56 protein-coding genes (1 of these 56 running past the window's edge) are annotated in these 57425 nt (G+C 69.8%); 18 read left to right on the top strand and 38 right to left on the bottom strand.

Going from position 1 to position 57425, the window contains the following annotated elements:
• Nucleotides 1-76: the beginning of a tRNA (adenosine(37)-N6)-threonylcarbamoyltransferase complex dimerization subunit type 1 TsaB gene (gene tsaB / locus WA670_RS34510; RefSeq protein ID WP_336160418.1), read on the bottom strand. Its footprint begins 590 nt before the window's first position; only the first 76 of its 666 coding nucleotides appear in the window; the start codon lies at nt 74-76; its stop codon lies off the left edge, out of view.
• Between the two features lie 70 nt (nt 77-146).
• On the opposite strand from tsaB, the gene WA670_RS34505 reads away from it, so the two are divergent.
• From WA670_RS34505 to WA670_RS34460, 10 genes are all read left to right on the top strand, one after another.
• On the top strand, nt 147-701 hold the full coding sequence (locus tag WA670_RS34505) for a DUF3558 domain-containing protein (RefSeq protein ID WP_336160416.1): 555 nt from the start codon (nt 147-149) through the stop codon (nt 699-701).
• Nucleotides 702-813: 112 nt separating this feature from the next.
• On the top strand, nt 814-1305 hold the full coding sequence (locus WA670_RS34500; protein ID WP_037816225.1) for a PE domain-containing protein: 492 nt from the start codon (nt 814-816) through the stop codon (nt 1303-1305).
• Nucleotides 1302-1904 carry a DUF3558 domain-containing protein gene (locus WA670_RS34495; protein WP_442893147.1) on the top strand — a complete coding sequence of 201 codons (603 nt, stop codon included), beginning with the start codon at nt 1302-1304 and terminating at the stop codon, nt 1902-1904. Before WA670_RS34500 ends, WA670_RS34495 begins: the two co-directional genes overlap by 4 nt.
• 14 nt (nt 1905-1918) lie before the next feature.
• Complete coding sequence (locus tag WA670_RS34490; protein WP_336160413.1) at nt 1919-2548, top strand: DUF3558 domain-containing protein; 630 nt, start codon at nt 1919-1921, stop codon at nt 2546-2548.
• The gene (locus WA670_RS34485) at nt 2548-3174 is read left to right on the top strand and encodes a DUF3558 domain-containing protein (protein ID WP_051729168.1); all 627 of its coding nucleotides are present in this window, start codon (nt 2548-2550) and stop codon (nt 3172-3174) included. The genes WA670_RS34490 and WA670_RS34485 overlap by 1 nt, the downstream gene beginning before the upstream one ends.
• Nucleotides 3174-4469 carry a hypothetical protein gene (locus WA670_RS34480; RefSeq protein WP_051729169.1) on the top strand — a complete coding sequence of 432 codons (1296 nt, stop codon included), beginning with the start codon at nt 3174-3176 and terminating at the stop codon, nt 4467-4469. Before WA670_RS34485 ends, WA670_RS34480 begins: the two co-directional genes overlap by 1 nt.
• Nucleotides 4470-4471: 2 nt before the next feature.
• Nucleotides 4472-5218: an ESX secretion-associated protein EspG gene (locus WA670_RS34475; protein WP_037816227.1), complete on the top strand. Its 747-nt coding sequence runs from the start codon at nt 4472-4474 to the stop codon at nt 5216-5218.
• Nucleotides 5219-5327: 109 nt separating this feature from the next.
• Nucleotides 5328-6749: an acyl-CoA synthetase gene (locus WA670_RS34470; RefSeq protein WP_037816228.1), complete on the top strand. Its 1422-nt coding sequence runs from the start codon at nt 5328-5330 to the stop codon at nt 6747-6749.
• Nucleotides 6746-8062 carry a carboxyl transferase domain-containing protein gene (locus WA670_RS34465; protein WP_037816229.1) on the top strand — a complete coding sequence of 439 codons (1317 nt, stop codon included), beginning with the start codon at nt 6746-6748 and terminating at the stop codon, nt 8060-8062. Before WA670_RS34470 ends, WA670_RS34465 begins: the two co-directional genes overlap by 4 nt.
• Nucleotides 8063-8427: 365 nt before the next feature.
• Nucleotides 8428-9837: an MFS transporter gene (locus WA670_RS34460; RefSeq protein ID WP_134731496.1), complete on the top strand. Its 1410-nt coding sequence runs from the start codon at nt 8428-8430 to the stop codon at nt 9835-9837.
• 82 nt (nt 9838-9919) lie between these two features.
• Here the strand turns inward: WA670_RS34460 and WA670_RS34455 are convergent, their stop codons facing one another.
• Nucleotides 9920-11293 (bottom strand): neutral zinc metallopeptidase, encoded by a 1374-nt coding sequence (locus tag WA670_RS34455; protein WP_336160407.1) that lies wholly within the window; start codon nt 11291-11293, stop codon nt 9920-9922.
• 91 nt (nt 11294-11384) lie between these two features.
• On the opposite strand from WA670_RS34455, the gene WA670_RS34450 reads away from it, so the two are divergent.
• Nucleotides 11385-13043, top strand: a complete 1659-nt coding sequence (locus tag WA670_RS34450) for a DUF2207 domain-containing protein (protein ID WP_336160406.1) — start codon at nt 11385-11387, stop codon at nt 13041-13043.
• A 21-nt stretch (nt 13044-13064) separates the two neighbouring features.
• On the opposite strand, the gene tsaE is transcribed toward WA670_RS34450, so the two are convergent.
• The 8 genes from tsaE to glmS are packed head-to-tail and all read right to left on the bottom strand — an operon-like array spanning nt 13065 to nt 22472.
• Nucleotides 13065-13520, bottom strand: a complete 456-nt coding sequence (tsaE, locus tag WA670_RS34445) for a tRNA (adenosine(37)-N6)-threonylcarbamoyltransferase complex ATPase subunit type 1 TsaE (RefSeq protein ID WP_275291651.1) — start codon at nt 13518-13520, stop codon at nt 13065-13067.
• Nucleotides 13517-14605, bottom strand: a complete 1089-nt coding sequence (locus tag WA670_RS34440; RefSeq protein WP_037816232.1) for an alpha/beta fold hydrolase — start codon at nt 14603-14605, stop codon at nt 13517-13519. Before WA670_RS34440 ends, tsaE begins: the two co-directional genes overlap by 4 nt.
• Nucleotides 14602-15723, bottom strand: a complete 1122-nt coding sequence (gene alr, locus WA670_RS34435; RefSeq protein WP_134731500.1) for an alanine racemase — start codon at nt 15721-15723, stop codon at nt 14602-14604. The genes WA670_RS34440 and alr overlap by 4 nt, the downstream gene beginning before the upstream one ends.
• A 29-nt stretch (nt 15724-15752) precedes the next feature.
• Complete coding sequence (locus WA670_RS34430; protein ID WP_134731502.1) at nt 15753-16853, bottom strand: ABC transporter ATP-binding protein; 1101 nt, start codon at nt 16851-16853, stop codon at nt 15753-15755.
• 3 nt (nt 16854-16856) lie between these two features.
• Nucleotides 16857-18290, bottom strand: a complete 1434-nt coding sequence (gene xylB, locus WA670_RS34425; protein ID WP_336160404.1) for a xylulokinase — start codon at nt 18288-18290, stop codon at nt 16857-16859.
• Nucleotides 18280-19104, bottom strand: a complete 825-nt coding sequence (locus WA670_RS34420; RefSeq protein WP_336160403.1) for a DeoR/GlpR family DNA-binding transcription regulator — start codon at nt 19102-19104, stop codon at nt 18280-18282. Before WA670_RS34420 ends, xylB begins: the two co-directional genes overlap by 11 nt.
• A 50-nt stretch (nt 19105-19154) precedes the next feature.
• Entirely contained in the window at nt 19155-20597 is a 1443-nt protein-coding gene (locus WA670_RS34415; protein ID WP_336160401.1) for an NAD(P)H-hydrate dehydratase, read from the bottom strand.
• A 12-nt stretch (nt 20598-20609) separates the two neighbouring features.
• Nucleotides 20610-22472, bottom strand: coding sequence for a glutamine--fructose-6-phosphate transaminase (isomerizing) (gene glmS / locus WA670_RS34410; RefSeq protein ID WP_037816238.1), 1863 nt, complete (start codon nt 22470-22472; stop codon nt 20610-20612).
• A gap of 194 nt (nt 22473-22666) precedes the next feature.
• Here glmS and WA670_RS34405 point away from each other — a divergent pair, with 194 nt between their 5' ends.
• Complete coding sequence (locus WA670_RS34405; protein WP_134731510.1) at nt 22667-23503, top strand: dienelactone hydrolase family protein; 837 nt, start codon at nt 22667-22669, stop codon at nt 23501-23503.
• Here WA670_RS34405 and WA670_RS34400 read toward each other — a convergent pair whose 3' ends face one another.
• The 6 genes from WA670_RS34400 to rplM form a co-directional block, all read right to left on the bottom strand.
• Nucleotides 23504-23953 (bottom strand): hypothetical protein, encoded by a 450-nt coding sequence (locus WA670_RS34400; protein ID WP_336160399.1) that lies wholly within the window; start codon nt 23951-23953, stop codon nt 23504-23506.
• Between the two features lie 16 nt (nt 23954-23969).
• Nucleotides 23970-26681, bottom strand: a complete 2712-nt coding sequence (locus tag WA670_RS34395) for a WXG100 family type VII secretion target (RefSeq protein WP_336160397.1) — start codon at nt 26679-26681, stop codon at nt 23970-23972.
• Complete coding sequence (locus tag WA670_RS34390; protein ID WP_235146890.1) at nt 26681-26995, bottom strand: hypothetical protein; 315 nt, start codon at nt 26993-26995, stop codon at nt 26681-26683. The genes WA670_RS34395 and WA670_RS34390 overlap by 1 nt, the downstream gene beginning before the upstream one ends.
• A 128-nt stretch (nt 26996-27123) precedes the next feature.
• Nucleotides 27124-28461: a phosphoglucosamine mutase gene (gene glmM, locus WA670_RS34385; RefSeq protein ID WP_037816242.1), complete on the bottom strand. Its 1338-nt coding sequence runs from the start codon at nt 28459-28461 to the stop codon at nt 27124-27126.
• Nucleotides 28462-28667: 206 nt separating this feature from the next.
• The gene (rpsI, locus tag WA670_RS34380) at nt 28668-29156 is read right to left on the bottom strand and encodes a 30S ribosomal protein S9 (protein WP_037816243.1); all 489 of its coding nucleotides are present in this window, start codon (nt 29154-29156) and stop codon (nt 28668-28670) included.
• A gap of 11 nt (nt 29157-29167) precedes the next feature.
• Nucleotides 29168-29620, bottom strand: coding sequence for a 50S ribosomal protein L13 (gene rplM, locus WA670_RS34375; RefSeq protein WP_009072361.1), 453 nt, complete (start codon nt 29618-29620; stop codon nt 29168-29170).
• Between the two features lie 301 nt (nt 29621-29921).
• Between rplM and WA670_RS34370 the strand changes: the two genes are divergently transcribed.
• Together WA670_RS34370 and WA670_RS34365 are read left to right on the top strand one after the other, a co-directional pair.
• Nucleotides 29922-30770, top strand: coding sequence for a hypothetical protein (locus WA670_RS34370; protein WP_093572674.1), 849 nt, complete (start codon nt 29922-29924; stop codon nt 30768-30770).
• 40 nt (nt 30771-30810) lie between these two features.
• Nucleotides 30811-31452, top strand: a complete 642-nt coding sequence (locus tag WA670_RS34365) for a DUF4333 domain-containing protein (RefSeq protein ID WP_336160394.1) — start codon at nt 30811-30813, stop codon at nt 31450-31452.
• Between the two features lie 160 nt (nt 31453-31612).
• On the opposite strand, the gene WA670_RS34360 is transcribed toward WA670_RS34365, so the two are convergent.
• The 5 genes from WA670_RS34360 to WA670_RS34340 all read right to left on the bottom strand — a co-directional run bounded on the left by WA670_RS34360 (nt 31613) and on the right by WA670_RS34340 (nt 38993).
• Nucleotides 31613-31903, bottom strand: a complete 291-nt coding sequence (locus WA670_RS34360) for a WXG100 family type VII secretion target (RefSeq protein ID WP_037816245.1) — start codon at nt 31901-31903, stop codon at nt 31613-31615.
• 64 nt (nt 31904-31967) lie between these two features.
• On the bottom strand, nt 31968-32291 hold the full coding sequence (locus WA670_RS34355; RefSeq protein WP_009072357.1) for a WXG100 family type VII secretion target: 324 nt from the start codon (nt 32289-32291) through the stop codon (nt 31968-31970).
• Nucleotides 32292-32532: 241 nt separating this feature from the next.
• Complete coding sequence (locus WA670_RS34350; protein WP_037816246.1) at nt 32533-32892, bottom strand: hypothetical protein; 360 nt, start codon at nt 32890-32892, stop codon at nt 32533-32535.
• A gap of 10 nt (nt 32893-32902) precedes the next feature.
• Nucleotides 32903-34936, bottom strand: a complete 2034-nt coding sequence (locus tag WA670_RS34345) for a type VII secretion-associated protein (RefSeq protein ID WP_336160391.1) — start codon at nt 34934-34936, stop codon at nt 32903-32905.
• A 40-nt stretch (nt 34937-34976) separates the two neighbouring features.
• Complete coding sequence (locus WA670_RS34340) at nt 34977-38993, bottom strand: type VII secretion protein EccC (RefSeq protein WP_037816248.1); 4017 nt, start codon at nt 38991-38993, stop codon at nt 34977-34979.
• A gap of 328 nt (nt 38994-39321) precedes the next feature.
• Between WA670_RS34340 and eccD the strand changes: the two genes are divergently transcribed.
• Nucleotides 39322-40722: a type VII secretion integral membrane protein EccD gene (gene eccD, locus WA670_RS34335; RefSeq protein ID WP_037816249.1), complete on the top strand. Its 1401-nt coding sequence runs from the start codon at nt 39322-39324 to the stop codon at nt 40720-40722.
• A gap of 8 nt (nt 40723-40730) precedes the next feature.
• Nucleotides 40731-42389 (top strand): S8 family serine peptidase, encoded by a 1659-nt coding sequence (locus WA670_RS34330; protein ID WP_037816250.1) that lies wholly within the window; start codon nt 40731-40733, stop codon nt 42387-42389.
• A 132-nt stretch (nt 42390-42521) separates the two neighbouring features.
• Here the strand turns inward: WA670_RS34330 and WA670_RS34325 are convergent, their stop codons facing one another.
• Genes WA670_RS34325 through eccB form a run of 3 tightly spaced genes read right to left on the bottom strand, consistent with a single transcriptional unit; the run spans nt 42522 to nt 45574 of the window.
• Nucleotides 42522-43547, bottom strand: coding sequence for a WXG100 family type VII secretion target (locus tag WA670_RS34325; RefSeq protein ID WP_336160388.1), 1026 nt, complete (start codon nt 43545-43547; stop codon nt 42522-42524).
• On the bottom strand, nt 43544-43888 hold the full coding sequence (locus WA670_RS34320) for a hypothetical protein (RefSeq protein WP_336160386.1): 345 nt from the start codon (nt 43886-43888) through the stop codon (nt 43544-43546). The genes WA670_RS34325 and WA670_RS34320 overlap by 4 nt, the downstream gene beginning before the upstream one ends.
• Nucleotides 43889-43942: 54 nt before the next feature.
• Entirely contained in the window at nt 43943-45574 is a 1632-nt protein-coding gene (eccB, locus tag WA670_RS34315; protein ID WP_336160385.1) for a type VII secretion protein EccB, read from the bottom strand.
• 810 nt (nt 45575-46384) lie between these two features.
• Between eccB and eccE the strand changes: the two genes are divergently transcribed.
• Entirely contained in the window at nt 46385-47617 is a 1233-nt protein-coding gene (gene eccE, locus WA670_RS34310; RefSeq protein ID WP_037816253.1) for a type VII secretion protein EccE, read from the top strand.
• On the top strand, nt 47614-48333 hold the full coding sequence (locus WA670_RS34305) for a hypothetical protein (RefSeq protein WP_037816254.1): 720 nt from the start codon (nt 47614-47616) through the stop codon (nt 48331-48333). The genes eccE and WA670_RS34305 overlap by 4 nt, the downstream gene beginning before the upstream one ends.
• 61 nt (nt 48334-48394) lie before the next feature.
• Here the strand turns inward: WA670_RS34305 and WA670_RS34300 are convergent, their stop codons facing one another.
• The 14 genes from WA670_RS34300 to secY all read right to left on the bottom strand — a co-directional run bounded on the left by WA670_RS34300 (nt 48395) and on the right by secY (nt 56813).
• Nucleotides 48395-48784 (bottom strand): type II toxin-antitoxin system death-on-curing family toxin, encoded by a 390-nt coding sequence (locus WA670_RS34300; protein ID WP_336160382.1) that lies wholly within the window; start codon nt 48782-48784, stop codon nt 48395-48397.
• Nucleotides 48781-48984 carry a CopG family transcriptional regulator gene (locus WA670_RS34295; protein ID WP_067587897.1) on the bottom strand — a complete coding sequence of 68 codons (204 nt, stop codon included), beginning with the start codon at nt 48982-48984 and terminating at the stop codon, nt 48781-48783. Before WA670_RS34295 ends, WA670_RS34300 begins: the two co-directional genes overlap by 4 nt.
• A 60-nt stretch (nt 48985-49044) precedes the next feature.
• Nucleotides 49045-49881, bottom strand: a complete 837-nt coding sequence (gene truA / locus WA670_RS34290; RefSeq protein WP_107051119.1) for a tRNA pseudouridine(38-40) synthase TruA — start codon at nt 49879-49881, stop codon at nt 49045-49047.
• Nucleotides 49882-49953: 72 nt separating this feature from the next.
• A complete protein-coding gene (gene rplQ, locus WA670_RS34285) occupies nt 49954-50496 on the bottom strand; it encodes a 50S ribosomal protein L17 (protein WP_037816255.1) in 543 nt (180 codons plus the stop codon).
• 42 nt (nt 50497-50538) lie between these two features.
• Nucleotides 50539-51612 carry a DNA-directed RNA polymerase subunit alpha gene (locus tag WA670_RS34280; RefSeq protein ID WP_009072342.1) on the bottom strand — a complete coding sequence of 358 codons (1074 nt, stop codon included), beginning with the start codon at nt 51610-51612 and terminating at the stop codon, nt 50539-50541.
• Nucleotides 51613-51718: 106 nt separating this feature from the next.
• Complete coding sequence (rpsD, locus tag WA670_RS34275; protein WP_037816256.1) at nt 51719-52324, bottom strand: 30S ribosomal protein S4; 606 nt, start codon at nt 52322-52324, stop codon at nt 51719-51721.
• Between the two features lie 23 nt (nt 52325-52347).
• Nucleotides 52348-52752 (bottom strand): 30S ribosomal protein S11, encoded by a 405-nt coding sequence (gene rpsK, locus WA670_RS34270; protein WP_009072340.1) that lies wholly within the window; start codon nt 52750-52752, stop codon nt 52348-52350.
• An 18-nt stretch (nt 52753-52770) separates the two neighbouring features.
• Nucleotides 52771-52956, bottom strand: a complete 186-nt coding sequence (locus WA670_RS34265; RefSeq protein WP_009072338.1) for a hypothetical protein — start codon at nt 52954-52956, stop codon at nt 52771-52773.
• Complete coding sequence (gene rpsM, locus WA670_RS34260) at nt 52953-53333, bottom strand: 30S ribosomal protein S13 (RefSeq protein ID WP_009072337.1); 381 nt, start codon at nt 53331-53333, stop codon at nt 52953-52955. The genes WA670_RS34265 and rpsM overlap by 4 nt, the downstream gene beginning before the upstream one ends.
• Nucleotides 53334-53531: 198 nt before the next feature.
• A complete protein-coding gene (rpmJ, locus tag WA670_RS34255) occupies nt 53532-53645 on the bottom strand; it encodes a 50S ribosomal protein L36 (RefSeq protein ID WP_004558882.1) in 114 nt (37 codons plus the stop codon).
• Nucleotides 53646-53682: 37 nt separating this feature from the next.
• Nucleotides 53683-53904, bottom strand: a complete 222-nt coding sequence (gene infA, locus WA670_RS34250) for a translation initiation factor IF-1 (RefSeq protein ID WP_004558881.1) — start codon at nt 53902-53904, stop codon at nt 53683-53685.
• Nucleotides 53905-54133: 229 nt separating this feature from the next.
• Entirely contained in the window at nt 54134-54910 is a 777-nt protein-coding gene (gene map / locus WA670_RS34245; RefSeq protein WP_043835297.1) for a type I methionyl aminopeptidase, read from the bottom strand.
• A gap of 44 nt (nt 54911-54954) precedes the next feature.
• Nucleotides 54955-55509 (bottom strand): adenylate kinase, encoded by a 555-nt coding sequence (locus WA670_RS34240; protein ID WP_037816258.1) that lies wholly within the window; start codon nt 55507-55509, stop codon nt 54955-54957.
• Nucleotides 55506-56813, bottom strand: coding sequence for a preprotein translocase subunit SecY (gene secY, locus WA670_RS34235; protein WP_037816259.1), 1308 nt, complete (start codon nt 56811-56813; stop codon nt 55506-55508). Before secY ends, WA670_RS34240 begins: the two co-directional genes overlap by 4 nt.
• Between the last annotated feature and the right edge of the window lie 612 nt (nt 56814-57425).

Below are 57425 nucleotides of genomic sequence, written 5' to 3'. Positions count from 1 at the left end.
CAAGCTCAGCCTCGTCGACGGCAACGATGCCCGCCGTTACCGCCGGAGTAGCCGTGTCGATCGCCAATACCAGCACGATTTCCCAGGATAGCTCGGGTCCGAAGGGGACAAGGGGGCGGGTTTGGGGGTGCGGGAGGATACGTTCCGTGACCAAGCTGTCTATCGCGGCCTTGTTCGGCAGCGTGCTGGTTCTGGCCGGTTGTTCGGCCGCTCCGGCCCCTCTCTCGGAGTCGTCCGCGCCGCCCGAGGTGCCGCAGGTGCCCCATCCGCTCAACGTGCGGAAATACGAACAGGACCCGTGCGCCCTGCTCCCGCAGGCAGCGGAGGTCTTCGGCGCGGTCCGCAACCGCAAGATCACCGGCAATGTAGCCCCGGTCTGCAGCTGGAACGACCGCGAAAACAGCTCGCTGGCCGTCGGTCTGGTCCCCGGGCAGGGCGGCCTCGCCACCGTCTACGGAAACCGGAGCAGCACCGGCTACTTCGAACCGGCCCCCTCCATCGACGGCTACCCGGCTGTCTACACCAACGTCCTGGACAACCGTTCAGACGGCGGTTGCCAAGTCGCGGTCGGCGTCCGCTCCGACGAGACGTTCACCAGCTCAGTCATCCTCTTCCCGCGGTCGCCCTCCTACGCCGACCCCTGCGCAGTCGCACTCAAAGCAGCTACGGCGGTCGTCGCCACCCTCAGGGCAGGCTCCTGACACCTGCCCGGCTTGGGGGATTTTGTCCACACAGGGAACCTCGACCGATTAAGCTCAGTCAGAGCATCGGCAGTCGCAGACAGTGCCGCCGGGAGCGAGGGGGAGCGTCGTCGTGGGCAATGGGCAGTCGTCCAGCAACAGCCAGCCGGTGGACGGTCGCGCGGGGTACGTCGACCCGGAAGAGCAGGCCAAACGCGACCGCCAGGACAAGCAGTTCGGCGAAGCGATGAACTCCAACGGCGTACGCGTCTACCAGCAGCGCGCGGCAGAGGACGCGAAGGTAAACGCCGCCGCGGCGGGCGGCGGGTTCAACATGGACGTCGACGCGATGCGGAAGCTGCAGCCCAAGTGGCAGGGGATCGCGGACAAGCTCAACGACATGATCCGAACCGGTGACCAGCTGAAGGTCGTTCCCCCACCCGCCGAAGACCCGGCCAGCACGCTGCAAAAGAAGGCGGCTGACGGCCATGCCGACGCATACTTGGCCAGCCTTCAGCAGCAACAGGCCTACGCACAGGGGTACGCGGACAAGCTGCAAGACGCCATCGCCAAGTACGAGAAACAAGACCACGCCAACACGAGCAGCCTGCGCAAGCAAGGATGAACCGGGTGAAGCCCATCGCTCTCGCCGCGACCGGCGGCCTCGTTCTGCTCGCCGTCACTGCCTGCTCCTCGACCCCGGGCACACCGGTTCCGGCGACACCTGAGTCGTCCTCGGCACCGACGAGCACGTCGCGCAGCGTGCCCAAGGTGAGCAACCCGCTCGACGCGGCCAAGTACGAGCAGAACCCGTGCGCCCTGCTCAGTCAGGCCCAGGCGACCGAGGTCATCAGCTCCGTCCGCAATCGCCAGGGCAAGGGCCTCGTCGCGCCCATCTGCACCTGGTACGACGCCGACAACAACAGCGTCGGCCTCGGACTCCTTCCTGGGCAGGGCGGCCTCGCCGGCGCCTACACCAACGCCGACAGCGAATCCGGCTACTTCGAAGCCGCACCCGACGTCAACGGCTACCCCGCCGTCTTCGCAGGCACCACCGACGACCGGAAACGCGGCGGCTGCCAAATCGCCGTCGGAATCAAGGACGACGAACTCTTCACCGCATCCGTGCGCCTTCGAACGACGTCGCCTCTCTACAACGACCCGTGCTCGCTCGCGGTGAAAACGGCCACTGCTGCTGTTACGACGATCAAGGCAGGTACGTGATGCCAGCCCGTGCCGTGCTGGACATCATCCGGCCCAGAGCAGCAGAACCCGCGAATCCCGTCGCGCTCGCTACGACCGGCAGTCTGCTGTTGCTCGCCATGACGGCCTGTTCGTCCGTTTCCGGAACACCGACCCAGGCAACGCCGCAGCCATCTTCCGCACCGACGAGCACCGCGCACAGCGTGCCCAAGGTGAGCAACCCGCTCGACGCCGCCAAGTACGAGCAGAACCCCTGCGCCCTGCTCAGCCAAGCCCAGGCGACCCAGCTCATCAACTCCGTCCGCAACCGCCAGGCCGCAGGCGCCGTCGCGCCCATCTGCAGCTGGATTGACGCCGACGGCAACCGGATCGGACTCGGGCTCCTCCCGCACCAGGGCGGCTTGGCCAGCGCGTACCAGCACCAGGACAGCCAGTCTGGTTACTTTGAAGCGATTCCCGACATCAATGGTTACCCGGCGGTTCTTTCCGGAACGACCGACAGCCGGAAAAGCGGCGGCTGCCAGGCCATCGTCGGGATCAAAGACGACGAAACCTTCACCAGTTCGATCCTGCTCCAGCCGCAATCGCCGCTCTATCAGGATCCGTGCTCTCTGGCAGTCAAAACGGCCGCGGCCGCCATCACGACGATCAAGGCCGGTACGTGATGACGAGCCGCATCGTCACTGGGCCCGAGTCGGCAAAACCGGTCACCTTCGCGGCGGCAGGGAGTCTCGTTTTGCTCGCCGTCACTGCCTGCTCCTCGACTCCAGGCACTCCGGTTCCGGCGACACCCGAGTCGTCCTCGGCACCGACGAGCACCACGCGCAGCGTGCCCAAGGTGAGTAACCCCCTCGACGCCACCAAGTACGAGCAGAACCCCTGCGCCCTGCTCAGCCAGGATCAGGCGACCCAGCTCATCAGCGCCGTCCGCCACCGCCAAGGGCAAGGCATCGTGGCACCCATCTGTAGCTGGTACGACGACCGTGACAACAGGGTCGGCCTCGGGCTGCTCCCCGGACAAGGCGGCCTCGCCGGCGCTTACACCAACGCCGACAGCGAATCCGGCTACTTCGAAGCCGCCCCCGACGTCAACGGCTACCCCGCCGTCTTCGCAGGCACCACCGACGACCGGAAACGCGGCGGCTGCCAAATCGCCGTCGGAATCAAGGACGACGAGACCTTCACCGCCTCCGTGCTGCTCGACAAATCGTTCCCCGGCTATGCCGACCCGTGCGCATTGGCAGCGAAAACCGCCGCCGCTGCCGTCACCACTCTCAAGGCAGGTGCTTGATGGGCAACCTCTCCCCGCAGGAAATCGTTCGCCTGGTCAAATCCGGCAAGGGTTCCGGTGGCATGTTCCACGGTTCCGACCAGTCGGCGGCGCTCTCCGCTCAGCACGAGGACATCGCCAACGAAATGCGGCAGCTCCAGAGCGCGATGGACGAGTACTGGAAAGGCGACGCCGCCGGGCGGGCCTACGTCGGGGCCGGGCCGCTGGTTCAGGCTTCGCAGACCAGTGGCCAGCACCTCGCGCAGGCGGAGGCGCTCTACTCCGGCCAGGGCGGTTCCTTCGAGGGGCTTCGCGACAAAATCGCGTCGGTCGGCGATCTCGGGGACAAACCGTCGGACGACTGGGTCAGCGACACTCCGTTGTCCTTCCTCTCCAACCGTTCCGACGAAATCGACGCGTGGAACAAGAAAGCGCAAGAAGTCGTCAGCAGTTACGAGTCCTATCACGGGGAATCGACCGAGAACTCCGCTCGCTGGGCGGACCCGTCGCAATACGGCGAGCTGGCCCTCCCCTCCGCTGGCGGTGACTTCACCATCACCCAGCCCGGCGGCACCGGCACCGCGCATCTGCCCACGCACTACACCCCGGGTGGCCCCGGCGGCACCGCTGGGACCTACACCGAGGGCGGCTACGTCGGCGGCACCACCGGCAGTACGGGCGGCACCGACGGCGGCACCAGCCACCGCGACCACACCAACGATCGCACTGGGCCGCCGGGGACCTTGCCTCCTTCGGAGACCCATCGGTGGGATCCGGGGCCTCCGCCGCACACCAACCCGACGGAGACGCCGGGCAAATACGTTCCCCCGCACAACAACCTGCCGGACGACACCCGGACGTCCAGTTACGTTCCGCCGGACCTGACGAGCGTCAACAACCCCACCAGCACCGGGAATCCCAACTCCTGGTCGGTCAACAGCAGCAACCCCAACACCACCGGCGGGGGCGGCAGCGGTCTGTACACGCCGGGGCTCCCCGGAACCGGCGGCGGCAACGCGGGCAGCCTCGGGAACACAGGCAACACGGGCAACGGCAACAGCGTCGGCCGAGGTGCGGGAACCGGCACAGGACCGTTCGGCAACGCCGAAGCCGCCGGGCGAGGCGGAGCAGCGGCGGGTGCCAACGGGCGCGCGGGGGCACCCGGCATGGGCGCGGGTGCGATGGGCCGCGGTCAGAAGGGCGAAGGCGAAGAAGACCTCGTCCACGAGACCGCCGACTACCTGGTCGAGCAGGACCCGGACGCCGCCCTCATCGGGGACCTTCCGAAGGCGGTTCCGCCGGTGATCGGGCTCTGACGATGCTCGTGCTCGCCCGCGAGGTGGTGCTCCCTGCCGACTGCCTGCCCCTCGCGGCGGAACTGGCGGGGGTTTCGCTCCCGGCGGCGCTCGCGCCCGATCCGCTTTGGCGCGACCCCGAGGAGATGCGCGCGTACCGCGAAGCCGCGGTAAGCGCGATGGCCGACCAAGGCGTGTGGGGGCGCGGCGGTCTGGACGAGACGTTCGTCCGGACCATGACCGTGTTGTGCCGTGGGGCCAGCGAACTGTCGGCGACCGTCGAGAGCGGGCGGGACCGGCGGTACCGGCTGGTCGTCGCGGCCTCGGACAAGGACGCGGTGCTCGCCTGCCACATGCCGTCCACCAGCACCGTGGTGTTGCGACCAGCGCGAGCCGAGGCGCTGGCCGAGGACTTGATCCGGGAGTTGCCGCGCGTCCAGCCCGCGCAGGGGCAGGCGGTGTCGGTGCCGGAATCGGCGTTGAACCTGGCGATTGACGGCGGTCCGGCGCGGCAGGACGTCCGGCATCTGCTCGACGTCGCCGCGTTGCCGAGGGCAGGCGGCGGGCAGATCACCGCGGCGGTTCGCGACGGGCTCGGCGGGCGGCGGATCAGCGGGCGCGACATCTGCACGTATTACGACACCGAGCACGGGCGCTACCTGTTCTCGTTCTCCGAAACCGACGGCGGCGAGCGGTACGTGAACGTCGCGCCGGCCCGGTACGAAACGATGGTCGAGCGGGTGCGCGCGCTGCTCGATAATCTCGCCTGAACCTGGGTACCCCTGACAATCAGGATCTGTGAATCGCGTCGCAGGTGGCGAGCGCCACAAGGCGGTACGGTGCGGTTCCAGGTGCCGGTGACGCAGGAGGTCCGCGAAAGTGCCCGATCCGCTGTTCCCCGCAGTCGCCGCCGGATCCTGCAAGGAAGCGCTGCGCTTCGGCGACCGAAAACTCACCTACGCCGAACTCGGCGCGGTCGCCGGGGCGCTGGCCGCCGAGCTGCCGCGAGACCGCCGGGTCGCGGTGTGGGCGACGCCGACGCTGCACACCAGCGTCGCGGTGGTCGCCGCGTTGCTCGCCGGGGTTCCGGTGGTGCCGCTCAACCCCAAGATCGGCGAACGCGAACTCGGCCACATCCTCGCCGACAGCGAGCCCGCGCTGGTGCTCGCCGAGCCCGGCGTCGAACTGCCCGCCGCGCTCGACCTGCCGCGGCGCGACACTCCGCTGGAGGGCGACGGGAAGCCGCCGGCCGGCGAGCCGGATGCCGAAGCGCCCGCGTTCATCGTCTACACCTCCGGCACGACCGGTCCGCCCAAGGGTGTCGTACTCCCCCGCCGCGCGATCGCGACCACGCTCGACGCGCTCGAGGACGCCTGGCAATGGACGGCCGACGACGTGCTCGTCCACGGCCTCCCGCTGTTCCACGTCCACGGCCTGATCCTCGGCATCCTCGGTCCGCTGCGGCGCGGCGGCTCGGTCCGCCACCTCGGCCGGTTCTCCCTCGAAGGCGTCACCGGAGAACTCGCGAACGGCGCGACGATGCTGTTCGGCGTCCCGACGATGTACCACCGGATCGCCGAAGCGGTCGCGACCGACGAAGCCCTCGCCGACGCGCTCAAGTCCGCGCGGCTGCTGGTCTCCGGCTCGGCCGCGCTGCCGGTGCACGACCACCAGCGGATCACCGCCGCGACCGGACAACAGGTCGTGGAGCGCTACGGCATGACCGAAACCCTGATGAACACCAGCGTCCGCGCCGACGGCGAGCGCAAGCCGGGTTCGGTCGGCGTCCCGCTCGCCGGGGTCGACCTGCGGCTGGTCGACGAGACCGGGGCCGCGGTCGAGGAGCCCGACGCGGTCGGCGAGATCCAGGTCCGCGGGCCGAATCTGTTCACCGAGTACCTCAACCGCCCGGACGCGACCGCCGCCGCGCTCGACGGCGGCTGGTTCCGCACCGGCGACATGGCCACCCTCGACCCCGACGGCTACGTCCGGATCGTCGGACGCAAAGCCACCGACCTGATCAAGAGCGGCGGCTACAAGATCGGCGCGGGCGAGATCGAGAACGCGCTGCTGGAACACCCGAACGTCGCCGAGGTCGCGGTGACCGGCGAACCGGACGACGACCTCGGCGAGCGGATCGTCGCGTGGGTCGTGCCGGACGGCGAACGCCCGACGGTCGAGCAACTCGCCGACCACGTGTCGAAGCTGCTCGCCCCGCACAAGCGGCCGCGCGTGGTGCGGTACCTGGATGCGTTGCCGCGCAACGACATGGGCAAGGTCATGAAGCGAGCGCTGGGATGAGGACGACCGCGCGCGAGCTGCTGGCCGGCCTTTCCACCGGGTTCACCGATCTGCCCGTCGCGGACACTCCGGCGGACGATCCGCTCGGCTGGCCGGGATATCCGGAGGCTAGGGCCGCAGCCGCCGCGCGCACGGGCGAAACCGAATCGGTGGTCGTCGGGGAAGCCCGCGTCGGCGACGTGCCCACGGTGCTGATCGCCTGGGAGTTCGGCTTCCTCGGCGGTTCGATCGGACAGCAGACCGGCGACCGCGTCGAAGCCGCCTTCGCGCACGCGAAAGAGCGTGGACTGCCCGTGGTTTCGCTGGTCGCGACGGGCGGCAGCCGGATGCAGCACGGCATGCGCGCGCTTTCCCAGCTCCAGCGAATCGCGCGCGCCGCCGCGGAAGCACGCGCGGCGGGTGTCCCGCAGATTTCCGTTCTCCGCGATCCGTCCACCGGCGGCGGCTGGGCGACGCTCGGTGCCGGTTCCGACGTCGTGTTGGGACTGCCAGACGCCCAAGTGGGCTTCGCTGGCTCCCGCGTACGGCCTGCGACGTCACCCGCAGAGGCGTACACCGTCGAAGCGAAGCTTGAGTGGGGCCAGGTCGACCGTCTCGTTGCGACAGAGGAACTGGGCGACGTACTCGCGCGATGGCTACGGCTGTTGGCTTCTCCGTCGACAGAGCCCGCTCCCCCGCCAAAAGCCCTTCGCAACGCCGCGCTGCCCGAAACCGGCTGGGACGCTGTACGAGCTGCGCGCGCCTCTTCGCGAGCGCGCGCACCCGAGTACCTCGACGCGTACTTCGACTGGCGAGAGAACGTACAAGGCGACCGTGCCGGTCACGTGGACGAAGGCGTCCAATGTGGCTTCGGCTGGCGAGACGGCCGCGCGATCGCGTACGCAGCACAGTGCGGCACCGCGACGCGCCCGGCAGGTTTCCGCACTGCGGCACGACTCGTGCGGCTGGCGTCCCGGCTAGGGATTCCGGTGCTGACTCTGGTGGACACTCCCGGCGCGGCGAACGACGCGGAAGCGGAAGAAGGCGGGATCGGGCCAGCGATCGCGGAGCTGTTCGAGGCGATCGCCACCGCCGCGGTGCCGGTCACGACGCTGGTGATCGGCGAGGGCGGTTCCGGTGGCGCGCTGGCCTTCGCCGCTGAAGGCGCGACGTGGATCGCCCCGGACGCCTACTTCTCGGTCACTTCCCCGGAGGCCGCGGCGGCGATCCTGAAACGCCCGATGACCGACGTGCCTGCCGTGGCCGACCAGCTGCGGTTGCGTCCGCAGGACCTGGTCGGCCTCGGCCTGGCAGTCGGGATCGTCGAGTCCTAACGGGTCACGCCTCGACGGCGCGGACCCGCCACTTGCGCTGCGCGTAGGACGCGAGGGTGGCCGCTACAGCGACTCCCGCGGTTGCACAGCTTGCGATGGCCACGAATACTGCCGTCATTGCGGCTCCTCCTCACGGGTTGCGCGCGTCAAATGCCGTCGGCGAATCCGGATGATCCGCTGGCCGACGCGTGCGAGTTGATGGGGTTTTACAGGTATCTACCTGCTATAACGCATGCTCCCCGGTCTGCGTTACCTGCGCTACCCCCGAGCGGGAGTGAGACGTGTCACGTTAGGCTTTGGACCGCTCGCGGTAGGTGATGTCGGGGGCTCTGCGCAGTGAGTCCCGAAAACGCGAAGGGAGCGATGTGACAGAGGCAGCAGACGGGAGGGGGCCGTCGGGCGGCGCCACCGTCACGGACGACGCGACAATGCGCCGGGCGGTCGGCGCGGCCGCGGTCGGCAACATCACCGAGTGGTTCGATTTCGGGGTCTACGGCTACCTCTCCACGACCATCGAGGCACAGTTCTTCCCGCCCGGCAATCCCGCGCTGGCCCAGCTCGCGACGTTCGCGACCTTCGCGGTGGCGTTCCTGGTGCGTCCGCTCGGCGGCCTGTTCTTCGGCCCGCTCGGCGACAAGATCGGCCGGACCAAGGTGCTCGCGGTGACGGTCATCCTGATGGCGACCGGCACGTTCCTCATCGGACTGATCCCGTCGTACTCCTCGATCGGGCTGGCCGCGCCGATCCTGCTGGTGTGCGCGCGGGTCCTGCAGGGCTTCTCCACCGGCGGCGAGTACGCCGGCGCGATGACGTTCATCGCCGAGTACAGCCCGGACCGCCGCCGCGGCTACTTCGGCAGCTTCCTGGAGTTCGGCACCTTCATCGGGTACGCGCTGGGCGCGACCGTCTCGTCGGTGCTGCCGCTGGTTTCGACGCCGGCCTTCATGGACACCTGGGGCTGGCGGATCCCGTTCATGGTGGCGCTTCCGCTCGGCATCGTCGGGGTCTACCTGCGGACGAAGCTCGAGGAGACGCCCGCCTTCCAGCAGCTGCTCGACGAGTCGGGCAAGCGCGAGGACGCCGAAGCCAAGCACGTGGTCCGCACGATCTTCGCGAAGTACTGGCCGACGATGCTGCTGGCCGGCGGGCTCGTGGTGACCTGGAACGTCACCAACTACATGCTCACCAGCTACATGCCGACCTATCTGAAGGACGACCGCACGATGTCCGCGAACGGCGGGCAGGCGATCTCGGCGACCGCGGCGGAATGGCTGCAGATCGGCGTGCTGTGGCTGGGCGTGCTGCTCATCCCGCTGCTCGGCAGGCTCAGCGACAAGGTCGGCCGCAAGCCGATCCTGTGGGTCGGCGCGGGCGGGCTGATCGTGCTCGGCCTTCCGATGGTGCTGCTGCTCAAGAGCGGGTCGCTGATCTCGGTGCTGCTCGGCCTGGTCCTGATGGGACTGCTGCTGATCTGCTTCTCCTCGACCTGCCCGTCGACGCTGCCCGCGTTGTTCCCGACCGAGGTCCGCTACGGCGGGCTGTCGATCTCGTTCAACATCTTCGTGTCCGCGTTCGCCGGGACGGTGTCGCTGGTGATGAGCGCGCTGGTGCTGGCGACCGGGGATCTCAAGTGGCCCGGGTACTACCTGATGATCGCCGGCGTGGTCGGTGTGATCACGCTGCTGAAGCTGAAGGAGACCGCGAAGAAGCCGTTGCCGGGGTCTTCTCCGTCGTTGTCCGCTTCGGAGGACGCGGCGGCCAAGGCCGGCCAGTAACCGCCTGACGAGCTGAGAAGGGCCCCTCGCGTTCGAGGGGCCCTTCTTGGCGTTCAGGCCGCTTGCAGCTCGTCGTGGCGGGTCAGGCCACGTCGGAGGAGTTCGCCGTCCAGGTGTTGCACTGCTGGGTGCGGTTCTTCGTCGCGCCCTGGCGCCACCAGGCGATGGAGTGCTCGTCGGTGCCGTGGTCGCGAGGACCGTCGCCGTGGTCCCCGCGGTCCTCGGAGTCCCAGGCCTCGTTGTAGATGTTGCGGTCGATCGACCCGCCCGCGCTCGACGACGCACCGAGGAACATGCCGGAGAAGCACTGCGCCTGCAGTTCCAGACGGCGGGACAGCTCCAGCCCGGCGGCGGAGTCGGCGCCCGCGTCGTACCGCTGTTCGCTCATCGCATCCTCGACGCCGGACAGGTTCTGCACGTGGTGCCCGTATTCGTGGGCCAGCACCGCGAGGTAGATGCCGGGATGCGCGCCGTACTGCTCGATCTGGAGCTTGTCCATCGGCATGTAGATGGTCTCGTTCGTCGGGCAGTAGTAGGCGGCGAAATTGTCGCCGGACGAAGTGCACGGGCTTTGCATCTGGCCGGACTGCGCGACCACCAGGTTCGGGCCCTCGAACGGAAGGCCCGCGTCGCCGAGCACCGGCGCCCACACCGTGTTCAGGCAGCGGATGCCGGACTGGAAGAACCGTTCCGCGCCTGCCCGGTCCGAACCCCAGCGGCTGAGCGTGCACGCCACGTTCTGCAATCCGGCGTCGGCGCTGGCGAACAGCGGGTTCCGCGCGGTCTCCTTCACCGGTTGCGGGCCGCGGGGCGCCGGCGGGGCCTCGGACGCCGGTTCCGAGTCGCTGGTGGTTCCGCGGGTTTCCCTGGTTGTCGAGGCGGTCGTGGCCGAAGTGCTGCTTTCGGTGGTGTACCGGGTGGGCGACGTTTCCCTGGAGATCGGGGAATACGTCGGCGGCGGGGTGCTCGCCGCGTCGACGCGCTTGTCTTTGTGCACGGCCGCACCGAGCGCTGCCAGTCCCCCGACGACCAGCACGATCGCGCCGAGCACCGAGACCAGCACGATCACCCCGGTGTGCGATTTCTTCGGCGGTCGCTCGGCGCGATAGCCGTCGAGCCGGGCGCCCGCACCGAATGCCGGCGCGGGCACGCCAGGGGACGCGGCGAATGGTCCCGGCGCCGGAGCGACCTGCGGCGGCGGCAACGGCGCGGCAGGCGGCGGCAACGGAACTGCCGGTCCGGCAGCGGGAAACGGCGGTCCGGGAGGGAACTGCGGTGCCGGCGGAACCGGCGGCCCGCCCGGAAACTGCTGTCCCGGCGGCATCCCCGGTCCCGCCGTTCCGCCGCCTGGCATCCCGGCGCCCGGCGGCATCCCGGGCGGCAGCGGCCGCGGCGGCGGGAGCGGGGCGGCTCCCGGCGGCACCGGATAAGGACCGCCTTGCGGTGGCCAGGTCATCGTTCCCCCTGCGATTGCGTGATTCGCGTAATCCGGCTTTTTTCACTGCCGGGGCACCCAGCCTAGCCGGTGTGCTCTAGGCTCTGCTGCCGTGGCGAGGAAATGGGTTTCCGCGGCGGCGATCGCGGCATTGGCGGTGCTATCCAGCGCGAGTCCGGCGGCGGCCTTCTCCGGAACCGGGCGGCATTCCGAGAATGCGCAAGCGTCCCCCGAAGCGACTGCGGAAATCGCACTTAAACTGTTGCGCGACGGCGGCTTCCAGGTCACCGAGAAGGTGACTGTCCCCGGCGGACAGCGGCTGGTGTCCACCTTGCCGTTGCGGCTGCCCGCCGACGACGGGCAGGACCTCCGCTACACGGTGCGGGACGCGAAGGCCACCGGCGGCGGCGCCGTCGCGCAGGCCGACGACCAGTTGACGCTCACCTTCGGCGCGGGCGAATCCACCGTCGTCTACACCCTCGCCGGCGCCCTCGCCGACCAGGGCGGCGGCCAGCAGGTGCGCGCACTCGTCGCGGGCGGCTTCGACCAGCCGGTGAAGGAAATCAAGGCGTCCTTCCTCGCCCCGGCCCGGCAGATGGCGCCGGTGACCTGTTCGATCGGCGCGAACCAGCCGTGCACGCTGTCCGAGGTCGACCACACCGGCGTGCTGCGGCTGCAGCAGAACGATTTGCCGCCGGGCGCGCGGATGGAACTGTCGGTCGGACTGCCGCCGGGAACCGCACCGGCGAATGCCGATTTCGTGCCGGCCAGCGCATTGGCGGCGGCATTCTCGCTCACCTTGCCGTCCGTCATCGGCTTCGCCGTGGTTGCCGTTTTGCTGATTGCCGCCGCGCTATTCGTATGGCGGCGCCGAAAGCAGGACGAACTCGCGACCAGCACCGGCGATACCACAATTGAAGTCCTGTTGCGGGAAAACGGCCGAACTTGGTTCGCTTCTCCGGACGGGGTGCTTCCCGGGCAGATCGGCACCGTGATGGACGAGTCGGTGGACCCGGTGGACATCGCGGCCACCGTCGTCGATCTGGCGGTGCGGAATTACCTGTGGCTGGCCGAGCTTCCCGGTCCGGACTGGCAGATCTCCCGGCGGAACCCGCCGGACGAGCACCTGCGCGATTTCGAGCGGGTGGTCTACGAAACGCTGCTGCCGGAAGGAACCGACACCGTCCTGCTGTCCCGGCTAAGCGATCTCGACGCGGCACCGATCCAGGACTCCATGTACCGGGACGTCGTTGCCAGCCAATGGTTCTCGCGTCGTCCGGACACCTCGCGCGGGGTGCTGGCGCTGCCCGGCATCCTGCTGTTCGTGCTCGGCTTGGTCGCGACGGCGGTGCTTTCGTTCACCGTCGGGCACGCGCTGCTGGGCGTCGCGGTCGCGCTCGCCGGCCTGGGGCTCGCCGCGGCTCGCGCGCTGCTGCCCTCCCGCACCGCTCGCGGCCGCGCGGTCGCCGGCCAGATCCGCGGGCTGTTGCGCTACCTGCACCGGGTGCGCGCGGAAGACATCGAACGCCCGGCGGACCGCGAGATGGTGTTCTCCCGTTCTCTGCCGTACGCGGTGGTGCTCGGCGACACCGAACGCTGGCTCGGCGCGTTCGCCGACTTGGACCCGGACGCCGACGGCCAAGCCGGCCTCTCCTGGTACGGCGGCGTCGAACAGGACGACGACCTGCGTCGCTTCGGCCCTCGGCTGCTGGCCTTCCTGGCCGCGCTCAACCACGCGCTGACGAAGGAACCGTCGAAAACCGGGTCGTAGCGGAGTGCCAGACGGGAAGCGCTAGGCGGCTTGCAGCTCGTCGACCCGGGTGGTCCAGGAGCCGTGCGGTTCCAGCACGACGGTCCGGGTGTCGTCGTCGTGCCGGGTCAGGCGGACCACCAGGTGGTCCTCCGACAGCCGCTCCGCGCTGCCCTCGCCCCATTCGACGACCACGGCGGACGATTCCAGGTCGGTGTCCAGATCGAGGTCGTCCAATTGGGACAGATCGCCGCCGAGCCGGTACGCGTCCACGTGGATCAGCGGTACCCCGGCCGCCCCGGCGGCGTGCACCCGCGCCAGCACGAAGGTCGGCGAGCTGACCCGGCCGCCGACCCCGAGACCGTCCGCGATCCCTCGGGTCAGCGTCGTTTTCCCGGCCCCGAGCGGACCGTCCAGCAGCACCACGTCGCCCGCGCGCAGGGCCGCGCCCAGCGTCCGCCCGAAGGCCATCGTGTCCTCGGGGGTTTCCAGAATCACTTTGTCCACCACCAGTTTCGCCGGTTCGGCGCGGCGCTGCCACCACAGCGCTGCAGCAGGTCGATGAGATGGCTGTTCACCAGCTCGGGCTGTTCGAGCTGCACCATGTGCCCGGCTCCGCGCACGCGCACCAGCTCGGCGTCCGGCAGCTCGGCGGCGATGCGCTCGGCGTGCGCGAACGGCGTGAAGCGGTCCGAATCGCCGCCGATGACCAGCACTTGCGCGTGGTTCAGCCCGGCCAGCACCGCGTAGCGGTTGTGGCTGCCGAGGGTGTCCACGAAGTTGATCAGACCGCGCACCGGCGTCACCGCGAGCATTTCGAGCATGAAGTCGACCAGGCGCGGCGAGACGTCGCGGCTGCCGAACGCGAGGCGGCGCACTGCCTGCCGGGTCAGCTGACCGCCCGCCGCGCGAACGAACTCCACCAACCCGGGTTGCCATCCAGCCAGCTCGCCGACGCCGCGCGTAAGCGGGTTGTACTTGGACAGCAACGGCCTCGGCAACCCGCGCGCGCCGACTTCGCCCGCCGCGGTCGCGATGAAGGCGACGCCGCATACGCGGTCCTCGAAGAGGTCTGGCCGTTGCGCCGCCAGCTCCATGATCACCATGCCGCCCATGGAATGTCCCATGAGGACGATCGGCCCTTCGGGCACCATCGCGCGCAGCACGCTGTCGAGGTCGTGCGCGAGCTGTTCGATCGTCGAGGTCTCCGTGGACGCTTCACCGGACAGACCGTGACCGCGATGGTCGAAGTAGACCTGCCGTACGCGCGGCAGCCGCAGCGAGGCGACGTCGCGGCGTTGGAAGTGCCACGAGCGCCGCGAAAGCGCGAAGCCGTGTACGCCGACGAGAGTCAGCTCCGGCTGCTCGCCGTCCTCAGGATCGATCTCCTCGACCGACAGCGGCGTACCGTCTTCAGCCGCGACAGTGGACGTCCGGTCCGGCTTCAACTCGCCTAGCGGCTCGTCGGCGAACGGGTCCTCGGTCGGTTTGCGTTGCTGCGACGCGACAACTGCCGCTGCCGCACCCGTCACTACCGCTCCGACTCCGCCGACGATCGCCCACAGTCGCGCCGAAGGAGTCACGCCCGCTCCCCCACGTACCGGCGGTGTACGCGTGGCCGGTACATCGAGGTGACGATTTCGTAGTCGATGGTGCCGATCTTGTCCGCCCATTCGCGCGCGGTCGGCTCTCCCGAACGGCCCGGTCCGAACAGCACGACCTCGTCGCCCACAGCGGGCACGTCCTCGTTGCCGACGTTGACCACGAGCTGGTCCATGCAGACCCGCCCGACGACCGGCCGTCGCTTCCCGCCGAGCCAGACGTCCATCCGGCCGGACAGCGTGCGCGGCACCCCGTCGGCGTATCCGGCGGGCACGAGCGCGAGCGTGGTGTCCTCGTGCGCGGTCCAGGTGTGTCCGTAGGAGACGGATTCGCCTGCCGCCAGCGGCTTGGTGAGCACCACGGTCGACCGGAAGGTCATCACCGGACGCAGGTCGTCGTCGGTGGGCACCGGGTTGAGGCCGTACATCGCGATGCCCGGGCGGACCATTTCGAAGTGCAGGTCCGGCCTCGTGAGCGTGGCGGCGGAGTTCGCCAGGTGCCGGATCGGGTCAAGACCGGCGGCGCGGGCCGCGTCGTAAGCCTCGGCGAACAGCTTCGCCTGGGCGTCGATCGACGCGTGCCCCAGCTCGTCAGCGCAGGCCAGATGCGACCAGATGGCCACGACCTCGACGCCGCGCGCCTTGGCCGCGGCTTCGACCAGCTCAGGCCAGGCAGCGGGCGGGCAGCCGTTGCGGCTCAGCCCGGTGTCGATCTTGAGGTGCACGCGGGCGCGCTTCCCGGCCCGCTCCGCGGCGGCGTCGACCCTGGCCAGCTCGCCGAGGGAGCTGACGCCGAGGTCGATGTCCGCCTCGATGCCGGGCGTGAAATCCAGCTCCGGCACGTCCAGCCAGCTGAACAGCCGCACGGACAGACCCGCGGCGCGCAGGTCGAGGGCTTCGCGCAGCGAGCAGGTGCCGAGCCAGCTCGCCCCGGCCTCGACCGCGGCGCGGCCGACGGGGACCGCGCCGTGGCCGTACCCGTCGGCCTTGACCACGCACATCACGGCCGCGCCGGGGGCCCGGGCGGCCAGCAAGGAAACGTTGTGGCGCACTGCGCCGAGATCGACCACGGTCTCGGCGTGCGGAGAACTGGCAGTCATAACGACTGCCAGTTTCCCACGCTATCGGCTCAGGAGAGACGCTGCCCGGACGTGCCGGAGAACACGTGCAGCTCGTCCGGACGGATTCGCAGGTGCAGGGTGTCGCCCATGCCGGGGGGCGTACGCGGGTCGACGCGGGCGACCACGTTGCGTGACGAACCCTCGGCGCTCTCCTCGACGCCGGCGCCGAGCTTGCCGTAGACGTAGGCGTCCGAGCCCAGCTCCTCGACCAGTTCGACCTTGATCGGCAGCGAGCCGGTGGTGTCGGTGGTGACCTCCAGCGACTCCGGGCGGAAACCGATGGTGACCGTGTCGCCGTCGGCCGCGGACCGGACCTCGGGCTTGAGCGGCACCTGCACACCGCCGACCTCGGCGCCGTCCGCGGTGAGCTTCGCGGCGACCAGGTTCATCGCCGGGGAGCCGATGAAGCCCGCGACGAAAACGTTTGCGGGCCGGTCGTACAGGGCGCGCGGGGTGTCGCACTGCTGCAGCAGACCGTCCGACAGCACCGCGACGCGGTCACCCATCGTCATGGCCTCGACCTGGTCGTGGGTCACGTACACGGTGGTGACGCCGAGCCGGCGCTGCAGCGCGGCGATCTGCGTACGGGTCGAAACGCGCAGCTTCGCGTCGAGGTTCGACAGCGGCTCGTCCATGAGGAAGACCTGCGGCTCGCGCACGATCGCGCGGCCCATCGCGACGCGCTGGCGCTGACCGCCGGACAGCGCCTTCGGCTTGCGGTCCAGGTACTGCTCGATGTCCAGCAGCTTCGCCGCGTCGAGCACCTTCTGCTTGATCTCCGACGCGGGCCGCCCGGCGATCTTCAGCGCGAAGCCCATGTTCTGCGCGACCGTCATGTGCGGGTACAGCGCGTAGTTCTGGAACACCATCGCGATGTCGCGCGAACGCGGCGGCAGCTGGGTGACGTCGCGGTCGCCGATCCAGACCGCGCCGTCGTCGATGTCCTCCAGGCCCGCGAGCATCCGCAGCGCGGTGGACTTGCCCGAGCCCGACGGCCCGACCAGCACGAGGAACTCGCCGTCGGCGATCTCCAGGTCCAGCGCGTCGACCGCGGGACGCTCGGTCCCGGAGTAGCGCCGGGTCGCCTTGTCGTAGGTGATGCTGGCCATCGGTCAGTCCTCTCCCAATTTCGCGGAAACCCCGTGCGCGGCCTCGCGCGCCTCGAGGTGGCGTTGCTGGATCTCGATGCCCGCGGCGCGCAGCGCCCCGGTCGGCTCGCCCAGTTCGAGCCGGTTTTCAGTTCCGTGCCAGGTCGGCGGCTCAGCGGTGCCCGTGAGCGCCCAGGCGGCCTGCCGCGCGGCGCCGAGCGCGACGTACTCGCCGACCTCGGGGATCACGACGGGCAGCCCGAGCACGATCGGCGCGATCGCCCGCACCGCGGCGGACTGCGCGCCGCCGCCGATGAGCAGCACGCGCTTCACGGCCATGCCCTGCGCGCGCACCGCGTCGAGCCCGGCGGCCAACCCGCAGACCATGCCCTCGACGGTCGCCCGCGCGACGTTCTCCGGCGTCATGTTCGCCCTGGTCAGACCGTGCAGCGAACCGGTCGCGCCGGGCAGGTTCGGGGTGCGCTCGCCGTCGAGGTACGGCAGCAGCGTGAGCCCGCCCGCACCCGGTTCGGCGGACAGCGCGAGCCGGTCGAATTCGGCCAGGTCGACGCCGAGCATCGCCGCGCCCGCGGTGAGCACGCGCGCGGCGTTGAGGGCGGCGGTCAGCGGGAGGAACCGGCCGGTGGCGTCGGCGAATCCGGCGACCAGGCCGCTCGCGTCCGCCGCGCCGGTCTCGGTGACGCCGAAAACCGTGCCGCTGGTGCCGATCGAGATCACCGCGTCGCCCGGGGCCAGTTCGAGCGCGAGGGCGGCGGCCATGTTGTCGCCGGTGCCCGCGGAGACGAGCATGCCGTCGCTGGTGTGCCCGGCGACGTCGGACGGGCCGAGCACCGTCGGCAGATCCGGGGTGCGGCCGCCGAACGCGTGCGCGAGGACGTCGTGCCGGTAAGTGTTGTCCGTCGGTGAGAAATACCCGGTGCCGGAGGCGTCGCCGCGATCGGTCACCGCGGTTTCCGGGCGGCCGAGCAGCCGCCAGGTCAGCCAGTCGTGCGGCAGCAGAACGCGCGCGACGCAGTCGGCGTTCTCCGGTTCGTGCTCGGCGAGCCAGCGGAGCTTGGTGACGGTGAAGCTCGCGACCGGCACCAGCCCGACCGACTTCGCCCAGACACCGGGTCCGCCCAGTTCGTCGGTGAGGTCTTTGGCCGCCTGCGCGGAGCGGGTGTCGTTCCACAGCAACGCCGGCCGGACGACCTCCCCGGCCTCGTCGAGCGTGACCATGCCGTGCTGCTGCCCGCCGACGCCGATCGCCTTGACCCCGTCGAGCACGTCGCGAGTGGCGTCCGCAAACGCTTGCGCCCACGCTGCGGGGTCGACCTCGGTGCCGTCCGGATGCGGTGCGCGACCCGTGCGCACGACCTCGCCGGTGCGTGCGTCGCAGACCACGACCTTGGTCGACTGGGTCGACGAATCGACCCCGGCCACCAGCTCAGCTGTCATAGGGCTGCCCCTCCTCGACGTACTCCGCGGCCTCGACCGCCGTGCCTTCGTTCAGCGCCGCCTCGATCTCCTCGGTGGGAGTGGCTTCGCTGGTGATCAGGAGGTCGTAATCGCCGACAGTGCCGTGCGCGTACGTCGCGGTGCGGCCGAACTTCGAGTGGTCGAGCACCAGCACGTTGCGGTTCGCGGCGCGCAGCACGGCCTTCTTCAGCTCGGCGTAGTCGCGGACCGGGTGGAACAGCCTGCCCACCGCGACCGCGCTCACCGAGACGAACGCGATGTCCACGCGAATGCGCTCGAGCAGCGCGAGGACGTCGGGACCGGAGCAGGAGTCGTACTCGGGGTGGTAATGCCCGCCGGCGAGGACCACCTCGACATCGGTGCCCAGCAGCCGCGCGGCCTGCAGCGAGTTGGTGATGACGGTGAGGCGCTCGATCCGGGCCAGCCGCTCGACCAGCGGGAACAACGTGGTGGAGTCGTCAACGAACACCGCCTGGCCGGGCTCGACCTGCTGAATCGCGAGGTCCGCGAGGGCTTCCTTCTCGGCCGAGTGCAGCGTGAACCGGCTGGCGGTCTCCATGGTGAGCGCGGGATACGCCTCGACCTTGCCGCGCAGCTTCCGGAGCAACCGTTTGTCGGCGAGCTCGTCCAGGTCGCGGTGCATCGTCATGAGGCTCACGCCGAACCGCGCGGTGAGGTCGTCGATGCGGACTTCGCCCTGGTCAATGACGTAGTCGAGGATTTCCTGCCGCCGCTGCTCCACCGCGGCGTCGGACGGGCGCGTCTTCGGCCGTCCTGGCGTGTCTCGACTCACATCTTGTTCTTACCAGATATCGCGAGCCGAGTTAACACGTAACTCGATAACTATGCGGTCGCGCGAACCAATCGGAGCGCGGCGGGGATGGCGTCGACCAGACCCGACGCCGACGTCGGCACGTCATCGGCGGCGAGCGCCCCGGCCAGCGAATGCACCTGAGCAGCAGCCGCGGCGGCCAGCCACGGATCGAGTCCGGCGGCCAGCAGCGACCCGACCAGGCCGGTCAGCACGTCGCCGGAACCAGCGGTGGCCAGCCAGGAGCCGCGTGGGGTGTTCACCGCGACACGGCCGTCCGGAGCGGCGACGACCGTGCAGTGGCCTTTCAACAGCACAACCGCGTCGTACTTCTTCGCCGCTTCCCGCGCCGCCGCGACCCGATCCGTGCCTGGGCGGCGGCCCATCAGGCGTTCGTACTCGCCGGCGTGCGGGGTGAGCACGAGCGGAGTGTCCGGGTCGCGGGCGTCGAGGACTTCGGGAGTGTTCGCGATGATCGTGGTGGCATCGGCGTCCGCGCACACTGGGACGCCCTGGCCGAGGATGTGCCGCAGGATCTCGCGGCCCTCGCCGCCGGTGCCGATGCCCGGGCCGACCACCCACGCCTGCACCCGGCCCGCGTCGGTGACCGAGCCGGTCGCGACGATCTCCGGCCAGCGCGAGCGCACGACGTCCGCGGCGTGTCCGGCGTAGCGGACCATGCCCGCCGTCGCACGCACCGCGGAACCGGACGCGAGCACCGCCGCGCCGGGGTAGGTCGCCGATCCGGCCGCGATCCCGACTACGCCCTGGGTGTATTTGTCGTCCTCCGGACCGGGGATCGGCCACGCCTCGGCGACGTCGGCCAGGTCAAGGCGCTGCAGATCCGGCTCGTCCAGCCAGGGCCGCAGACCGATGTCCACCAGCACGACCTCGCCGCATTCCTCCGGGGCCAGCACGTGCACGGGCTTGAGCGCCCCGAAAGTGACCGTGCGCGCGGCGGTGACGTGCGGACCGTCGACCGCACCGGTGTCCGGGTCGACGCCGCTCGGCAGATCCACCGCCACTACCGGCGCTTCGATCCGCGCGACCAGCTCGGCCGCTTCCGGACGCAACGGGCCGCGAGCCGAAATGCCGACGATGCCGTCCACGACGACATCCGCCCGTTCGATCCACTGTGGACTGTCCGCTATGGACACCACGCGACCGCCGGATCGCCGCAGTGCGGCCAATCCCGCCGGATGAGCCTTCTCCGGCTTCAGCAATACCGCGGCCACCGCGACCCCGCGCCGACGCAGGAAAGCACCAGCCCACAAGGCATCGCCGCCGTTGTTGCCCGAGCCGACCAGCAGCACCACCCGCCGACCGGAGACACCGCCGGTGTCCTCGGCCAGCAACCCGGCCACCTCGGCGGCGAGGCCGAAGGAGGCGCGGCGCATCAGCTCGCCGTCCGGAGTGCGCGCGAGCAGCAGGTCCTCCGCCGCGCGAATCCGTTCTGTAGTCCAGATTCCCTGCACGGCGGCGGCTCCCTACTCCACGGTGACGGACTTCGCCAGGTTACGCGGCTTGTCGATGTCGTACCCGCGCGAACTCGCGATCTCCGCGGCCAGCACCTGCAGCGGCACGGTGGAAACCAGCGGCTGCAGCAGCGTCGGCACCGCGGGCACCTCGATGAGTTCGTCGGCGAACGGGCGCACGGTCTCGTCGCCCTCCTCGGCGATCACGATCGTGCGCGCGCCCCGCGCCTGGATCTCGCTGATGTTCGACACCAGCTTCGAGTGCAGCACCGCGCGGCCCTTCGGCGACGGCATCACGACGACGACCGGAAGGCCCTCCTCGATCAGCGCGATCGGACCGTGCTTCAGCTCGCCCGCCGCGAAACCCTCCGCGTGCATGTACGCGAGTTCCTTCAGCTTCAGCGCGCCTTCCAGCGCCACCGGGAACCCGACGTGGCGGCCGAGGAACAGCACCGCGCGCGAGTCGGAGATCCGCCGCGCGATCTCGCGGGTCGGCTCCACAGTGGACAGCACCTTCTGCACCGCGGCCGGCATCGCTTCCAGCTCGGCGAACTCGCGGGCGACCTCGTCCGGGTACTTCGTGCCGCGCGCCTGCGCCAGCGCGAGGCCGACGAGGTAGTTCGCGGCGATCTGCGCGAGGAACGCCTTGGTCGACGCGACCCCGATCTCCGGCCCGGCGTGCGTGTACAGCACGGCGTCGGACTCGCGCGGGATCTGCGCGCCGTTGGTGTTGCAGACCGCCAGGACGCGGGCCTTCTGCTCGCGCGCGTGCCGCACGGCTTCGAGGGTGTCCGCGGTCTCGCCGGACTGGGAGACGGCGACGACGAGCGTGTCGCGGTCGAGAACCGGGTCGCGGTAGCGGAACTCCGAGGCCAGCTCCACCTCGACCGGCAGCCGGCACCAGTGCTCGATGGCGTACTTCGCGACGAGCCCGGAGTGATAGGCCGAACCGCAGGCGATGACGAAGACCTTGTCGACGTCGCGCAGGTCCTGGTCGGAAATGCGCTGCTCGTCGAGGATGATCCGGCCGGCCTCGAAGTGCCCGCGCAGCGTGTTCGCCAGCGCCTCCGGCTGCTCCTCGATCTCCTTGAGCATGAAGTACTCGTGGCCGCCCTTCTCGGCGGCCGACAGGTCCCAGTCGACGGTGAACGGCTTGGCCTGCGCGGCGTCGCCGTGGAAGTCGGTGACCTGGTAGCCGTCGCGGGTGATGACGACCAGCTGGTCCTGCCCCAGTTCGACGGCCTCGCGGGTGTGCTCGATGAACGCCGCGACGTCGGACGCGACGAAGTGCTCGCCCTCGCCGACCCCGACCACCAGCGGCGACGACCGGCGCGCGGCGACGATCGTGTCCGGCTCGTCCGCGTGCGTCACGACGAGGGTGAACGCGCCCTCCAGCCGGCGGCACACCGCGGCGACGCTGGCCGGCAGGTCACCCTTGGTGTCACCCTCGGCGTAAGCGAGGGAAACCAGGTGCGCGGCGGTCTCGGTGTCGGTGTCGCTGGCCATCTCGATGCCCGCGGCCTCGAGCTCGGCGCGCAACGCGGCGAAGTTCTCGATGATCCCGTTGTGCACCACCGCGACGCGGCCGGTGGTGTCCCGGTGCGGATGCGAGTTGCGGTCGATCGGAGCCCCGTGCGTGGCCCAGCGGGTGTGGCCCATGCCCGCGGTGCCCTCGAACGCGTCGCGGCCGACCTCGTCGAGCCGGGCCTCCAGGTTGGCCAGCCGGCCGGCCTTGCGCTCGACGGTCAGCGCGCCGGCGCCGTCCAGCACCGCCACGCCCGCCGAGTCGTAGCCCCGGTATTCCATGCGGCGGAGCCCACCGAGCACGACGTCCAGAGCCGGGCGGTGTCCGACGTATCCCACGATTCCACACACGCGAACTAGCGTAACGAGACAAGTCCAGTCCCCTACTCCGGTCCCTAGAGCGGGGTTTTCAATGCCGCTGAGCTGGGCGGGCGACGTCCCGGACAACCGTTGACCGGGTCTTCGCGCAGTGTGGCGGCCGACCCCTAAACCGATCGGGGTGGCGCACCGGGCCGGGGAGGGGCACGGGCAGTAAGGTCACGCGCATGGCCAGCAAGCCCAAGCAGCTGCTCACGGAGCTGTCCCACCCGGGACCCCACGAGGTTGTGCGCGGCAACCTCGCCCTGGTCGGACTGCCCGGCGTCGTGTTCACCCCGCGCCAAGGCCTTGGCCTGCCCGCCATCGCGTTCGGGCACGGCTGGATGCAGCCGACTACCCGCTACCGGCAACTGCTGCACCACCTCGCGAGCTGGGGCGTGGTCGCCGCGGCCCCCGCCACCCAGCTCGGCCCGCTCCCGTCGCACCGCCTGCTGGCCGGCGACCTGCTGACGACGCTCGACGTCGTCACCACGGTCCGCCTCGGCCCGGACGGCATCAGCGTCGACCCGGAGAAACTGGGCCTGGCAGGCCACTCCACCGGCGGCGGCTCGGCAGTGCTGGCAGCCGCCCAGTCCGCCGGAGCAGGCGACGACGCCCGCCCGAAGGTCCGCGCAGTGGCGACGGTAGCCGCGGCACAGACCTTCCCGCCCGCGACGGACGCCGCGAAGCTGATCAGCGCCCCCGGCCTGCACCTGGCCGTGGACGGCGACCTGGTCGCCCCGGCAGTCGGTCACGCAGACGCGATCGCCCAGGCGTGGGCCGGTCCGGTGCAGCTGCGGACGCTGGCGAAGTCATCCCACCTCGCGGTGACCGAGGGTCGGCACTGGAGCCAGCTGCTGCTGCAGGGCAAACCGCAGCGGGCGACTCAGCAGCTGACGAAGGCGCTGTTCACTGCGTTCTTTCTCACGCATTTGACCGGGACGGACAAGTACCTGCCGCTGCTGGACGCGGATGTGAAGCGGGCGCCGATCGAGGTTCCGGAGGACGAGGAACCGGCTGCCTGATCAGGTAGCCAACCAGTCGGTGTTCGTGAAGTCGTCCTCGTCGTGGTGCACGCCGCGACGATGCCGCCCCGACGGAGCCGCGGGCGGTGCCGGAACGGGAGCCGGCGGAGGCGTGCTCGGCCGCTGCGGAGCAGGCTCGGCCGCCGGGTAGTCAGCGCGACGTTCCTTCTCCGCTTCGTCGTCTTCGAAACCGAAGCTGACCTCGCCCTTGGCCTTGTCGCCGACCGTCGACTCCATCACCCAGCCGCCGGCCTTCGCCGCGCGACGAGCACTCTCCTGCACGCGGACGATCACCTGGCCGACCGTGCGCAACTGCTTGTCGCTGGCCTCTTTGCTTTCCTTGAGGTCTTTCCGGACCCGGCTGCCGATCAACGCGAGCCGTTCCTCCGCCTCGCGTTCGATCTGAGCCATCTTGTGGCGGAATCCCGCCCCCAGGTCTTCGCTGCTCACCGCGTCCTCCCCCGTCCTAACGGCCAGGCTGATCGTCGTCGAGCAACGACCCGCTGATCCGGTTCGAGTTGGACTGCGAACCGAAAAGACCGCCGTCGACCCGGTACGCGCTCGACGAACGTTCCTGCTCCTGTCCGCCGCCCGGCGCGTTGCCGAGCCCGCCCATCATGCCCCCGCCCATCATGGCCGGAGTGCCGGAACCGGTCGCGTCGTGGTGCACCGGCGCGGTACCGAGCTGCGAGGTGTCGGTCGGCGGAGCGTCGCCTGCCGAAGCGGCCATCGGGTCGGCGGTGTCGCCGAGGCCGTCGTGCGGAACGGTGCCGATGCCGGGGTCGGAGGAGAACGGGTCGAGCACCGATTGGGCGGTAGTCGACTCGTCCGGTCCCGACGCCGCCGCGGCGGGCGCGCTCGCTGGCTCGTGAGTCACCGGCAGTTCGTGCGACGGCGGCTGGCCCGGGACGATCCGGTGCTCCTGCGCAGCGGGCTGGTCAGGAGCAGCCTGGTGGCTCTGCGCGGCGGGCTGCTCGGGAACGACCTGGTGGCCCTGTGCGGCGACCTGGTCCGGGACAGCCTGGTGGCTCTGCGCGGCGGGCTGCTCGGGAACGACTTGGTGGCCCTGTGCGGCGACCTGGTCCGGGACGGCCTGGTTCGCGGCAGCGGCGACCGGCTGGCCCGCTGCTGCCGCTGCGTCCGGCACCGGCGTTCCGGGAGGCGTCGGTCCGCCCGGCGTGGCCTGCCCGCCGACCGCGGCTCCACCGCCGGCAGTGTGGCCGCTGGGGTTGAGCGCACCGTCGTCACCGAGGGTGTACTTCGTGGGATGGCCCGAGCCGTCGTCGATCGTCACGACCGTCGGGCCGTCGGCTCCAGACGGCCGTTCGGCCACGATCGACAGCTTGCCGTCCTGGATGTGGATCTTGCCGTCCGGACCCGGCTGGTACTTCTGCGCGCCGTCCTGGTTCTTCGCGGCGTCCTGGCCCGGGGTTCCGTCGTGGCCCTGGCCGGTCCCTTGCGCACCGTCGTGGCCCTGCGGTCCGAACCCGGTCGCTGGGTCCGGGTGCTGCTGCCCGGGCACCGAGGTCCCCGGCGGCTGCGTCGCGTCCGGCTTTGCCTGGTCGCCGAAGTCGAGGTCGTAGGTCTTCTGCTTGCCCGTGCCGTCGTCGACGCTGATCCCCATGTGCCCGTCCTTGCCGGGTTCGGACATGGAGATCTTGTGCCCGTCGTGCTCGACGGTCATCGTCTCGGGCTCTTCGGGCTTGAGCGCCGCGCCCGTCTTCGGGTCGATCGGATACGGCTGCCCGGTCTTCGGATCGACCTCGAGCGGCTGGTGAGTGACCGGGTTGAGCCCCTCCGCCGACTGCGGCTGGGTTTGCGGAGTCTCCGGCATCTTGGGCGTCTGCGCCGCGGCCGGGGTCGGCCCGGAGCCGCCGGTGCTCGGCATTCCCGAGTCCTTGCCACCGCCGCCGGAGGACGACGGCGTGGTCTGCTGGCCGCCCCCGTCGGACTGCTTGCCGCCGCCCTGGTCAGCGGGCTTCGACGACGTGGTGAACAGATCCTCGCGAGCCTTGCCCAGCGAAGCGCCCAGCTCGTTCCACACCTGGTCGACGCTCGTGCGCGTGTGCTCGCAGACCTGCTGCCAGTTCGTGACGTGCTTGTCCATGAACCCGCAGAACCCGGCGAGCCACTTCTTGGCCCACTCCTGCCCGGCGTCCTTGGTGTCGTCGCCGAGGTCGCACTTGTCTCCGTTGACGGTGTTCTTCAAGTCTTCGGGCATGAACCGGACGAAGTGCTTGAAGTCGTCGTCGCTCGCGTTGCGGCCCATCTCGGCGACCCGGATCAACCGATCGATGTCGCCGGGCGAGAACTGCCCCTTGCTGGGGTACTCGGTGATGTAGTACTCCTGCAGCCACTGGCATTTCGCCCGGATCAGCTTCGCGATCGAGGCGATGCTGCGGTCGATCAAGCCCGCCCCGTCCTTCAGGGTCTGCTCGACGGCCTTGGTGCCGTCGGTGATCCCCTTCCAGGACTGCTGAGCCGAATCCCGCGCGTTGCCCGACCAGTTGGCGAACACGGTCGCCATCCGGTTGTCCTGGTCGGCCGCGGCGTCCACAATGGACGCGTTGACGTCCGTCAATTCCTTGGCAGCGGCCTTGAACTTGTCGAACGGGATGTCCCGCTGCTCGTCGAACGGGTCGCCGACGTGCGGCTGGAACGGGTGCTCCGGCAGGTTCTGCGCGACGAGACCGCGGGCGCGGTTGTAGAGGGGCAGCAGGTTCCGGAACGGCTGCAGACCCGAGACGCCGAGGTCGAGGATCTCGTTGGAGTTCGCGACACCAGGGTCGGTGTCAGTGTTCTTGGCCCCTTGGTCCTTCAGCTTCTGCTTGTCGCCGTCGACCGCCTGCTGCTGCTTGTCCTGCGCCGCCTTCGCGCCTTTGTCGGCGTCGCCCTTCGCCATGCTGTACCACTTGTCGACGTCGCCAGCGCTCGACGTCTCCCAGTCCATATCCCCTTCGGAGATGTTGAACCGCTTCTTGTAGAAGTCCCGCCAGTGGTTGCGGTCCTCGTCCCCTTGGAAGCCGTAACTCTGCGCGTCGCCCTCTTCTTCTTCGTCCTCGACGTAGTCGAAGTAGCGAAGCGCCAGACCCCGTTTGGTGTTATCGGGAACGCTGGGGTCGTTCATCAACTGCTGGAACTCTTGGAAGGACGGGATAGTCCCGTTGCGCTCGGCCATCAGCGTTTGCCGCTCTTCGTGATGGAGTCCGAGCTGCTCGCCTCGTTGGCGGTGTACTTCTTGCTCGCCGACCCGAGGTTGTTCCCGAAGTCCTCAGACGCCTTCACATAGCTGTCGACGCATTTGCCGACCGCTTCGATGCCGGTCTTGTACAGCTGGAACGAGCCGTGGTGCTTGCGCCCGAAGTCCGCCTCGGTGATCTGCATCTGCTTCAACGCGGGCAGCGTCGTCTGCAGACGGTCCTTCGCCGCGTCCCGGACAAATCCGCCCGCCGTTTCCAGCATCTGCGGATCGACGTTCTGTCGGTTCCCCACGCTCGCCCCTCCTCGACTGCCGAGTTCTTCCGGACCTTGGACGCACGGAAGCCGTCGGCGGTGCCGGACACTCGTCTACGGAATGTACCCGGAGAGTGACGAGGGGCGCAGCGATTCGGGCAGTTCGGTCAGGAGACCGCGGACACGACCCCAGCCAGCCGGTCCGCCGCGGCCTGGGCCGTGGCGTGAGCCGGGGCTTCCACCATGACCCGCACCAGCTGTTCGGTTCCCGACGGGCGCAGCAGAACCCGCCCCTCCTCGCCGAGCTCGGCTTCGACCTCGCCGACCGCGTCGCGGACCTCGGCCGAGCCTGCCACCGCCGCTTTATCCGCGACCGGGACGTTGACCAGGACCTGCGGCAGCCGGTTCATCACCGCGGCCAGTTCGGCGAGCGGTTTGCCCGTCGCGGCCATCCGGGCCATCAGGCGCATCGCGGTCAGGAGGCCGTCGCCGGTGGTGGCGTGGGCGGGGAGGACCACGTGGCCGGACTGTTCGCCGCCGAGGGCCAGGCCCGAGGCGCGCAGTTCCTCCAGCACGTAGCGGTCACCCACCGCGGTCGTGACGACTGTGATGCCGTGTGCCTTCATCGCCAGGTGCAGGCCGAGGTTGCTCATCACGGTCGCGACCAGGGTGTCCTTCACCAGCGCGCCCTCTTCGGCCAGCGCCAGCGCCAGGACGGCCATGATCTGGTCGCCGTCCACCAGTTCGCCCGCGGCGTCGACGGCCACGCAGCGATCGGCGTCTCCGTCGTGGCCGATGCCGAGGTCGGCGCCGTGTTCGACGACTGCCGCGCGCAGCAGGTCAGGGTGGTTTGAGCCACAGCTGTCGTTGATGTTGATGCCGTCCGGCTCCGCGTGCAGGGCCACGACCTCGGCGCCTGCCCGGCGGTACGCCTCCGGGGCGGCCGCGGACGACGCGCCGTTCGCGCAGTCCACCACGACCTTCAGGCCGGCCAGCGGATGCGGCGTCGCGGCGACCAGGTGCTCGATGTACTTGTCGAGCGCGTCCGGGACGTCGGTGACGCGGCCGACCCCGTCGCCGGTCGGGCGGGTGACGCCGGTCGCGTCGAGGCCGGATTCGATCTCGTCCTCGATGCTGTCCGGCAGTTTGTGCCCGCCGGCGGCGAAGAGCTTGATGCCGTTGTCCGGCATGGGGTTGTGCGAGGCGGAGATCATCACGCCGAGGTCCGCCTCCAGCGCACCGACGAGGTACGCGACGGCGGGCGTCGGCAGCACGCCGAGCCGCAGGACGTCCGCACCGGCCGACGCGAGGCCCGCCACCACGGCGGCCTCCAGCATCTCGCCGCTGGCGCGCGGGTCGCGGCCGACCACGGCCACCGGACGGTGCGAACGGTCGTGCGCCGCCAGCACTCGGGCGGCGCTCGCCGCGACCGACAGGGCCAGCTCCGGGGACAGGTCGGCATTGGCCAGACCGCGTACCCCGTCGGTGCCGAACAGTCGAGCCATCTCGACCTCCTTGTCCCTTGATTCACCGGCCTCGGGGCGCGCCGGGCCTCGACAAACCTAGCGCCGGACCCGGCAGGGGTGATCCCCTGCCCTACCCCAAGACAGTCGTGCCGGCGGCGGAAAACGCATCAACCAGCCCGGAAAACGCCGGAAGCGCCCATCCGATGGACGGATGGGCGCTTCCGGGGTTGCGCCAGGCGCGAAAATCAGCGCTTGGAGTACTGCGGGGCCTTGCGGGCCTTCTTGAGGCCGTACTTCTTCCGCTCCGTGGCGCGCGCGTCACGGGTCAGGAAGCCGGCCTTCTTCAGGGCCGGGCGGTCGTCGGCGTCGACCTCGACCAGCGCACGGGCGATGGCGAGACGCAGCGCGCCCGCCTGGCCCGAGATCCCGCCGCCCTTGAGGTTGGCGAAGATGTCGAAGGAGTCCGGCTTCTCGACGGTGACGAGCGGCTCCTTGATGAGCTGCTGGTGCACCTTGTTCGGGAAGTACTGCTCGAGCGACTTGCCGTTGAGCTTGAACTCACCGGTACCCGGCACGACGCGGACGCGGACCACGGCCTCCTTGCGGCGGCCGACCGTCTGCGCGTTGCCACCGGCGGCACGCGACGGGCGCGGGGCGGCGGCGGACTCGCTGGTCGCCACGGCCTCGGCGGGGGTCTCGGTCGAAGCGACGACCTCGGTCTCGGTGCTGGTCAACTGTTCCTCACTCACTGCGCGACCTGCGCGATCTTGGTGATCTCGCGCGCCTGCGGCTGCTGCGCGGCGTGCGGGTGCTGCGGGCCGGCGTACACCTTCAGCTTCTTGGCCATGGCGCGGCCGAGCTTGTTCTTCGGCAGCATGCCCTTGACCACCTTCTCAACGAGGTGCTCAGGCTTGGTGTCGAGCAGCTCGCCGAAGGAGCGCTTCCGCAGACCGCCGGGGTAACCGCTGTGCCGGTACGCGAACTTCTGCTCGCGCTTGTTACCGGTGAGAGCGACCTTCTCGGCGTTGACGATGATGACGAAGTCACCGGTGTCCACGTGCGGGGCGTAGGTCGGCTTGTGCTTGCCGCGCAGCAGCGTGGCGACCTCGGTCGCGAGCCGTCCGAGCACGACATCCTCGGCGTCGATCACGTGCCAGGCACGAGTGACGTCGCCGGGCTTGGGGCTGTACGTGGGCAAGGGTCTACCTCGTCGTCATTGCGTGTGGGTAATGTGCGGGCCGAGCGCTGACGCGCCGCAACGCACAACGACATATGAAGATACCCCTGTGGTCCCGCCTCTTGTGCAGCGGGGGTGCGAAGGCGCCTCGTCGGCCGGTCACAGCGTACCCGACCGGTTCCCGGAACCACCACGCCGCCGCGCGGGTCGAACCAGGATGAGACGATTCCGACGCGCGAGCACGACGAGCACCTGGGGACAGCAGTTGAAGACACGAGCGAGGACGATCCGAGCCGCACGGACAGCGGGAGCCGTCGCCGCCGTGCTGGCTCTCGCGACCGCGTGCGGGCAGGCCCGCGCCGGCACCGCGCTGCCCGACGGCGACCAGGCCGCCGCGTACGTCGGCGCGAAGTTCGAGAAGGCCATGTCGAAGCTCGCGGACACGATCGTCGAGCCGCGCAATGTGACCAACTCCGCGGACCGGTACTTCAAGTTCGACGACAAGTACCTGCACAACATCGTCACCTCCGCGCGCACCGGCAGCCCGGAGAGCCGCATCGTGCACAACCGGTCGCAGAAGAACCCCAACGAGTTCCTCGACTCGTTCACCCCCGCCGACGGCGCCGTCGAGTACCTCTACCTCGGCCCGGCCTACAAAACGCTCGCGCCGACGCCGTGGGTGTCGATGCCCAAGCCGGAGGCCGGGCTCGTCCAGCCGTGCGCGTGGGGCGGGGTGCAGATTGCGTGCAAGATGGGCGACGCGGTCGACAGCGCGTACAAGGCGGACAAGAAAGCGCTGCGCGGCGCCAAGAGCTCCGCGGACGGCACCGAGCAGCTGACCGTGAACGTGCCGTTCCCGATCTTCCTCGACCGGCGCGTCGAACTGCTCCCGGACAAGGTGCTCAACCAGGTCGGGCCGGAACTGCGCAAGGCCGTCGTGCCGAGCACGATCACGCTCAAGCCGGACGGCTCGCTCGCCGCGTTCACCATGGGAGCCAAGTTCGAGGGCGACGGGCACAAGGTCGAACTGCGCTACGAGTTCAAGTTCACCGGAGAGGCCACCTCCTCGGACCTGCCGACGGTGCCGGACGCCTCGCAGGTCACCGTCCTCGCGGACGACGCGGCCAAACAGGACTTCTACCGCAGGCTCGGCGAACTGCAGGGTCGCTGATGCGCGCCCTTCCGCCGATCGATCTCCGAGGTGAGCACTGATGACCCAGCCTCCCGACCAGTACCCGCAGGGGCAGCCGCAGTGGTGGCAGCCGGGGACGAACGCGCCGCAGCAGCCGGGTTATCCGTCCGGAGTGGACAGTTCGGGCCAGCAAGGGCAGTGGGCGCAACCTCCGGCGCAGCAACAGTTTCCGCAGGGGCAGTACCCGCCGGCGCAGTATCCGCAGCAGGGTTATCCGTCCTACGGTCAGCCGCAGAGCCAGCCGACCCCGGCGCAGCAGCCGTCGGGAGGAAACCCTTACGGCGGCGGGTTCCAGCCATCCGAATACGGCGGGCTCGGCGCGTTTTCCGCTGCCAAGCCGGGAAAACCGCGGTCGAAGAAACCGTTCCTGATCGCCGGAGCGGTCGTCGTGGTGCTCGCCGCGGCGGGCGGGATCGCGTGGGCGACCGGAGTGTTCCGCGGGGACACCCTTGACCAGAAGTCGTTGCAGGAAGGCGTTTCCCGGGTTCTCAACGAGAGCTACGGCGAGCCGGACGTGAAGAACGTCGCCTGCCCCTCCGGCCAGACGATCGAGAACGGCACCACTTTCGACTGCACAGTGCAGGTCGGCGGACAGCCGAAGAAGGTCACCGTGCGCGTGCTCAACGACAAGCCAGAATATTCCGTCGGCGCTCCGCACTGAGCAGCGAGGGTCGTTCCGGAACCGGAGCTTTCAGCCGGGGCAGCGCACTCGGCGGCTAGCCAGAATATTCCATCGCCCCCCGGCGAAAGCCTTTCCCGAAAACGAAAACGGCGGGCCGACACCCGAAGGTGCCTGGCCCGCCGTGGTTTCGGAGCGTGGCTCAGAACAGGTTCTGCACCGAGCGGTCCGTCGCCGTGTAGCCGTCCGCGATCTGCGGCAGCACAGCGGCGATCTGCGCGAGAAGCTGACCGAACTCCTCGAACTTCTGGTTCCACTCGTTCTGGGCCTGGTGGTACTGGTCCTTCGCTTCACCGGTCCAGCTGTTGGTCAGCGGAGCGAGGTCGCTCTGCAGGTTGTCGAAGAGGGTGCGCAGCTCGCCACCGGTGGCGGTGCAGTCCTCAGCGGCGCGGTGGATGGTACCCGGATCAACAACAATGCGGCCGTCAGGCATGTCGAACTCCTGTCAGAAGAAAGAATGAAAGATGGAGGCGAATCTGGAACGGAAAAGAACTGGATCAGCCGAGAACGCCGAAGCCCTTGTTGAGCGAGTTGATGTGCTCGTGCTGAGCCGCTTCGCTCTTGGCGTAGGTGGATCCCGCTTCCTGGAGCAGCTCACCGATGCGGTGCAGCGCGTCGTTCAGGCCGCGACCGCAGTCGTCAAAGCGGCGCATGACGTTGTCGAAGGCACGCTGGGCGTCGCCTTCCCAGCCCGCGCGGGTCGCTTCGATGTTGGAGCGCAGGTCGCTCAGGTTCTTGTTCATCCGGCTGGTCGCGTCGACGACGCGCCCTTCCGCCGCGGTGAATTCCTTCGGATCCCCAGTGAAACCGCCAGCAGCCATGGGAGCTACCCCCTTCGTCAGTGGTTGTGCGCGCCGGCTGGTGTTTCCGGCACTGCACCTACGACGAAGACATTGCCAGTTCGGTTCACACTTGTCGCGACTTCTTCGCAAGTAGTTGCTTGCGTGAACGCGCCATCAGGGAACCGGTCGGCAACGGGCGGGTGAACGGCGTGCCGGCGACCCCGAAAAAACCTTGTCCACCAGCGTGGTTAGCACACGCACAGCCGGTTCCCGGAAACTTTCAGGAGTCCCGGCTCATGATTCGCGACTGCGAAAAGTCCTCATCCTCTTCACTCGTCCGTGTCTGTTCGGGCGGAATCTCCGGACGAAGGGGAACCGGCTCGGGCGCGACGGGCTCGGCCGGCATCGGCAATCCGCGGGCCGCGCGGAACCGGCGGGCGGCCCCGCGCAACGCGGACGGCGCGGGTTCCGCGGCGCCGGAAAGCCGCCGCCTGCCGAACTCCTTCAGCAATTCCCGGTTCTCATTGCGGTGCCGTTCGCTGCGCGCGAGCGCGGTGCCCGCGACGCGGCGCGAGAAGGTGACGGCGTCCTGTCCGGCTCGGGTGAAGGCCGCCGGCGCGGATTCCGGTTCGGAGGCCACAGATGCTCCTTCAGCTGGTGATCTTCAGCGTGCGCACCACTTGCTCGCACGCGGCGTCGACGCGCTGCTGCACCGCGGGTGATTGGTACTGGCAGCCGACGTGCACGCGGATCCGGCCCTGCACGAGCACATACCAGCGGACGGTAATCCGTTCCGGTTTGCTCTCGACGTAGCCGATCACGTTCCGGCCACCGTAAGTCAGATCAGGCTGGAACGCAGTGTAGTTCGCGTTTCCGCTGACCCCGGACCGCAAGGCGTCGACGAGTTTCTGCCGGTCGGCCGTCGCGTCGTAGTCCATCACGAACTCCTGCGCGAGCACGAGATCGTTGCCCTTGGCGGCGTCCTGCGGGTGCAGGATGACCTGCCGGTCGGCGACCTCGTCGGTGGTCTGGATCCAGTCGTTCGGCGCGACGAGGCTGAAGTCGTACTGGGAGAACGAACGGCCTTGATCCGAGCTGTCCCCCCTGCTGACGAAGTACCCGACGCCGCCCGCGATCAGCGCCACGACCGCCACCGCCGCGGTGATCAACCACAGCCGACGACGTTTCTTCGCCTTTCCGCCGGAGTCGCCCACGGCGTCCGCGCCGGGAGCGGCGAACCCGCCGTTCGCGGAACTGTTCTGCCCCAACGAGTTCTTGCCCGGTCCAGTCTGCAATGGACTCGGCCCGGCGGGCACCGCGACGCCGAACGGCGCGCTTTGCGGTCCCCTGGCCGGATCGGCGGGCGAGAACCCGCGCGGCGGCAACGGCTGCGCCGGAGCGCTCCGCGGCGGCGCGTTCAGTGCGTTCGGCGCCGGCGGCGGACCGCGGCGGATCGGCGCGTCTCCCCGGACGATCTCGGTGCGGTGCTCGGAGTGCCCCGGGATCGACGAACCGGGCAGCACGCCGGTGCGGTCCGGTTCCAGCAGCACCGCCCGGAGCGCGCCGCGTGCCACGACCGTCTCGGGCTGGTCCAGGCTCGTCGGCACCACGCCGGTGCGCTCGTGCACGAGCCGGGAAATCATCGGGATCCGGCTCGAACCGCCGACGAGGAAGATCGCCGCGAGCTGTTTGGGGCGCAGGCCGGAGTCCGCGATCGCGGCACTGGTCAGCTCGACCACCCGGCCGAGCGGAGCCGCGATCAGCCGTTCCAGGTCCACCCGCGTCACGTGCGCGTCCGCGAACGGCGGGGGCAACGGCACATCGGTGTACGTGTGCCGCGACAGCGTTTCTTTGGCACCGCGGACGTCCTGGCGCAGCACCCGGCGCCGCCGGCGCTCAGCCAGCTCGCGGCCTTCGACGAGTTGCCGCCACGCCTGCGGATCCGTACCGGACACCAGCGACCCGACGTGCTCCAGCAACGCCTGGTCGATGTCGGCCCCGCCGAAGCTCGGATCGCCTCGCGTGGCCAGCACCTGGAACCCGCCCCGCTGCGGGGGCGCACCCGGCACGCGGGCCGCGCGCGCTGCCTCCGGCGACCGCTGGACGACGCTGACGTCGACCGTGCCGCCGCCGAGATCGAGCACCGCCAGCGCGTCGCCAGGACGGCCGGAGAACTCGACCGTCCGACCGCCCGGCGAAACCTCCGGGGCGAAGGTGGCCGCGTGGTACACCGCCGCGGCCACCGGTTCCGGCACCAGCGCCACCTCGCGCGCCAGCCTGCCCGCGGCCTGGCGCAGCAGCCGGGTGCGGATCGCGCCCCAGTCCGCCGGGTGGGTGAGCACCAGCAGGTCCACCTCGACGTCGCCCGCGACGCGCCGCGCCTCGGCGACCGCCCGGTCCAGCACCGCGTGCACGACGTCGATGACCCGCAGCACCGAATCGCCGAGCAGCAGATCGCCCTCGTCGATCCGCCGCTTCGGATTCGGCTCGTACCGCGACGGGTCGACGGCCGCCTGCCGCTCGGCCTCCTGGCCGACGAACAGGGTGCCGTCGGACGCCGCGTACACCGCCGAGGACATCAGCGGCTGCCCGTCGATCACCACGACCTGCGGCTCGCGGCCGTTGACCGACACGACGACGCAGGTGCTCGAGGTCCCGAAGTCGACCGCGACCCGCACCGTCACCGGGCACCCCTTCCGTCAACCGCGACGGCTCCCCGGTCGGTCAGTCGGGCTGGATCCACGACACCTGCACGAGCTGCTTCCCGTTCTTGCGGCTCAGCATGTTGCCCCGGCCCGGAGGCATGGCGCTCGGCCGGATGTTGCCGATCAGGTTGCCCTCGTCGCGGGAACCGTTCATCACCATGCCGGTGGCCGCGAGCTCCTTGAGCTTGCCGATGACCGGGTCGTACGCCGCCCGCGACGCACCACCGGTGCGCCGGACCACGATCAAGTGCAGGCCGACGTCCTTCGCCTGGGCGAGGAACTCCGACAGCGGCTTGAGCGGGTTGGTGGACTGCGTCGCCACCAGGTCGTAGTCGTCGACAAGGACGAACAGCTCCGGGCCGGTCCACCAGGACCGGGTCTTCAGCTGCTCCTGGGTGACGTCCGGACCCGGCAGCCGCCGCGTCATCGACCCGTGCACGTCCTGGACCATGCTGTCCAGCTGCGCCGACGAAACGGCGTAGCCGAGCAGCGAATCGCCCTCGAGGAACCCGAGCATCGTGCGCCGGTAGTCGACCAGCAGGATCACGGCCTCCTGCGGCGTGTAGCGCTCGGTGATGCCGCGCGCGATCTGCCGCAGCAGGTTCGTCTTGCCGGACTCGCCGTCGGCGAACGCGAAGAAGTGCGGGTCCGCGTCGAAGTCCAGGTAGATCGGCTGCAGGTCTTCCTCGTTGACGCCGATCGGGACGAGCTTCGTGTCCCGCTTCTGGTCGATCCGCAGGACCTCTTCGTAGGTGATCATCTCCGGCAGCAGGCGCACCTGCGGAGCCACCCGGCCGCGCCACGCCCCGCGGATCTTCGCGACCGCGTCCGCGACGCCCGCCGCGACCGTCTCCGGGTCGCTCGACCCGTCGATCCGCGGCAGGCCGGTGAGCAGGTGCAGCTTGTCGCGGGTGAGCCCGCGTCCCGGCCGCCCGGCCGGGACGTTGACCGCGATCCGGCGGTCCATTTCGGACTCCGTCGGGTCACCGAGGCGCAGCTCGAACCGGGTGCCGAGCATGTCCTTGATCGCGGGCCGGAGGTCGGCCCACCGGTTCGCCGAGATGATCACGTGGACGCCGTAGGCGAGACCCTGCGTGGCCAGCCGGGTGATCGACGTCTCCAGCTCCTCGAAGTCGTCGCGCAGCGCCCGCCAGTTGTCCACGATCAGGAACGCGTCGCCGAACGCGTCCTGCTCCGGCGTGATCTCGCCGCGGCGCTTCCGGTTGCGGAACTCCGTCATCGAGTCGACGCCCAGCGCGCCGAACCGGCCTTCGCGCTCGGTCAGCAGCGTGGTCAGCTCGGCCACGATCCGGCGCGCCTTGTCCGGCTCGCGCCGGGCCACCGCGACCCCGCCGACGTGCGGAAGGTCCGCGAGGCCGGCGAGCGTGCCGCCACCGAGGTCGAGGCAGTAGAACTGCGCTTCCTCGGGGGTGTGGGTGAGCGCCATCGACATGATCAGCGTCCGGAGCATGGTCGACTTGCCCGACTGCGGGCCGCCCGCGATGACACCGTGGCCCTGCGCACCGGAGAAGTCCGCCCACAGCAGGTCGCGCCGCTGCTCGTACGGCCGGTCGACGATGCCCATCGGCACCTGCAGCCTGCCGTTGCCGAAGAACCCGACCGGGGAAAGACCGCGGTCGTCGGTGGGGTTGAGGTTCGGCAGCATCGTGTCGAGCGAGTTCGGCTCGTTCAACGGCGGCAGCCACACCTCGTGCGCCGGCGGGCCCTGCCCGACCAGGCGGCTGACGATGACGTCCAGTTCGCTGGGCTCGACCGCCTCTTCGGACTCCTGCTGTTTCGGAGCCTCTTCCTCGACGACCGGTTCCGGCTCGGGTTCCTTCGGCAGTTCCACGAAGTCCGGCACGAACAGCTGCGGCCGCTTGTCCGCGCGCACCACCGTCGCGGCCGGGCCGGCCGCCTTGATGCCCGCGGGCCGGTACGGACCCGAGACGTAGGAAGCCTTGAACCGCACCAGGGTCGAGGTGTCGTACTTCAGGTAACCGCCACCGGGGACCGACGGCAGTTCGAACGCGTCCGGCACGCCGATCGCCGCGCGGGATTCCGCCGCGGAGAACGTCTTCAAACCGATCCGGTAGGACAGGTGCGAGTCGAGACCGCGCAGCTTGCCCTCTTCCAGCCGCTGCGACGCGAGAAGCATGTGCATCTGCAGCGACCGGCCCAGCCGGCCGATGGCGACGAACAGGTCGATGAAGTCCGGCTTCGCCGCCAGCAGTTCGGAGAACTCGTCACAGACGATGAACAGCGCGGGCAGCGGGTCGAGGTCGGCGCCGTTCTCGCGGGCCTTCTCGTACTCCCAGACGTTCTTGAAGTTGCCGCCGTTCTTCAGCGCTTCCTGGCGGCGGTTCATCTCGCCTGCCAGCGCGTCCTTCATGCGGTCGACCAGCGTGACCTCGTCCGCGAGGTTGGTGATGACCGCGGACACGTGCGGGGCCTTGTCCAGGCCGAGGAACGTCGCGCCACCCTTGAAGTCGACGAGGACGAAGTTCAGCGTGCTCGACGAGTGCGTGGCGAGCATGCCCAGCACCAGGGTGCGGAGGAACTCCGACTTACCGGAACCGGTCGCCCCGATGCACAGGCCGTGCGGGCCCATGCCCTCGGCCGCGGCTTCCTTGATGTCCAGTTCCACCGGCTGGCCGTACTCGCCGACGCCGAACGGGACGCGGTAGCGGTCGCGGATCGGCCGGGGCCGCCACGCCTGCTGGACGTCGAACGTCATCGGGTCGCCCGGGATGCCGAGCAGTTCCAGCAGCGACGGGTTAGACAGCAGCGGCTCTTCCTCGCTGACGTCCGCTCCGCCGCCCCCGCCGACGCGGTACGGCGCGATGAGCCGGGCCAGCGCCTCGACCTCGACCACGCTGAGGCTGTCCGGGCGGCCGAACCACTCGACCCCGCCCGCGCTGCGCGCGCCGAGCCGCTCCTCCTCGACCACGAGCCGCAGGCCGCGCCGCGCGGCGAGGTTGCCGATCGAGTCGGAAAGGTCGACCAGGGTGACGCCAACCAGGCCCTCCTCGAGGATGATCTGCTCCTCGCGGGTGACCTCGGCGTCGTCGATGATGATCACGACGTGCGGCTGGTCCGGAGCGGGCGTCGCGTTGCGGGAGAACCGCTGCCGGTCGCGCAGCTCCTCGTCCAGCCAGTCTTCGATCTGCTTGAGCGAGCCCGCCATCATGCGCAGCTGGCCGATGCCGTCGGACAGCGTGGGGTGCTGGGCGTGCGGGAGCCACTTCGCCCACTCCCACTCTTCCTTCGCCCGGCCCGCGGTGGCGACCGCGATCATGACGTCGTCCGGGCTGTGGAAAGCGACCAGCTGGGCCAGCATCGCGCGGGTCAGCGCACGGGTGCGGTGCCGCTCGCCCTGCATGCTGACCGCCGCGAACCCGCGGAGGGTGATCTGGGTGGGCAGGTCCGGCACGATCGAGTGCGCGCGCACGAACCGGCGCAGCGCGAGGGTGGCGATCGGCTCCAGTTCGTCCACCGGGCCGGTCTGGGGCGGGACCAGCCGGGTGGCGAGGCGGTGCGAGCTCCGGCCGACGCGCAGGTGCAGGAAGTCCTGGTCGTTCTGCCTGCGCTCCCACATCCGGCGGCTGGCCGCGAGCGACCACAGCGACTGCGGGTCCGGGTGCACCCATTCGAGCGCGGCGCGCTGGTCGACCATCGCCTCTCGGGCGCGGTCGCGCATCTGGCCGAGATACCGCAGGTAGTCCTTGCGGTCCTCGTCCATCTCGGCTTTCTTCTGGCCGCCGCCCTTGCCGCCGCCGCCCGCGAGCATGCCGACGGTGCCCATCAGCATCATGCCGCTCATCATGATCGTGGTCGGGTTTTTCGCACCGCCCGCCGTGAACATGAAAACCATCATCCCGAGCGACGCGAAGATCATCACGCCCGGAATCGCCTTGGCGACGATGCTTCCCGGGATCGTCCGGGGCACCTCGGGCGGCGGCTCGAGATGCACCTCGCCGCCGGGCGGGCGCGGCGCGGCCAGCCGCGGCGACTTCTTGAACTGCAGCGTGCTCATCTCGAAGGACCCCTCTATTCCTGCTCGACGCCTGCACCCGGGTGCGCGGGACAACCTATCGAACGTCGCCCCGGAAATCCGGCCAACTCCAGGATCGGCATCTCACATCCCCTCCTCGGGCCCCGGCGGGACCCGTCCTCCCAGTGCGCCCGAGTGTAAGGACCGCCACCGACAGTTATCGGACCAGGCGGACGAACCCGCTGGTCGGTATGGCCCAACCAGGCCTGGACGAGTACTTTCGCCGATGATTTGCGGAGACGCGCTGAAACCTGTCACCAGGTTCGGTATAAGTTCCCCCGGGAGCTGACTCTTCAGAGCGGGGGATCTAGTGGCAACGGGCACGACGGTATTCAGCAGGGTCACGGTGGTCGCACCGACGACACGCATCGACGTCGCGCTTCCGGCCGACGTGGCGGTGGCCGACCTGCTGCCCATGCTTCTGGAGATGGCCAAGGAGGTCACTCCGGACGGCGGGGCCCGGCACGGCGGCTGGGCGCTGGCCAAGCTCGGCGACGCCCCGCTCGACCCGAGCCGGACGCTCGCGTCCCTCGGCGTGGTCGACGGCGAGCTGCTGCAGCTGCGCAAGCGCAACGAGAACCCGCCGCCGCCGATGTACGACGACGTGGTCGACGCCATCGCGGAGGCCGACCCGGACACCTTCCGTCCGTGGACGAAGGAAACCGCGCGCCGGTTCGGCCACACCGCGGGCGGGCTCGCCCTGTTCTTCTCCGCGCTGGCCCTGTTCTTCAGCGGTTCCCTCTACGGCGGTTCCGCGCTCGGCCCGGCGATCGCGGGCGGTCTCGGCGCGATCGCCTGCGTCGCGATCGGCGCCACGCTCACCAAGGCCTACCAGGCCGAGGCCACCGGCGTGCTGATCGCCTCCGCGGGCGGCCTCCCGCTGGCCTTCGTGAGCGGGTTCTACATCGTGCCCGGCCTGTCGGTCCGGGCGAACCTGCTGCTCGGCGCGGTGCTGGTGCTGATCGTCTCGGCGGTCTGCATCCTCGTCGTCGGCGCGGGCATCCGGGTCTTCATCGCCACCGCCACCGCGGGCGTGTTCGGCGCGCTCGCCTTCCTCGTCGCGACCCTCGTGACCAGCGCCGACACCGCGGCGGTCGCGGCGGGCACGGTCGCCGTCGCGCTGGGCTGCATCTCGTTCCTGCCGCGCGCCACCATCTGGCTCGCCAAGCTGCCGCTGCCGTACGTGCCGAGCACCGCCGAGGAACTCAAGGAAGACTCCGGCTTCCCGGACTACAAGGCGATCGAGCAGCGCACCGCGGTCGCGCACGACTACATGACCGGCCTGATGATCGGCTGTGGCGCGACCACGGCCGTCGCGGCGGTCCTCGCGGCCACCGCGCCGAACGCCTTCGGCATCATCCTCGGCATCATCGCCACGCTGGTCCTGCTGCTGCGCGCCCGCGCCTACGCCAACGGCGCGCAGGCCATCGCGCTGCTCACCACCGGCATGGTCGCCGCGGCGGGCATCCTGCTCGGCTGGCTGTTCTTCTCCGCCACCGCGGAGCAGCGGCTGCTGTACGTCTTCGGCGCGCTGATCCTGATCGCCGCGGCCGCTCTCGTGGTCGGCGTGATCTTCCCGGACCAGCGCTTCTCGCCGCCGCTGCGGCGCACCGTGGAAATCATCGAGGCGATCTGCATCGCCGTGGTGCTGCCGCTCGCCCTCGGCGTGATGGACCTCTACTCGACGCTGCGCCACCTCAACCTCAAGTGAGCCGCGCGATGGGCTCCCGACGTTCCTTCCCCCGCAGGCTCGGCCTTCCCGGCCGGACCGGGGTGGCGTTGTTCGCCGCCGGCCTCGGGCTGATGTCGCCGTTCGCCGCCGCTCCGGCGTCGGCGCAGACGGCGGACGCGCCCGCGGGCACCTGGGCCACCCCGCCGCCGCTGGGCCCGGGCGACGCGCCGCCCGCGGCCACCGGCCACCCGGACACCACGTACAAGAAGAAAAACGAATGCGTCCAGCGCAGTCTCGGGCAGGACGTCAAGATCAACTTCCGCCCGTGGGGCCAGGACTACCTGCAGCTGGACCGGGCGCAGCAGATCGTCCGCGCGGCGACCGGATCGGTCGGCGGCAACCAGAAGGTCGCGGTGATCGACACCGGCGTCACGCCGCATCCGTGGTTCCAGGGCCGCGTGGAGAGCGGCGGGGACTACGTCGCCACTCCGGACAACGGAGCGCAGCCCGGGCTGCAGGACTGTGACGGCCACGGCACCGAGGTCGCCGGGATCATCGCGGGCAATCCGCAGGATCCGCAGGTCGGCTTCATCGGCGTGGCCCCGGACGCGCACATCGTGTCCTACCGGCAGCTGAGCGAGAACTACGCCAAGGACGACAGCCCGCAGCAGCCCTCGGCTCCCCCGTCCGGCGGGACCGGCGCACCGCCCTCGGGCGGCGAGAGCCAGCAGCCCCCGGCGGGCAGCAGCAACAGCCAGCTGCCCCCGTCCTCGGGCGGCGGCACCGGCAGCGGCACCGGCACCGCGCCCCAGCAGGACAACAAGGGCGACAACCGGGATCTGGCGAAGCAAGGCACCGCGGGCACGCTGAACACGCTCGCGCAGATCATCCGCAGCATCGCCGACACCCACAGCGCCGGCGTGATCAACATGTCGGTCGACCACTGCCGCGCCGGCACCGCGCCGGGCGACATCCAGACCGGCGAGCGCCAGGTCCAGGCCGCGGTGCGTTACGCGGCCGACAGCAACATCGTGGTCATCGCGGCCGCGGGCAACGTCTCGGAAAACTGCCCGCAGAACGACCAGGCCGACCCGAACAAGCCGAAGTCGATCGTCACCCCGCCGTGGTTCGCCGACGACGTGCTGTCCGTCGGGGCCATCCAGGAAGACGGCGGCGTCGCGCCGTTCAGCGTGCACGGCCCGTGGGTCGGCGTCGCCGCGCCGGGCACCAAGATCGTGTCGCTCGACCCGGCGGAGCATTCGACCGGACTCGCGAACCTCACCATCGCGAACGGCAACCCGTCGCCGATCCAGGGCACCAGCTTCGCCGCCCCGTACGTGGCGGGCGTCGCCGCGCTGGTCCGCTCGATGTTCCCGGACATGAAGGCGCGCGACGTGGTGAAGCGGCTCAAGGCGACCGCGCAGCACCCGGCCGCTCCTGGCGGACGCGACAACTTCGTCGGCTACGGCGTGATCGACCCGGTGGCCGCGCTCACCGCGAACCTGCCGGGCGACACCGGCAACCTCGCGCTGCCGAAGCCGGTGGTGCAGGAGGCCAAGCTGCCGCCCGCCGACGGGATCAGCTCGACCCCGATGATCGTCGCGCTCGCCGGCACTGGCGGCGGGGTGGCGGCGCTGCTGATCACGCTGTTCGTGGTGCACACGATCCGGCGGAACCGCTCCAGGTCGTCGCCGCCGACAAAGTAGGCATCAGAAAGGGGCCGCTTCTCCGCGATCGCCGCGGGGAGCGGCCCTTTTTGCTTTTGCGGCCAGAAGCGACTCGGTTCCGGGCATGGGAAAGGCCGCTCGCCGCGGATGTCGCGACGGCGGCCTTCCTGGTCACTTTCCGGGTTTCGGCGGCTTGCCGTCCTTCTCCGGCCGCCGCGCGGGCGGGTCCTGGCCGATCACCGGCGGAGTCACCTGCGCGGGCTCGCCGAAGATCTCCGACGTCTTCGCCGCCGTGCGCTGCCGCGGCTTGTGCTGCGAACTGCCGCCGCCACCGCCTCCGCCGCCCATTCCGGCGAAGCCCATCATCGGCATCATCGACATGCCCGAGCCCTGGTTCGCCGACGCGGGCTGTGGGGCCGGGGCGACCGGCTCGACCGGCGGGAGGCCCGCTTGGCCCTGCTCCAGCCGCGGGTCGGCGGCGGTTTCCTTGCCGTGGTGGGAATTCTCCGCGGCGGACGGGTTCACCGAATCGTCCGAAGAGGACGCTGAAGAGGCCACTGTGGACTCTCCGGCGGCAGCCGGAGCCGTTCCCGCGGGCGCGTCGGCGTCGTGCAGCCGGAACTGCTGCGCCGGATAGTGGTGCCGCAGTTCGATGCTCGACGGGCTCCCGGCAGGCGCGTCCACTCCGGCGCACAACCGGCCGAACTCGCGCAGGACGTCCTCCGCGGCCTCGTGCAGGGACTTCAGCGACTGCTCGGTCTCCCGCATCTGCGACCGCGCCCGGGAAGCGCCGCCCTTGGGCAGCATCGCGGACTCGGACAGCAGATCAGCCGCGTCGACCAGCACCTCTTCCGCCGCACCGGTGATCTTGCGCAGCGATTCGGTGAGCTGGTCGATCGAGTCCGCGAGCGCGTCGAGCGCGTCCTCCGCACCCTCGCTCGCGGCGCGGATTTCACCCAGGTAGGCGACAAACGCGTCCGCGTCGGGACCGGACCACGACGCGTCGATCCGGCCGAGATCGTCCGCGAGGTCCGTGGACACCCTTGCCGCCGTGCGGGCCGCGGCGCGCAGGCTCTCGGCCTCCGCGTCCAGTTCCTCCCAGCGGCCGGTGAGCGGCCGGTAGTACGCGGCGACCGGATCGGTCACGCCCAGCTCGCGGGCGAGCTCGGTCACGTACGCCAGAGACGGCTCCGTCACGAGATCCTCCCGGCGCGCTCGATCCGCTCGGCCGCGTCGGCGTCCCGCTCGGCGTGGCCGGTGGTGAGCTGCTCCAGCGCCGCGGTGACCGACCGCAGCGCGGCCACCCCGGCGGTGAGCTGGCCGCGCAACGCCTGCGAGGCCTGTGCGTACGACTCCGGCACGCCCAGCTGCCCGGCCACCTCGCCGTACGCGTCGGCGGTGGTCGCTCTCGTGCCCACCTCGCCCGCGGCGGCCTCCAGTTCGTCGGCCGCCCGCGCGACTTTCGCCGCGTAGCCGCCGACGACCGCGCCGTCGATCCGCACGGCGCTCGTTCCCGGACTGCTTCCCGGCGCTGCCACGTTCAACCCTCCGCTCACCCGGCTATGTCCGAGTGTGACGGGCGGAACCCGCCGTCAGTTCCCGGCAGGTTGCTGCTGTCCGGCCGCCTGCTGCTTGTACGAGCCGGCGTTCGGGTCGATCGGCACCGAGTCGAACTGCTTCATCACGTTCTGCACGTTCAGCGACGCACCGGTCGGCAGGAGCCCGATGATCGACTCCGGCGCGGGCAGCCGGTTGTTCAGCCCCAGCCCGTCCGCGGTCGCCGCGTCCGGAACGCCGTAGCGGATGCCGCGGTCGGAGATCAGCTGGATCGGGCCCTTGCCGAAGGTCTTCTCCGATTCGGTGGCCGACTGCACCACCGCGCCGTAGCCGGTCGGCATGTAGAAGCCGGTGATCGGCACGCCGTTCGGGCCGGTGTTGCTGACGCTGATGATCTTCGAGCTGCCGTCGGCGTTCTTCTCGACCGGGACCTGCTTGTTGATGTAGACCGAGGTGTGCGCCTGGGTGCCCCCGGCGTTGAGCGACCAGCCGAGGCACGCCACCGGGTTCGGCACGGCGTCGAGGACGGTCGGGACGACCTTCGGGTAGGTGTCGACGTCCACGTAGTCCGGGTCGCCGTTCTGCAGCACCTTGACGTTGTTGATCTTGTCGAGGGTCAGGGTCGGCGTGATGGCCGAACCGCCGCTCTTGGCCGTGCGCACGATGTCCGCGACGGCGGGCGACACCTTCTGGATGCCGCTCTTGGCGATGAGCCAGAACTCCAGCGCACCGCCGGAGGGCTGGGTCGAGAAGACGCTGCCGACGGTCAGCCCGTCGAAGTTGCTCGACGGCGCCGTGCCCTCGCCCGCCACCAGCGGCGGGACCAGCTTGGTGACCTCGGGGATCGCGTTGAGGAGAGCCTGCGACACCTTGCGCGCCTTCGTCGGCAGATGCAGCGCGGCCCGCACCGGGTCGGCGCTGCCGGACGGCACCTCGGCGCGCACGGTGTTCGCGTTCGGGTGGCTCTGCGTCGCGGCCAGCCGGTAGATGAGGTAGGTCTTGCCGTTGCCCGTGTCGCCGAGCAGCGCCTGGTTCTCCTGCAGCTCAGTACCGAGCTTGTCGATGCCGGCGATCACGTCGGTGTTGGTCTTGTTGACCGAGTCCGGCTGCGGCAGCGACTGGTCGAGCACGACCTCGTCGCACACCGCCCAGTTGGGGGTGGTCCGCTGGTCCATCGACGGGAGCAGCTGCGGGCCGTCCGGGATGCCGGTGAGCTTCTCGCGCGGCATGTTCTTCAACTGTTCATCCGAGACGACGGTCGGGTTCTTCACCTCCGCCGCCTGCTGGCCGCCTTGTCCGCCGCCGCCCTGCTGCCCCTGCGCGCCCTGCTGCTTCTGTGCCATGAGGATCAGCCGCGCCGACGCGAGGTTGAACGTCGGGATCAGCCGCGCCGGATTCCCCGTGACGACATACACGGTGCCGGACTGCTCGCCGATCACGATGTTGTCCGACGCGGGCACCGACGGCGCGGGGCTCAACAGGCCCCACAGCACGAAGACGACGGCGCCCAGCACGCCGAGGATCACGCCGACCGCGGTCGCGCGCCCGTGGGAGCGCATCGGGTCGTGCAACATCACCGCGTCACGGCGGACCAGCGCGGACTGCATCCGGCGCAGGACGAACTTGTATGCCTGAACCTGAGACTTAGTCGTGGGTGTTGATGGCATTCTCGACCTACAGTCCTCCCCGTCGCGGTACGGTTCCGCAGGATAGCCGTACGGGGACCGTCTGGTGTGGGGTTTCTACCAACTCCGGTTAGGGTCAGGCATCCCGGGACCGGCTTTCCGGGTACGCAGCACTCACGAGGGGAAGAGAACGCGCGGATGTCCGTCAGCACGCCTCCACGTCCGCCTGGTCCGCAGGGACCGCCACCGCCTCCCGGGGGACGTCCCCCGGGTCCGCCGCAGCGGCCCGGAAGAACCGGCGGACCCGGCGCTGCTCCCGGCGGACCCGGAATGCCCCCGCGCACTCCCCCTCCCGGCGTCCCGGGCGGTCCCGGCGGGCCTGGTGGTCCCGGACGCCCCGGCGGACCGGTCACTCCCGGGCCCGGCGTTCCCAAGCCCGGGGTTCCCGGCGCTCCTGGCCCGGGCGGGCCCAAGCCTGGCGGACCCGGTGGTCCCGGCGGGCCCAAGCCTGGTCCGGGCGGACCCAAGCCCGGCGGACCCGGAGGTCCTGGTGGGCCTGGCGGTCCGGGTGGTCCCGGCGGGCCTGGCGGTCCCACTGGCCCTCGGACGGGGCGTCCTGGCGGCGGCGGTCCTAACGGCCCGCGTCCTGGCGGTCCCGGAGGTCCCGGCGGACCTGGTGGCCCTGGAGGCCCGGGCGGACCTGGCGGCGGTGGCCCCGGCGGTCCGGGTGGTCCCGGCGGCGGTGGCCCCGGCGGACCTGGCGGCCCAGGCGGGCCCGGCGGTCCCAGCGGCGGCGGCCCGGAAAACAGCGAACCCGCACCGACGGGCGGCGGCACCGCGACCGCGCTCCGGATGGCCCCGCCCTCGCGGCGGCGCTCCGGCGGCATCTCGCTCGGCCCGCTTCCGGTGGTCAACCTGGTCGTGCTGGAAGTCGGCGTCGCGATCGGACTCGTGCTGCTGGCGATCAACATGCAGCTCAAGTACGTCGCGATCGGAGTCGCGGCGCTCGGCCTGATCCTCGCCTTCCTGCGCGTCGGCGGGCGCTGGTTCACCCAGTGGCTCGCGCTGACGCTGCGGTACCGGTTCCGCTCGCACGGCCGTGTGGCGACCCCTCCGCCGCCGACCAGCATCGAGGAACTCGCCGAGGAAAGCGCGGTCACCGGCCCGGAGGACGCGCGCGTCAGCCTGCTGCGGCTGGCCGTGCCGGACCTCGTGGTGGCGCACGCCGTCGACCACGAACGGCAGGAGGTCGGCATCGCCTGGAACGACGGGACGTGGACCGCGGTCCTGCTCGTCGAGCCGATGCCGGCGATGATCTCCCAGGCAGGCGGCGCGCCCAGCCTTCCGCTGTCCGCGCTCGCGCCGTGCCTGGAAGACCGCGGCGTGCTGCTGGACTCCATCCAGATGATCTGGCACAGCTACCCGGGTTCGGCCGCGATGCCCGCGGACGCCCCGGCGCTCAGCTCGTATCTCGAGGTGCTCGGCCCGCTGCCCGCGGCCGCTCGGCGGACCACGTGGATCGCGGTCCGGCTCGACCCGCGGCGCTGCCCGGAGGCGATCCGGGAACGCGGCGGCGGCGTCGTCGGCGCGCACCGCGCGATGATCGGTGCGCTGTCGCGGGTGCGCAACGCGCTGGAGTCCCAGGGCGTGCCGACCCGGCCGCTGGACCCGGACGAGCTGCTGCGCGCCAGCATCTCGGCGGCTGAGCTCACCGCGGTCGCCGGTTCGAACGAGAAGGTCAGCCTGCAGGAAAGCTGGACCGGCGTCACCGCGGCCGGCATCGGGCACTCCAGCTACGCGATCACCGGCTGGCCCAAGGGCAAGATCAGCGGCAGCCTCAACGGGCTGACCAGCGTGCGCGCACTGTCCGCAACGGTCGCCATGGCGATCTCGCCGTCGGCGGACGAGGGCCGCATCGGCCTGCGCGGCGTGGTGCGGCTGAGCGCCCGCAACCCGCGCGAGCTGGACGCCGCCGACCAGCGGCTGCAGAGCATCGCGGAGCGGCTGGACGTCGACCTGACCCCGATGAAGGGCATGCAGATCTCGGCGTTCTCCGCGACGCTGCCGATCGGAGGCACAGCATGAGTACCCGTGTTCGCGACGCCGGGCAGAATCCCGGCATCGCCCCGGAGTTCACGGTCGACCCGGCCATGCTCGACGCGATCAGCCCGTCCGGCGACCGCGGCGGCGTCGTCCTCGGCTCCGGCCTCAAGGGCGAACCGCTGACCGTCTCCGCACTGCGCTCGCAGCCAACCCGCATCGTGCTCGTCGGCGGGCTCTACCTGGCCCGCCAGGTAGCGATGCGCGCCATGGCGACGGGTGCGTGGGTGGTCGTGGCCACCGGACGCCCCGCGGCGTGGCAGGTGCTGCAACAGGCCGCCGGAAGCCGCGACGGACGCCCTTCGCCGCTGGTGCAGATCCGCCGGTTGTCGCCGGTCGAACTGCCGCGCCCGTCCGAGGACGCCCCGCTGCTCGTCGTGACCGACGGCGGACCGACCCCGCAGGACCTGTTCCCGCCCCGGTCGCCCTGGCAGACCACGGTGTACGTGCTGCCGTACCTGCACCCGCAGGCGGGCACGACGGCGAACGCCGCGGACCTCGTCCTGATGCAGCGGCTCCCCGCCGGTCAGGCCGAGCTGGCGGCCCGGATCTGGCGGCTGCCGCCGCAGATGATGCGCCAGCTGACCACGCTGAAGGACGACCAGGTCGTGGCGCTAGGCACAAACCTGTGGCGCCCGCTGCGGCTGGTCACGACTCAGAAGGAACAGCAGTTGCTCGGACCGGTTCGCCGAGGCGACTAAAAGCGGTGAGAAATGGTGAAGGCCTCCTTGCGGGATTCCGGCAAGGAGGCCTTCGTCGTTTTCAGCGATCGGCGGTGTGCGGGGCGCGAGCCCATTCCGCCAGCCGCTCGGCCACCGACTGATACGGCAACGTCCCGGTCGCGGTCGCGATCACCAGGTCGTACGCCTCGTCCTCCGGCGCGTCCAGGTCGAAGCCGTTGAGCCCGTAGAACACGTACATCGACATCCAGCCGAGCCGTTTGTTCCCGTCGATCAGCGGGTGATTCCGGACGATGGATTCCAGCAGCACCGCGGCTTTCTCGTGCAGACCCGGATAAGCGTCCTGCCCCATCAGCGAGGACTGCGGCCGGTGCGCCGCCGCGTCGAGCAGGCCAAGGTCGCGCACCCCGGGCACGCGGAGATCAGCCGACAGCAGAAGCAGGTCGTCCAGCGTCAGGTACTCGATTTTCACTGCGCCAGGCGATCGAGCAGGGCGGCGTAGCGGGAGCGGCCTTCGAGGGAAAGCTCGTGCACCCGGTCGTCCCGGACCCGGCGCGCCGCGGCGTCCGTGATCGCCCGCACCACCGCTTCGTGCTTGCTCACCCCGTCCGCCTCAGACAGCAGCGCGAGCGCACGCTCCACCTCATCGTTCAACCGCAGAGTCATCGCCATGACGCCAATGATACCAGAGTGGTATCATTTCTGGCCTGCTCTTTTCGGCCATCCCTGGCGTTAAAGCTCGGTCGACGACCGCACGTTCCGGGTCTGTTCCGCCCTCGCCGCCAGCAGCTCGTCCGGCGGGTAATCCACCGCCGTCAGCGTCAGTCCGTGTGCCGGGGCGACCGCGCTGTCCCGCGTTCCGCTCGCCAAAACCTCGCCGGGCCAACCGGTTCCGCGGCGGCCGTCCCCCACGAGCAGCAAGACACCGACCAGGCTGCGGACCATCGAATGACAGAACGCGTCCGCGCTTACCTGGACTTCCAGCAGATGCTCGTCAATCCGCGTCCACTCCAGACGCTGCAGCTCACGGATCGTCGTGCCGCCCTCGCGCTGTTTGCAGTATGCCGCGAAGTCTTGCAGGCCAAGGAGTTCCCGAGCAGCGGCGTTCATCCGCTCTGTCGACAGTGGACGTCCCCAAGCCAGGGTGTCGTTGCGGCGCAACGGATCGACGCCCCACGGGGCATCTGAGACGCGATAACGGTAGTGCCGACGGATGGCGGAGAACCGGGCATCGAAACCCGAAGGGGCCACGCGCGCCTGTAAGACCCGCGCATCGGCGGGCAAGAGTTTGTTCCAGCGGCCGCGCATGCGCGTCAGGTCTGGGATTCCCTGGTCGTCCACGGGAATCCGGCCCGGCGCACCGGGCGCGAACGGGACGACGTCGACGTGCACGACCTGGCCCGTCGCGTGCACCCCGGCGTCCGTGCGGCCCGCGACGACCACGGACTTCGGCACCGACTCCCCCGGCGGCTGACGCTGCAGCGCCTGCTCCAGTTCGGCCTGCACGGTGCGGCGACCGGGCTGGCGGGCCCAGCCGGAGAAGTCCGTGCCGTCGTAGCTCACGTCCAAGCGCAGACGAACGAGCCCGCCCTCCCCGTGGGGAGCGGCGGGCTCGTCCGGTGTAGACAGTGCCGGCAGGACTCAGTCCTTCTTGGCGTCGGCGTCGTCGGAGGCAGCGGCCTCGTCAGCGGCCGGAGCCTCTTCGGCAGCCGGGGCCTCTTCGGTCGCGGCGGGAGCCTCAGCGGCTTCCTCGGCGACCGGAGCGGCGGCGACCTCGTCCTTGGCGAACTTGGTCTTGCGGGCCCGCTCGGCCTCGGACGTCACGGTCTTCTCCGCGACCAGTTCGATGACGGCCATGGCGGCGTTGTCGCCCTTGCGCGGCATCGTCTTGGTGATGCGGGTGTAACCGCCGGCGCGCTCAGCGAAGTGCGGGCCGATCTCGGCGAACAGCTTGTGCACGACGTCCTTGTCCCGGACGACCTTCTGCACCAGGCGACGGTTGTGCAGGTCGCCCCGCTTCGCCTTGGTGATCAGCTTCTCGGCCAGCGGGCGGACCCGCTTGGCCTTGGCCTCGGTCGTCGTGATCTTGCCGTGCTCGAACAGCTGAGTGGCCAGGTTGGCCAGGATCAGCCGCTCGTGCGCGGCAGACCCGCCGAGCCGGGCTCCCTTGGTAGGGGTGGGCATGACTTTCTCCTAGTTCAGCTCACAGCGTCCGGGCACGAGGCCTCAGAGCTGCTCGGTCTCTGCGTAGTCCTGGCCATCGTCGTGGCCGTCGTCCGAAATCCCGCCGCCGATGCCGGCGACACCTTCCGACCAGCCCTCGCCGTCGTAGCTGGTGGCAGCCGCGGACGGGTCGAACCCGGGCGGGCTGTCCTTCAGCGCGAGGCCGAGGCCGACGAGCTTCAGCTTGACCTCGTCGATCGACTTGGCGCCGAAGTTGCGGATGTCGAGAAGGTCCGCCTCGCTGCGCGAGACCAGCTCGCCAACGGTGTGGATGCCTTCGCGCTTCAGGCAGTTGTACGACCGGACGGTGAGGTCCAGGTCCTCGATCGGCATCGCGTAGGCGGCGATGGTGTCCGCCTCCTGCGGCGACGGGCCGATCTCGATGCCCTCGGCGTCGACGTTCAGCTCGCGAGCGAGACCGAACAGCTCCACCAGCGTCTTGCCAGCCGAGGCCACCGCGTCGCGCGCGGTGATCGACGGCTTGGTCTCGACGTCCAGGATCAGCTTGTCGAAGTCGGTGCGCTGCTCGACACGGGTGGCCTCGACCTTGTAGGTCACCTTCAGCACCGGCGAGTAGATCGAGTCGACCGGGATCCGGCCGATCTCCGCGCCCGCCTGCTTGTTCTGCAGGGCCGGAACGTAACCGCGGCCGCGCTCGACGACGAGCTCGATCTCGAGCTTGCCCTTGCCGTTCAGCGACGCGATGTGCAGATCCGGGTTGTGCACGGTGACGCCCGCGGGCGGCACGATGTCGGCAGCCGTGACCTCACCGGGGCCCTGCTTGCGCAGGTACATGGTGACCGGCTCGTCCTCTTCCGAGGACACGACCAGTTCCTTCAGGTTCAGGATGATGTCGGTGACGTCTTCCTTCACCCCGGGAACGGTGGTGAATTCGTGCAGCACGCCGTCGATGCGGATGCTCGTCACGGCCGCGCCCGGGATGGACGACAGCAGCGTGCGCCGCAGCGAGTTGCCGAGCGTGTAGCCGAAGCCGGGCTCCAGCGGTTCGATGGTGAACCGGGAGCGGGTCTCGTTGACCGTCTCTTCGCCGAGAGCCGGCCGCTGGGAAATCAGCATTTCTTAGTTTCCTTTCCAGACGACGCCCGCCATATGACGTCGAAGGGATGGCGTGACGGCGGCGCACTGTGGGCGCCGCCGCCCCGTAACCAGTCGCAGAGACCGGTTACTTCGAGTAAAGCTCGACGATCAGCTGTTCCTGAACCGGAACGTCGATCTGCGCGCGCTCCGGCAGCTGGTGGACCAGCACGCGGAGGTTCGACGGGACGACCTGCAGCCACGCCGGAACCGGGCGCTCGCCGAAGGCTTCCTTCGCCGCGACGAACGGGAGGGTGCCCGCCGACTTCGGCTTGACGTCGATGATGTCCCACTTGGTGACCTGGTAGGACGGCACGTTGACCTTGACGCCGTTGACCAGGAAGTGGCCGTGGCTCACCAGCTGCCGCGCCTGACGGCGGGTGCGGGCGATGCCGGCGCGGTAGATCACGTTGTCCAGCCGGGACTCGAGGATCTGCAGCAGGTTCTCACCGGTCTTGCCAGGACGCCGCACGGCTTCCTTGTAGTACCGGACGAACTGGCGCTCGAGAACGCCGTAGGTGTAGCGAGCCTTCTGCTTCTCCTGCGACTGCAGGAGGTACTCGGACTCCTTGATGCGCCCGCGGCCGTGCTGGCCCGGCGGGTAGGGGCGACGTTCGAACGCCTGGTCGCCGCCGATGAGGTCAACCTTGAGGCGACGCGAAATACGCGTCGCGGGACCGGTGTAACGAGCCATTTCTTAGTACTCCTCCCCGTTCCTCAGACCCGGCGCCGCTTGGGCGGGCGGCAGCCGTTGTGAGGCTGCGGGGTCACGTCCTGGATGGTGCCGACCTCGAGGCCGGCCGCCTGCAGCGAGCGGATCGCCGTCTCGCGGCCCGAACCCGGGCCCTTCACGAAAACGTCGACCTTCTTCATGCCGTGCTCGGCAGCCTTGCGGGCGGCGTTCTCGGCGGCCATCTGCGCGGCGAACGGAGTCGACTTGCGCGAGCCCTTGAAGCCCACGTGGCCGCTCGACGCCCACGCGATCACGGCGCCGGTCGGGTCCGTGATCGAGACGATGGTGTTGTTGAAGGTGCTCTTGATGTGCGCGTGACCGTGCGCGACATTCTTCTTTTCCTTGCGGCGGACCTTCTTGGCCCCCGCGGTGCGGGACTTGGGTGGCATTGTCTGAGGGTTCTCCTGTTAACGCGCGTTCTCTTGGTGAGCGGCGACGGCTTCCTGCTGCCCGCGGCGGATGATGGATCCGGCGTCGGTATAGAGGTTCCGCAGCGCCATCGGGCGGGCGTAGAGCGCCTTGGGCGAGACACAAGCCGTGGAGCGACGGACGGAACCGCCCATGCGAACGACCTTCTTGCCCTGGGTGCTCACTTCTTGCCAGCCTTCTTCTTGCCGGCGACCGTCTTCTTCGGGCCCTTGCGGGTGCGGGCGTTGGTCTTGGTGCGCTGACCGCGCACCGGCAGACCGCGACGCCAGCGCAGACCCTGGTAGGTCCCGATCTCGATCTTGCGCCGGATGTCGGCGTTCACCTCACGGCGAAGGTCACCCTCGACCTTGAAGTTTTCGTCGATGTAGTCCTTCAGCTTGACGAGATCCTCGTCGCTGAGGTCCTTGACGCGGGTGTCGGCGTTCAGCTCGGCAGCAGCGATCATCTGCTTCGAGCGGGTACGGCCGATCCCGTAGATGTAAGTCAGCGCGATCTCCAACCGCTTCTCGCGGGGAAGGTCGACGCCAGCGAGTCGTGCCACTGGTGCTCCTTTATCGAGTTTGTCTTCAGGTCTGCTCCCCGTCCGGTTCCGGAACCGACTCGCCTGTCGTGCCCGTGGCTTGCGCCCCGGGTGTCCCGGCCCCGGCCTGAAGTCCGGGGGTGCACCGGACCGCTCGCGCGGCCCGGCAGGTACGGGGAGGGTGGGTTAGCCGTCAAGCGGCCTGCTGCAGTGCGGTTCTCAGCCCTGACGCTGCTTGTGACGCAGGTTCTCGCAGATCACCATGATCCGGCCGTGACGGCGGATCACCTTGCACTTGTCGCAGATCTTCTTGACGCTCGGCTGGACCTTCACGTCTTCCTGCTTCCTGCTCTGCTCGGCTCTGGCGTGATCACTTGTAGCGGTAGACGATGCGACCACGGGAGAGGTCGTAGGGCGAAAGCTCCACGACAACCCTGTCTTCGGGCAGGATGCGGATGTAGTGCTGCCGCATCTTGCCGCTGATGTGTGCCAGGACCTTGTGGCCGTTCTCCAACTCGACACGGAACATCGCGTTGGGGAGCGGCTCGACCACGCGGCCTTCGACCTCGATGGCCCCGTCTTTCTTAGCCATGTCCTCCGCAATCCCTGATGCACGCTTGATGTGCACAGCGTGATCGGCTTTGAGCTCGAGTCCTTGCTTACTGGGTGGTGCTCGGCCACACTCGGCCCCGGGTCCATGAGGTTCGCGAGAATTCACGAGCATGCTGGAACCGGCGCATGAGCGCGCCGACTTGACAGTGTACGCAACCCGTGCAGTACCCCGTCGACCGGGGTGTAAGTAGACCCGTGTGAGTGGTCGCTCAGGACTCTTCGGGCAGGGTGAGCACCCAGGGACCGTCCTCGGTGATGGCGACGGTGTGCTCCCAGTGCGCGGCGCGCGAACCGTCGACGGTGACGACCGTCCAGCCGTCGTCCAGTTCGAGGGTTTCGCCGCTGCCGCCGGTCAGCATGGGTTCGACCGCGAGCGCCATGCCGGGTTTGAGCCGGGGGCCCTTGCCGGGTTTGCCGACGTTCGGCAGGAACGGCTCCATGTGCATCTGCCGGCCGATGCCGTGGCCGCCGTACTCGAGGATCTCGCCGTACTCGCGGCCGTCGTCCTCGCCGGCTTGGCGGGCGGCGGTCTGCACGGCGAACGAGATGTCGGTGAGCCGGGAGCCCGCGCGGACGGCCTCGATGCCCGCCCACATGGCGCGCTCGGTGGCGGCCGACAGCTGGCGGTCCTTCTCGCTGACCTCGCCGATCTCCAGCGTCACCGCGGAGTCGCCGTGCCAGCCTTCGAGGATCGCGCCGCAGTCGACCGAGATCAGGTCGCCCTCGGCGAGCACCTGCTTGGCCGACGGGATGCCGTGCACGATCTGCTCGTTCACCGACGCGCAGATCGACGCCGGGAACCCGTGGTAGCCCTTGAACGAGGGCACCGCGCCGGCGTCCCGGATCGTCTGCTCGGCCAGCTCGTCGAGGTCGGCCGTGCTGACCCCGGGCCGGGCGAGTTCGCGCACGGCGGCCAGGGTGCGGGCGACGACGAGACCGGCCGCCCGCATGGCCTCCAGCTCGCCGCGCGTCTTGACCTCGATCATGCGCCCGCGGCGGAGCACTTGCAGAACACGCAATCCTCCGAGATTCACGTGCGGTCGCGCAGCGCTTTCAGCACGCGGTCCGAGATCTCCTGCACTTCGCCGACGCCGTCGACCTTGACCAGGATGTCGGAGTAGTACTCCAGCAGCGGCGCGGTCTCCGACACGTACACCTGCTGGCGACGGCGGATGACGTCCTCGGTGTCGTCCGAGCGGCCGCGCGACATGAGCCGCCCGACGACGACGTCCTCGGCCACGTCGAGCTGGATGACCGCGTCGAGCTTGGTGTCGGCCTCGCTCAGCATTTCGCCGAGGACCTCGGCCTGCTTGGTGTTGCGCGGGAACCCGTCGAGCAGGAAGCCCGCCTTCGCGTCCGGTTCGGCCAGCCGCTCGCGGACCATTTCGTTGGTCACCGAGTCCGGCACGAGCTCGCCCGAGTCCAGGTACCGCTTGGCCTCCTGGCCGAGCGGGGTCTCCTGGCCGACGTGCGCCCGGAAGAGGTCGCCCGTCGAGATGTGCGGGATCCGCAGCTGCTCGGACAGGGCAACCGCCTGCGTGCCTTTGCCCGCGCCGGGCGGTCCGACGAGAACCAGTCGCGTCACTTCAAGAACCCTTCGTAGTTGCGCTGCATCAGCTGGCTTTCGATCTGCTTCACGGTGTCGAGGCCAACCCCGACCATGATCAGCACAGCCGTGCCACCGAACGGGAAGTTCTGGTTGTTCCCGCTGCCGGTGAGGGACAGGAAGAAGTTCGGGAGGATCGCGATGATGCCCAGGTACAGCGAGCCGGGGAGAGTGATCCGGCCCAGCACGAAGCTGAGGTACTCGGCGGTGGGACGGCCGGGCCGGATGCCCGGGATGAAGCCGCCGAACTTCTTCATCTCTTCCGCACGCTCGTCCACGTTGAACGTGATCGTGATGTAGAAGTAGGTGAAGAAGATGATCAACAGGAAGTAGAGCAGGATGTGCACCCAGCTGCTCTGGTTGACCAGGTAGTTCTGAATGAACGACTGCCAGCCCGCGTTGCTGTTCGGGTCGCCGATCAGCTGGCTGAGCAGCTGCGGCAGGTACAGCAGCGACGAGGCGAAAATGACCGGGATGACACCGGCCTGGTTCACCTTGATCGGCAGATAGGTCGAGGTGCCGCCGTACATCCGGCGGCCGACCATGCGCTTGGCGTACTGCACCGGGATCCGGCGCTGGCCCTGTTCGACGAAGATGACGCTGGCGATGATCACCAGACCGAACGCACACACCACGGCCAGCGCGACGCCGCCGCCGTTGCTGATGATGTTGGCGCCCTCGGCCGGGATGCGGGCCGCGATGTTCAGGAAGATCAGCACCGACATGCCGTTGCCGACGCCGCGCTCGGTGATGAGCTCGCCCAGCCACATCATCACCGCGGTGCCCGCGGTCATGGTGACCACGATCAGCGTCAGCGAGTAGATGCTGTTGTCCGGGATGATCGGCTGCGAGCAGCCCTGGAACAGGGTGCCGCGGTCAGCCAGCGCGACCACGCCGGTGGCCTGCAGGATCGCCAGCGCGATCGTGAGGTACCGGGTGTACTGGGTCAGCTTGTTCTGACCGGACTGGCCTTCCTTCTTCAGCTCCTCGAACCGCGGGATGACCACGGTGAGCAGCTGGACGATGATGCTCGCGGTGATGTAGGGCATGATGCCCGTCGCGAACAGCGACAGCTGCAGCAGCGCGCCGCCGCTGAAGAGGTTGAGCAGCTGGTACACGCCCTGCTGGTCGGCCTGTGCGGTACAGGCCTGCACGGCGGCGAACGAGACCCCCGGAGCCGGGATGGTTGCACCGATCCGGTAGACCGCGACGATGGCTAGCGTGAACAGGATCTTCTTGCGTAGATCCGGCGTCGCGAGAGCCGAGCGGAATGCGCTGAGCACGCGGGGGACCTCCTCGGCGTCGTCGGTCGTCCCAACCGACGATCGGCTTGGCCGGTACGAGACCGGCGGGATGTCTGACTCACTGGCAAGCCAGGAACGCTTCAGGGCAAACGGCCCGGAAGCGTGCCGCCGACTCTAACAGCTTCGCATGGGCCGCCCGCAGCGCGTGTGCGTTTTACGTCTCACCCCGGGCCGCTTCGCCGCTGAAGAGCCGCAGGTAGGGCCGGTCGGACCACAGATGATCACCTGTTCGGCCCGCACCATTCGGCGGGCTTTCCCACAGCAGCACGGAAAACAGCACCGCCAACGCCCGCCCGCCGTACGTGAGGGCCACCCTCCTTGACTCTGATTCCCTCAGGGTTCCCCTCACGACCCACCTCTGGTCGTGAGGGGCTCCTTCACAGACTCAGATTCCCTCAAGGAGCCCTTCACGGACCGCCCCCGCCGCCAGCCGCAACCGCTGGCCGGGATGCCGCCCCAATGTGGCATTGGGTGCATAGGACGCACCGAACGCCACATTGGGTGCATCCAACGCACCCAATGCCACATTGGGGCGCTAACCCCCACCACCGGCAAACCGCAGCCGACGCACCCGACCGCATCGAGCCCCCG

Origin of the sequence: Amycolatopsis sp. VC5-11 (assembly GCF_037034185.1) — a bacterium.
GTDB classification, from domain to species: Bacteria; Actinomycetota; Actinomycetes; order Mycobacteriales; family Pseudonocardiaceae; genus Amycolatopsis; species Amycolatopsis nivea.
The sequence above is the reverse complement of the archived record's forward strand: the minus strand, read 5'-3'. Positions and strand labels throughout refer to the sequence as shown.

Excerpts from the sequence above, each read along its gene's own strand:
- xylB (WP_336160404.1), bottom strand. The coding sequence starts at position 18,290 with ATGACAGCTGAGCTGGTGGCCGGGGTCGATTCGTCGACCCAGTCGACC.
- alr (WP_134731500.1), bottom strand. The coding sequence starts at position 15,723 with ATGACTGCCAGTTCTCCGCACGCCGAGACCGTGGTCGATCTCGGCGCA.
- eccE (WP_037816253.1), top strand. The coding sequence starts at position 46,385 with ATGGCCCCGCCCTCGCGGCGGCGCTCCGGCGGCATCTCGCTCGGCCCG.
- WA670_RS34495 (WP_442893147.1), top strand. The coding sequence starts at position 1,302 with ATGAACCGGGTGAAGCCCATCGCTCTCGCCGCGACCGGCGGCCTCGTT.
- WA670_RS34480 (WP_051729169.1), top strand. The coding sequence starts at position 3,174 with ATGGGCAACCTCTCCCCGCAGGAAATCGTTCGCCTGGTCAAATCCGGC.
- WA670_RS34455 (WP_336160407.1), bottom strand. The coding sequence starts at position 11,293 with ATGACCTGGCCACCGCAAGGCGGTCCTTATCCGGTGCCGCCGGGAGCC.
- WA670_RS34360 (WP_037816245.1), bottom strand. The coding sequence starts at position 31,903 with ATGCCTGACGGCCGCATTGTTGTTGATCCGGGTACCATCCACCGCGCC.
- WA670_RS34305 (WP_037816254.1), top strand. The coding sequence starts at position 47,614 with ATGAGTACCCGTGTTCGCGACGCCGGGCAGAATCCCGGCATCGCCCCG.
- WA670_RS34295 (WP_067587897.1), bottom strand. The coding sequence starts at position 48,984 with ATGGCGATGACTCTGCGGTTGAACGATGAGGTGGAGCGTGCGCTCGCG.
- WA670_RS34465 (WP_037816229.1), top strand. The coding sequence starts at position 6,746 with ATGAGGACGACCGCGCGCGAGCTGCTGGCCGGCCTTTCCACCGGGTTC.
- WA670_RS34485 (WP_051729168.1), top strand. The coding sequence starts at position 2,548 with ATGACGAGCCGCATCGTCACTGGGCCCGAGTCGGCAAAACCGGTCACC.
- rplQ (WP_037816255.1), bottom strand. The coding sequence starts at position 50,496 with ATGCCCACCCCTACCAAGGGAGCCCGGCTCGGCGGGTCTGCCGCGCAC.
- WA670_RS34405 (WP_134731510.1), top strand. The coding sequence starts at position 22,667 with ATGGCCAGCAAGCCCAAGCAGCTGCTCACGGAGCTGTCCCACCCGGGA.
- rpsD (WP_037816256.1), bottom strand. The coding sequence starts at position 52,324 with ATGGCTCGTTACACCGGTCCCGCGACGCGTATTTCGCGTCGCCTCAAG.
- WA670_RS34365 (WP_336160394.1), top strand. The coding sequence starts at position 30,811 with ATGACCCAGCCTCCCGACCAGTACCCGCAGGGGCAGCCGCAGTGGTGG.
- infA (WP_004558881.1), bottom strand. The coding sequence starts at position 53,904 with ATGGCTAAGAAAGACGGGGCCATCGAGGTCGAAGGCCGCGTGGTCGAG.
- WA670_RS34430 (WP_134731502.1), bottom strand. The coding sequence starts at position 16,853 with ATGGCCAGCATCACCTACGACAAGGCGACCCGGCGCTACTCCGGGACC.
- WA670_RS34280 (WP_009072342.1), bottom strand. The coding sequence starts at position 51,612 with ATGCTGATTTCCCAGCGGCCGGCTCTCGGCGAAGAGACGGTCAACGAG.
- WA670_RS34475 (WP_037816227.1), top strand. The coding sequence starts at position 4,472 with ATGCTCGTGCTCGCCCGCGAGGTGGTGCTCCCTGCCGACTGCCTGCCC.
- eccB (WP_336160385.1), bottom strand. The coding sequence starts at position 45,574 with ATGCCATCAACACCCACGACTAAGTCTCAGGTTCAGGCATACAAGTTC.
- map (WP_043835297.1), bottom strand. The coding sequence starts at position 54,910 with ATGATCGAGGTCAAGACGCGCGGCGAGCTGGAGGCCATGCGGGCGGCC.
- WA670_RS34395 (WP_336160397.1), bottom strand. The coding sequence starts at position 26,681 with ATGGCCGAGCGCAACGGGACTATCCCGTCCTTCCAAGAGTTCCAGCAG.
- WA670_RS34340 (WP_037816248.1), bottom strand. The coding sequence starts at position 38,993 with ATGAGCACGCTGCAGTTCAAGAAGTCGCCGCGGCTGGCCGCGCCGCGC.
- glmM (WP_037816242.1), bottom strand. The coding sequence starts at position 28,461 with ATGGCTCGACTGTTCGGCACCGACGGGGTACGCGGTCTGGCCAATGCC.
- WA670_RS34355 (WP_009072357.1), bottom strand. The coding sequence starts at position 32,291 with ATGGCTGCTGGCGGTTTCACTGGGGATCCGAAGGAATTCACCGCGGCG.
- WA670_RS34330 (WP_037816250.1), top strand. The coding sequence starts at position 40,731 with ATGGGCTCCCGACGTTCCTTCCCCCGCAGGCTCGGCCTTCCCGGCCGG.
- rpsK (WP_009072340.1), bottom strand. The coding sequence starts at position 52,752 with ATGCCACCCAAGTCCCGCACCGCGGGGGCCAAGAAGGTCCGCCGCAAG.